Annotated in this window: 53 protein-coding genes (1 of these 53 running past the window's edge); 23 read left to right on the forward strand and 30 right to left on the reverse strand. The window is 68.1% G+C overall.

Features of this window, described 5'->3' with window-relative positions; all coding sequences use genetic code 11:
* Together AC30PD_RS23575 and AC30PD_RS23580 are read right to left on the reverse strand one after the other, a co-directional pair.
* Nucleotides 1–372, reverse strand: a 372-nt coding sequence (locus tag AC30PD_RS23575) for an enoyl-CoA hydratase/isomerase family protein (RefSeq protein ID WP_489538149.1), incomplete at its 3' end; no start/stop codon positions are given.
* A 22-nt stretch (nt 373–394) separates the two neighbouring features.
* Nucleotides 395–1579: an acyl-CoA dehydrogenase family protein gene (locus AC30PD_RS23580; RefSeq protein WP_489538150.1), complete on the reverse strand. Its 1185-nt coding sequence runs from the start codon at nt 1577–1579 to the stop codon at nt 395–397.
* A 172-nt stretch (nt 1580–1751) separates the two neighbouring features.
* On the opposite strand from AC30PD_RS23580, the gene AC30PD_RS23585 reads away from it, so the two are divergent.
* From AC30PD_RS23585 to AC30PD_RS23685, 21 genes are all read left to right on the forward strand, one after another.
* Entirely contained in the window at nt 1752–3293 is a 1542-nt protein-coding gene (locus AC30PD_RS23585) for a class I adenylate-forming enzyme family protein (RefSeq protein WP_489538151.1), read from the forward strand.
* A 114-nt stretch (nt 3294–3407) separates the two neighbouring features.
* Nucleotides 3408–4592 (forward strand): lipid-transfer protein, encoded by a 1185-nt coding sequence (locus AC30PD_RS23590; RefSeq protein WP_489538152.1) that lies wholly within the window; start codon nt 3408–3410, stop codon nt 4590–4592.
* 26 nt (nt 4593–4618) lie between these two features.
* Entirely contained in the window at nt 4619–5062 is a 444-nt protein-coding gene (locus tag AC30PD_RS23595) for a MaoC family dehydratase N-terminal domain-containing protein (protein ID WP_489538153.1), read from the forward strand.
* Nucleotides 5063–5073: 11 nt separating this feature from the next.
* Nucleotides 5074–5490: a MaoC family dehydratase gene (locus AC30PD_RS23600; protein WP_489538154.1), complete on the forward strand. Its 417-nt coding sequence runs from the start codon at nt 5074–5076 to the stop codon at nt 5488–5490.
* Between the two features lie 46 nt (nt 5491–5536).
* Nucleotides 5537–6364, forward strand: a complete 828-nt coding sequence (locus AC30PD_RS23605; protein ID WP_448169635.1) for an SDR family NAD(P)-dependent oxidoreductase — start codon at nt 5537–5539, stop codon at nt 6362–6364.
* Nucleotides 6365–6388: 24 nt separating this feature from the next.
* Nucleotides 6389–7570 (forward strand): acyl-CoA dehydrogenase family protein, encoded by a 1182-nt coding sequence (locus AC30PD_RS23610; protein WP_448169634.1) that lies wholly within the window; start codon nt 6389–6391, stop codon nt 7568–7570.
* Nucleotides 7571–7592: 22 nt separating this feature from the next.
* The gene (locus AC30PD_RS23615) at nt 7593–8732 is read left to right on the forward strand and encodes an acyl-CoA dehydrogenase family protein (protein ID WP_448169633.1); all 1140 of its coding nucleotides are present in this window, start codon (nt 7593–7595) and stop codon (nt 8730–8732) included.
* 61 nt (nt 8733–8793) lie between these two features.
* Nucleotides 8794–10401, forward strand: coding sequence for an acyl-CoA carboxylase subunit beta (locus tag AC30PD_RS23620; protein ID WP_489538155.1), 1608 nt, complete (start codon nt 8794–8796; stop codon nt 10399–10401).
* 22 nt (nt 10402–10423) lie between these two features.
* Nucleotides 10424–11617 (forward strand): CaiB/BaiF CoA transferase family protein, encoded by a 1194-nt coding sequence (locus AC30PD_RS23625; protein ID WP_489538156.1) that lies wholly within the window; start codon nt 10424–10426, stop codon nt 11615–11617.
* A 22-nt stretch (nt 11618–11639) separates the two neighbouring features.
* Complete coding sequence (locus AC30PD_RS23630) at nt 11640–12800, forward strand: acyl-CoA dehydrogenase family protein (RefSeq protein WP_489538258.1); 1161 nt, start codon at nt 11640–11642, stop codon at nt 12798–12800.
* 7 nt (nt 12801–12807) lie between these two features.
* The gene (locus AC30PD_RS23635) at nt 12808–13608 is read left to right on the forward strand and encodes an enoyl-CoA hydratase/isomerase family protein (RefSeq protein WP_489538157.1); all 801 of its coding nucleotides are present in this window, start codon (nt 12808–12810) and stop codon (nt 13606–13608) included.
* Nucleotides 13609–15603, forward strand: a complete 1995-nt coding sequence (locus AC30PD_RS23640; RefSeq protein ID WP_489538158.1) for an acetyl/propionyl/methylcrotonyl-CoA carboxylase subunit alpha — start codon at nt 13609–13611, stop codon at nt 15601–15603.
* A gap of 37 nt (nt 15604–15640) precedes the next feature.
* Nucleotides 15641–16435 (forward strand): enoyl-CoA hydratase-related protein, encoded by a 795-nt coding sequence (locus tag AC30PD_RS23645; protein WP_489538159.1) that lies wholly within the window; start codon nt 15641–15643, stop codon nt 16433–16435.
* A gap of 36 nt (nt 16436–16471) precedes the next feature.
* Nucleotides 16472–17278: an enoyl-CoA hydratase-related protein gene (locus AC30PD_RS23650; RefSeq protein ID WP_489538160.1), complete on the forward strand. Its 807-nt coding sequence runs from the start codon at nt 16472–16474 to the stop codon at nt 17276–17278.
* Between the two features lie 30 nt (nt 17279–17308).
* On the forward strand, nt 17309–18097 hold the full coding sequence (locus tag AC30PD_RS23655; RefSeq protein ID WP_489538161.1) for an enoyl-CoA hydratase/isomerase family protein: 789 nt from the start codon (nt 17309–17311) through the stop codon (nt 18095–18097).
* Between the two features lie 27 nt (nt 18098–18124).
* Nucleotides 18125–19045, forward strand: coding sequence for an MBL fold metallo-hydrolase (locus AC30PD_RS23660; RefSeq protein WP_489538162.1), 921 nt, complete (start codon nt 18125–18127; stop codon nt 19043–19045).
* Nucleotides 19046–19058: 13 nt separating this feature from the next.
* The gene (locus tag AC30PD_RS23665; protein WP_489538163.1) at nt 19059–20177 is read left to right on the forward strand and encodes an NADH:flavin oxidoreductase/NADH oxidase; all 1119 of its coding nucleotides are present in this window, start codon (nt 19059–19061) and stop codon (nt 20175–20177) included.
* Nucleotides 20178–20205: 28 nt separating this feature from the next.
* Complete coding sequence (locus AC30PD_RS23670) at nt 20206–22242, forward strand: oxidoreductase (protein WP_489538164.1); 2037 nt, start codon at nt 20206–20208, stop codon at nt 22240–22242.
* A gap of 14 nt (nt 22243–22256) precedes the next feature.
* Nucleotides 22257–23156 (forward strand): alpha/beta fold hydrolase, encoded by a 900-nt coding sequence (locus AC30PD_RS23675; RefSeq protein ID WP_489538165.1) that lies wholly within the window; start codon nt 22257–22259, stop codon nt 23154–23156.
* Nucleotides 23157–23164: 8 nt separating this feature from the next.
* Complete coding sequence (locus AC30PD_RS23680; protein ID WP_489538166.1) at nt 23165–24019, forward strand: alpha/beta fold hydrolase; 855 nt, start codon at nt 23165–23167, stop codon at nt 24017–24019.
* A 17-nt stretch (nt 24020–24036) separates the two neighbouring features.
* Nucleotides 24037–24768 (forward strand): metallophosphoesterase family protein, encoded by a 732-nt coding sequence (locus AC30PD_RS23685; RefSeq protein ID WP_489538167.1) that lies wholly within the window; start codon nt 24037–24039, stop codon nt 24766–24768.
* A 13-nt stretch (nt 24769–24781) separates the two neighbouring features.
* Here AC30PD_RS23685 and AC30PD_RS23690 read toward each other — a convergent pair whose 3' ends face one another.
* The 4 genes from AC30PD_RS23690 to AC30PD_RS23705 all read right to left on the reverse strand — a co-directional run bounded on the left by AC30PD_RS23690 (nt 24782) and on the right by AC30PD_RS23705 (nt 29956).
* Nucleotides 24782–26413 carry a flavin-containing monooxygenase gene (locus tag AC30PD_RS23690; RefSeq protein ID WP_489538168.1) on the reverse strand — a complete coding sequence of 544 codons (1632 nt, stop codon included), beginning with the start codon at nt 26411–26413 and terminating at the stop codon, nt 24782–24784.
* Between the two features lie 92 nt (nt 26414–26505).
* Nucleotides 26506–27273 carry an enoyl-CoA hydratase/isomerase family protein gene (locus tag AC30PD_RS23695; RefSeq protein ID WP_489538169.1) on the reverse strand — a complete coding sequence of 256 codons (768 nt, stop codon included), beginning with the start codon at nt 27271–27273 and terminating at the stop codon, nt 26506–26508.
* A 42-nt stretch (nt 27274–27315) separates the two neighbouring features.
* Nucleotides 27316–27966, reverse strand: coding sequence for a carbonate dehydratase (gene can / locus AC30PD_RS23700; protein WP_489538170.1), 651 nt, complete (start codon nt 27964–27966; stop codon nt 27316–27318).
* A 10-nt stretch (nt 27967–27976) separates the two neighbouring features.
* A complete protein-coding gene (locus tag AC30PD_RS23705; RefSeq protein ID WP_489538171.1) occupies nt 27977–29956 on the reverse strand; it encodes an AMP-binding protein in 1980 nt (659 codons plus the stop codon).
* Nucleotides 29957–30051: 95 nt separating this feature from the next.
* On the opposite strand from AC30PD_RS23705, the gene AC30PD_RS23710 reads away from it, so the two are divergent.
* Nucleotides 30052–30735 (forward strand): nitroreductase, encoded by a 684-nt coding sequence (locus AC30PD_RS23710; RefSeq protein WP_448169614.1) that lies wholly within the window; start codon nt 30052–30054, stop codon nt 30733–30735.
* A 46-nt stretch (nt 30736–30781) separates the two neighbouring features.
* Nucleotides 30782–31276 carry a flavodoxin family protein gene (locus AC30PD_RS23715; protein WP_489538259.1) on the forward strand — a complete coding sequence of 165 codons (495 nt, stop codon included), beginning with the start codon at nt 30782–30784 and terminating at the stop codon, nt 31274–31276.
* 60 nt (nt 31277–31336) lie between these two features.
* Here the strand turns inward: AC30PD_RS23715 and AC30PD_RS23720 are convergent, their stop codons facing one another.
* From AC30PD_RS23720 to AC30PD_RS23835, 24 genes are all read right to left on the reverse strand, one after another.
* Nucleotides 31337–32935, reverse strand: coding sequence for an acyl-CoA carboxylase subunit beta (locus tag AC30PD_RS23720; RefSeq protein WP_489538172.1), 1599 nt, complete (start codon nt 32933–32935; stop codon nt 31337–31339).
* A 3-nt stretch (nt 32936–32938) separates the two neighbouring features.
* Nucleotides 32939–33436, reverse strand: a complete 498-nt coding sequence (locus tag AC30PD_RS23725) for a biotin/lipoyl-containing protein (RefSeq protein ID WP_489538173.1) — start codon at nt 33434–33436, stop codon at nt 32939–32941.
* Nucleotides 33437–33441: 5 nt separating this feature from the next.
* On the reverse strand, nt 33442–34959 hold the full coding sequence (locus AC30PD_RS23730) for an acetyl-CoA carboxylase biotin carboxylase subunit (protein WP_489538174.1): 1518 nt from the start codon (nt 34957–34959) through the stop codon (nt 33442–33444).
* A gap of 1 nt (nt 34960) precedes the next feature.
* Nucleotides 34961–36160, reverse strand: a complete 1200-nt coding sequence (locus tag AC30PD_RS23735; RefSeq protein ID WP_489538175.1) for an ABC transporter substrate-binding protein — start codon at nt 36158–36160, stop codon at nt 34961–34963.
* Between the two features lie 38 nt (nt 36161–36198).
* Nucleotides 36199–37401: an ABC transporter substrate-binding protein gene (locus AC30PD_RS23740; RefSeq protein ID WP_489538176.1), complete on the reverse strand. Its 1203-nt coding sequence runs from the start codon at nt 37399–37401 to the stop codon at nt 36199–36201.
* A gap of 44 nt (nt 37402–37445) precedes the next feature.
* Nucleotides 37446–38483: a branched-chain amino acid ABC transporter permease gene (locus tag AC30PD_RS23745; RefSeq protein WP_448169608.1), complete on the reverse strand. Its 1038-nt coding sequence runs from the start codon at nt 38481–38483 to the stop codon at nt 37446–37448.
* The gene (locus AC30PD_RS23750; RefSeq protein WP_448169607.1) at nt 38483–39355 is read right to left on the reverse strand and encodes a branched-chain amino acid ABC transporter permease; all 873 of its coding nucleotides are present in this window, start codon (nt 39353–39355) and stop codon (nt 38483–38485) included. The genes AC30PD_RS23745 and AC30PD_RS23750 overlap by 1 nt, the downstream gene beginning before the upstream one ends.
* The gene (locus AC30PD_RS23755; protein WP_489538177.1) at nt 39355–41352 is read right to left on the reverse strand and encodes an AMP-dependent synthetase/ligase; all 1998 of its coding nucleotides are present in this window, start codon (nt 41350–41352) and stop codon (nt 39355–39357) included. Before AC30PD_RS23755 ends, AC30PD_RS23750 begins: the two co-directional genes overlap by 1 nt.
* Nucleotides 41349–42128 carry an ABC transporter ATP-binding protein gene (locus AC30PD_RS23760; protein WP_489538178.1) on the reverse strand — a complete coding sequence of 260 codons (780 nt, stop codon included), beginning with the start codon at nt 42126–42128 and terminating at the stop codon, nt 41349–41351. Before AC30PD_RS23760 ends, AC30PD_RS23755 begins: the two co-directional genes overlap by 4 nt.
* 9 nt (nt 42129–42137) lie before the next feature.
* Entirely contained in the window at nt 42138–42929 is a 792-nt protein-coding gene (locus AC30PD_RS23765; RefSeq protein WP_448174277.1) for an ABC transporter ATP-binding protein, read from the reverse strand.
* Nucleotides 42930–43139: 210 nt separating this feature from the next.
* Nucleotides 43140–43931 carry a 2-ketocyclohexanecarboxyl-CoA hydrolase gene (gene badI / locus AC30PD_RS23770; RefSeq protein WP_448169604.1) on the reverse strand — a complete coding sequence of 264 codons (792 nt, stop codon included), beginning with the start codon at nt 43929–43931 and terminating at the stop codon, nt 43140–43142.
* 13 nt (nt 43932–43944) lie between these two features.
* Nucleotides 43945–44739, reverse strand: coding sequence for an SDR family NAD(P)-dependent oxidoreductase (locus AC30PD_RS23775; RefSeq protein ID WP_489538179.1), 795 nt, complete (start codon nt 44737–44739; stop codon nt 43945–43947).
* A 112-nt stretch (nt 44740–44851) separates the two neighbouring features.
* On the reverse strand, nt 44852–45799 hold the full coding sequence (locus AC30PD_RS23780; protein ID WP_489538180.1) for a Bug family tripartite tricarboxylate transporter substrate binding protein: 948 nt from the start codon (nt 45797–45799) through the stop codon (nt 44852–44854).
* A 163-nt stretch (nt 45800–45962) separates the two neighbouring features.
* The gene (locus tag AC30PD_RS23785; protein ID WP_489538181.1) at nt 45963–46721 is read right to left on the reverse strand and encodes an SDR family NAD(P)-dependent oxidoreductase; all 759 of its coding nucleotides are present in this window, start codon (nt 46719–46721) and stop codon (nt 45963–45965) included.
* The gene (locus tag AC30PD_RS23790; RefSeq protein WP_489538182.1) at nt 46718–47893 is read right to left on the reverse strand and encodes an aromatic ring-hydroxylating oxygenase subunit alpha; all 1176 of its coding nucleotides are present in this window, start codon (nt 47891–47893) and stop codon (nt 46718–46720) included. The genes AC30PD_RS23785 and AC30PD_RS23790 overlap by 4 nt, the downstream gene beginning before the upstream one ends.
* A 186-nt stretch (nt 47894–48079) precedes the next feature.
* Nucleotides 48080–49078, reverse strand: a complete 999-nt coding sequence (locus AC30PD_RS23795; protein WP_489538183.1) for a flavin reductase — start codon at nt 49076–49078, stop codon at nt 48080–48082.
* The gene (locus AC30PD_RS23800) at nt 49075–49230 is read right to left on the reverse strand and encodes a hypothetical protein (protein WP_489538184.1); all 156 of its coding nucleotides are present in this window, start codon (nt 49228–49230) and stop codon (nt 49075–49077) included. The genes AC30PD_RS23795 and AC30PD_RS23800 overlap by 4 nt, the downstream gene beginning before the upstream one ends.
* 220 nt (nt 49231–49450) lie before the next feature.
* Nucleotides 49451–50635, reverse strand: coding sequence for an acetyl-CoA C-acyltransferase family protein (locus AC30PD_RS23805; RefSeq protein ID WP_448169597.1), 1185 nt, complete (start codon nt 50633–50635; stop codon nt 49451–49453).
* 49 nt (nt 50636–50684) lie between these two features.
* Nucleotides 50685–50981, reverse strand: coding sequence for a hypothetical protein (locus AC30PD_RS23810; RefSeq protein WP_489538185.1), 297 nt, complete (start codon nt 50979–50981; stop codon nt 50685–50687).
* Nucleotides 50982–51031: 50 nt separating this feature from the next.
* Entirely contained in the window at nt 51032–52246 is a 1215-nt protein-coding gene (locus AC30PD_RS23815) for a CaiB/BaiF CoA transferase family protein (RefSeq protein ID WP_489538186.1), read from the reverse strand.
* Between the two features lie 16 nt (nt 52247–52262).
* Entirely contained in the window at nt 52263–52943 is a 681-nt protein-coding gene (locus tag AC30PD_RS23820) for a dienelactone hydrolase family protein (RefSeq protein ID WP_489538260.1), read from the reverse strand.
* A gap of 70 nt (nt 52944–53013) precedes the next feature.
* Nucleotides 53014–54225, reverse strand: coding sequence for an MFS transporter (locus tag AC30PD_RS23825; RefSeq protein WP_489538187.1), 1212 nt, complete (start codon nt 54223–54225; stop codon nt 53014–53016).
* The gene (locus AC30PD_RS23830) at nt 54225–55376 is read right to left on the reverse strand and encodes an acyl-CoA dehydrogenase family protein (RefSeq protein ID WP_448169592.1); all 1152 of its coding nucleotides are present in this window, start codon (nt 55374–55376) and stop codon (nt 54225–54227) included. The genes AC30PD_RS23825 and AC30PD_RS23830 overlap by 1 nt, the downstream gene beginning before the upstream one ends.
* A gap of 21 nt (nt 55377–55397) precedes the next feature.
* On the reverse strand, nt 55398–56807 hold the 3' portion of the coding sequence (locus AC30PD_RS23835) for an MmgE/PrpD family protein (RefSeq protein WP_448169591.1). It continues 3 nt past the right edge of the window; 1410 of the gene's 1413 nt are visible here — the last part of the coding sequence; its start codon lies off the right edge, out of view — the gene reads right to left on this strand; it ends in the stop codon at nt 55398–55400.

The following is a 56807-nucleotide window of genomic DNA, read 5'->3' on the forward strand; positions in this document are numbered from 1 at the left end:
GTTGAGTGCCGCGATGGTCGGCTTCGGCAGCGCGCGCAGGCGCTCGATCATGCCGCCGATCAGATCGAGGAAGGCACTCATCGCGTCGTCCGCTGCGGGCCCGGAGCCGGCGTTCTCGAACACGCCCTTGAGATCGGCACCGGCGCAGAAAGCGCGACCGGCGCCGGTGAGTACCAGTACGCGAACTTCCGGGTCATGCTCGACCCGTGCGATGGCGGCGAGCAATTCGCGGCACATCGTGTCCGACAGGGCATTCATCGCGTCGGGCCGGTCCAGCGTGATCCACGCCGTGGCACCTCGCCGCTCGAACCGGGAGGCAGTCGTCGCTTGCATCTTTCTCCATTCTTGTGGGTTCAGGTCCGCAGCCTGCATGGTGCTGCGGTCCCTGCGGTCGTCAGCCCTTGAGCAATTCCTCGGCGATGATCATCTTGCGCACCTCGGAGGTACCGGCGCCGATCTCGAGGATCTTGATGCAGCGGAACAGGCGGTTGATCTCGGACTCCCAGATGTAGCCGCCGCCGCCGTGAACCTGCAGGGCCTTGTTCAGCACGCGGTTGCAGGCCTCGCCGGCGAACAGGATCGACGCGGCGGTGAGCTTGTGGGCCTCGCCGCGGCCGCCGCCGCCGATCTCGAGTTCGTTGACCTCGGCCAGGGTGCGCCAGACGAACGTTTTCATCGCCTCGGTTTCGGTGTACATCTCGGCCAGCAGCGCCTGCACCATCTGGAAGCTGCCGATCGGCTTGCCGAACTGCACGCGGGTCTTGGCGAACTCGACGCTCAGTTGCAACGCACGCTCGCAGATGCCGACACAGATCTGCCCCGCGATCGCGCGCTCGAGATCGAGCCCGCTCATCACGATCTTCACGCCTTCGTTCTCGGCGCCCACGAGGTTGGCGGCCGGCACACGGCAGTCCTCGAACACGAGCTCGCCGGTTTGGCTGCCGCGAAAGCCCATCTTGACGAGCTTTTGCGCGACCTTGAAACCCGGGAAGTTCTTCTCGACGATGAACGCCGAGATGCCCTTGGCGCCGCGCTCGGGCGCGGTCTTGGCATAGACCAGCAGCACATCGGCGACCGGGCCGTTGGTGATGTAGAGCTTGCCGCCGTTGAGCACGAAGTGGTCGCCGTCGCGGCGCGCGGTGGTGCGCATGCTGCCCAGCGCGTCGGAGCCGGCGCCGGGCTCGGTCAGGCCGAGCGCGCCGATCTGGGTGCCGTTGCACAGGCCCGGCAGGTACTGGCGGCGCTGCGCTTCGCTGGCATTGCGGAAGATGTTGTTGACGCACAGGTTGTCGTGCGCGGCCCAGGACAGGGCCATGGCCGGGTTCCAGCGCGCAAAGGCCTGGCAGACCAGCCCTGAGCTGAACAAGTCCATGCCGGCGCCGCCGTACTCGGGTGGCACGGTCGCACCCATGAAGCCGGCCGCGCCGATCTTGGCGAAGGCCTCGGGCGGCCACCACTCCTCGTCGTCCATGCGGCGCGACAGCGGCGCCAGTTCCTTGCGCGCGAAACGGTCGGCGGCTTCGAGCACCGCCTGATCGTCGGGCGACAGTGTGAAGCGGCTGGAGCGTGTTTCGGGCATGGTGGTCGGGAGCGATGGGATCGGCGAACAGGATCAACTGGAACGGCGGCCCGACCAAGCGATCAACAGCCATGCAGGGTATGCGCGTGTTGTAAGACTGTCAAGCGTTAGGTAGACTTCGATCCCTCGGTGCTGAGTGGATGGCGCCGCAACCGGAGCACGGCGGTCTGGCATGGCAACGGAAATCGGCGCGCACCCCTTGACGGTGGCGGACCTGCTGCGCAAGCAGGCCACCACGCGTGCCGACGCGACCGCGATCGAAGACGCGCTCGGCGCGTTGAGCTATCGCGCGCTCGATCAACGTGTCAACCAGCTCGCGCAGGCCTTGCTGCGGCGCGGCGCGGCGGCCGGCGACCGGATCGCCATCCTGGCCGAGAACCGCCGGGAATACCTGCTGCTGCAGCTCGCCGCGGCCAAGCTCGGCGTGATCGTGGCCTGCCTGAACTGGCGCCTCTCCGACATCGAGCTGATCCACTGCCTGCGCCTGGTCTCGCCGCGCACGGTATTCGTCTCGACGCGCTACGCGCCGACGCTGGCGCGCCTCGACCACGGCGTCGCCGACGTGATCGACATCGACCGCGAGTTCGACACGCTGCTGGCGGGCATGCCGGCCCAGGACCCGCAGCACGACGTCGACCCCGAGCAGGGGCTGGTGATCCTCTACACCAGTGGCACCACCGGCATGCCCAAGGGCGCGGTGATCAGCCAGCGCGCAATGGTGGCGCGGGCGATGTGCTTCGCCGGCGAATACGGCATCGGCGCCGAGCACTGCTACGTGGCTTGGTCACCGCTGTTCCACATGGCGGCCACCGACTTCAGCCTGGCCACGCTGATGATCGGCGGCAAGGTGGTGGTGCAGGACGGGCTCGACATCGATCGGCTGTGCGCGACGGTCGAGCGCGAACTCATCGGCTGGCTGGTGGCGATGCCCGGCATGATCGACCTGCTGATCGACGGCCTGCGACGCAACGCGACCCGGCCGCGCGGCGTGAGCGTGGTCGGTGCGATGGCCGATCTGGTGCCGCTGCAGCAGATCGCCGACTTGACGGGCTTGCTGAACGCACCCTACATCAACAGTTTCGGCGCCACCGAAACCGGCCTGGCGCCGGCCTCGGGCTCCAGGCTCACGCCCGGGGTCGTGCCGACCAGCCTAGCCAAGCGCGAATCGGGTTTCTGCCGCGTGCGCCTGGTCGATGCCGACGACAGGGACGTGCCGGTGGGCACGCCGGGCGAGGCAGCGGTGCGCGGGCCGACGCTGTTCTCGGGCTACTGGAACGCGCCCGAGGTCAACGCACACGACTTCCGCGGCGGCTGGTTCCACATGGGCGACCTGTTCGTGCGCCGCGACGACGGCACGCTCGACTTCGTCGACCGCGCCAAGTACCTGATCAAGTCGGGCGGCGAGAACATCTACCCTGCCGAGATCGAACGCGTGCTGCTGGCGCAGCCGGGTGTTGCCGACGCCGCGGTGGTGCGCCAGCGCGACGAGCGCTGGGGCGAGGTGCCGATCGTGTTCGTCGCGTTCAAGCCGGGTGCCGCGGCCGATACCGACGCACTCGGCGCGCGCTGCCGCGAGCAACTCGCCGGCTACAAGCAGCCGAAGGAATTCCGCGTCGTCGAGCTGGCCTCGTTCCCGCGCAGCAGCACCGGGAAGATCCAGCGTCACGAGATCGAGCGCATGTGGCTGACGCCGGTCCGGAAGCACCCCGTTTGACAAGGCCCAAGAGACCAGCATGAGCCATGAACTTTCGATGATCCTGCTGCCGCAGGACACGCGCCTCTTGCCGATCGTGTGTATGAGTTTCCCCCAACCAATGGAAGGTTTGCCATGAATCAGAAAGTCATCGTCGCCGGCGTCGGCATGATCCCGTTCGCCAAGCCGGGCGCGAGCGAGCCCTATCACGTGATGGGCGAGAAGGCCACGCGGCTCGCGCTCGCGGATGCGGGCGTCGACTACAAGGCGATCCAGCAGGCCTTCGTCGGCTACGTCTACGGCGACTCGACCTGCGGCCAGCGTGCGCTGTACCCGGTGGGCATGACCGGCATCCCGGTGCTCAACGTCAACAACAACTGCTCGACCGGCTCGTCGGCGCTGTTCCTGGCACGCCAGGCGGTGCAATCGGGTGCGGCCGAGTGCGTGCTGGCGCTCGGATTCGAGCAGATGCAGCCGGGCGCGATCAAGGCCGCCTTCGCCGATCGGCCGACGCCGTTCGACGACTTCGACCAGATCACCGACGAACTCGTCGGCCACCCCGAGATCCCGCTCGCGCTGCGCTATTTCGGCGGCGCCGGCAAGGCCCACATGGACAAGTACGGCACCAAGCTGGAAACCTTCGCGAGCATTCGCGCCAAGGCCAGCCGACATGCCGTCAACAACCCACTGGCGTTGTTCCGCAAGGAGGTCAGCACCGAGGACGTGATGGCCTCGCCGATGCTCTGGGAAGGCGTGATGACGCGCCTGATGGCCTGCCCGCCGACCTGCGGCGCGGCCGCGGCAGTCGTGTGCTCGGAAGCCTATGCCAAGAAGCATGGGCTGAACACCCAGGTCAGCATCGCCGCGCAGGCGATGGCGACCGACTTTGCCAGCACCTTCGACTCGAAGGACATGATGCGCGTGGTCGGCTACGACATGGCGCGCGATGCCTGTCGCCAGGTCTACGAGCAGGCCGGCATCGGGCCCGGCGATGTCGACGTGGTCGAACTGCACGACTGCTTCGCGCAGAACGAACTGATCACCTACGAGGGCCTCGGCTTGTGCCCGGAAGGCGGTGCCGAGAAGTTCGTGCTCGACGGCGACAACACCTACGGCGGCAAGGTCGTCACCAACCCGTCCGGCGGGCTGCTGTCCAAGGGCCACCCGCTCGGCGCCACCGGGCTGGCGCAATGCTACGAGCTGACGCACCAGCTGCGCGGCACCGCCGACAAGCGCCAGGTGAAGGGCGCGCGCGTCGCGCTGCAACACAACCTGGGACTCGGCGGCGCCTGCGTCGTCACACTCTACAAGGCCGCCTGAGGCGCGACACCGAGGACCATGCCGTCATGATCGACAAGAAACACATCGGCTACGCGCCGCCGCCCGTGCTGTGGGACGTGGAGAAGGGCCGCATCGCCTTCTTTGCGAAGGTGATCGGCCTGACCGACCCGATCCACACCGACGACGCGGCGGCCAAGTCGGCCGGCTACCGCGGCATCGTCGCGCCGCCGACCTTCATCTTCGGCGCGCCGGGCGACTCGGGCGAGACCATGAAGCTGATCGAAACGCTCGAGATCGACCTCGGCAAGGTGCTGCACGGCGAGCAGCGATTCGACTACCACGCGCCGGTGTGCGCCGGCGACACGCTGCGCTTCGAGTCGAAGGTCAGCGACATCTACGACAAGAAGGGCGGCGCGCTCGAATTCGTCGTCAACGGCACGAAGGTGACCAACCAGCTCGGCGAGCATGTCGCCGACCTGCATTCGGTCATCGTCGTCCGCCACGGCTGAAGGGACCGACCATGACATTCAACGTTCAAAAGGTCGCCGTTGGCGATGCCATGCCGGTGCTGCAGCTGGCACCCATCAGCCGCACCACGCTGGCGCTGTTCGCCGGCGCCTCGGGTGATCACAACCCAATCCACATCGACATCGACTTCGCGCAGAAATCCGGCATGAAGGACGTCTTCGCGCACGGCATGTTGTCGATGGCCTACCTGGCGCGCGCGCTCGCCGAATGGGTGCCGCAGCGGCGCATCCTGCGCTACGGCGTGCGCTTCGCGGCCATCACCCAGCTTGGAGATCGCATCCAGTGCAGCGGCAAGGTCGTCGAGAAGCTCGTGCATGACGGTCGACCCTGCGCCCGCGTCGAACTCACCGCGGCCAAACGCAGCGGCGAAGTGACGCTGGCCGGCGAGGCGCTCGTCGCGCTGGACTGAAACGCCAGCCGGCACGTTTCCAACATCTCAATCAAGGACAAAACTCATGAAGAAGCTCGAAGGCAAGGTGGCCATCGTCTCCGGTTCCGGCCGCGGCATCGGCCGCGCCATCGCGATGAAGCTCGCCAGCGAGGGCGCCAAGGTCGTCGTCAATGACCTCGACCCGGCACCGGCGGAGCAGACCGTGGCCGACATCAAGGCCGCCGGCGGGCAGGCGCTGGCCTGCGCCGGCAGCATCACCGCCGACGGTTTCCCCGAGGCGTTCGTGAAGAGCGCGATCGACGGCTTCGGCGGCCTGGACATCATCATCAACAACGCCGGCTACACCTGGGACAACGTGGTCCAGAAGATGACCGATGAGCAGTGGCACGCGATCCTCGACGTGCACCTGACGGCGCCGTTCAAGATCCTGCGCGCGGCGGCCGACTACATCCGCCACCAGTCGAAGGTCGAGGCCGACGCCGGCAAGGAAATCTTCCGCAAGGTCGTCAACATCTCGTCGATCGCCGGCACCGGCGGCAACGCCGGCCAGGCCAACTACTCGGCCGGCAAGGCCGGCATCATCGGGTTGACGAAGGCGCTGTCCAAGGAGTGGGGGCGCTACAAGGTCAACGTCAACGCGGTTGCGTTCGGCATGATCAAGACGCGTCTGACCGAGGCCACGGCCGGCGGCAACGCTTCCATCGACGTCGAGGGCCGCAAGATCAAGGTCGGCGTCAACCCGGACCTGCTGGCGATGATGGAGCGCAGCATCCCGCTCGGCCGCAGCGGCACACCCGAAGAGGCAGCCGGCTCGGTCTACCTGCTGTGCACGCCAGAGTCGAACTACATCAGCGGCCAGACGCTGATCTGCGGCGGCGGCATCTCGATCTGATCGTTGTCTGCAGGGCCGGCCACCATGGATCTTTCGTTCAGCGACAGCGACCGCGCGTTCCAGCGTGAGGTGCGCGACTGGTTCGCCGCCAACACGCCCGAGCACCTGCGCCGCAAGGTGGTGACCGGCGAGATGCTGAACAAGGAAGACATCGTGCAGTGGCAGCGCCGGCTCGACGAGCAGGGCTACCTGGTCGTCGGCTGGCCGCAGGCGCATGGCGGCCCCGGCTGGACGCCGACGCAGCGCTACCTGTTCGACCTGGAGCGCGCTGCGGCCAACGCACCCGTCGGCCTGTCGATGGGCGTGATCATGCTGGGGCCGGTGTTGATGGCCTTCGGCACCGAGGCCCAAAAGGCGAAGTACCTGCCGCGCATCCGGCGCTGCGAGGACTGGTGGTGCCAGGGCTATTCAGAGCCCGGCGCCGGCTCCGACCTGGCGAGCCTGAAGACGAGCGCGGTGGCCGATGGCGACGACTACGTCATCAACGGCTCGAAGATCTGGACCACCTACGCCCACTGGGCCAACCTGATGTTCTGCCTGGTGCGCACCGCGAACACCGGCAAGAAGCAGGAAGGCATCTCCTTCCTGCTGATCGAGATGGACCGCCCCGGCATCGAGGTGCGGCCGATCGTCTCGATCGACGGCGAGCACCACCTGAACCAGGTCTTCTTCACCGACCTGCGCGTGCCCATGGCCAACCTCGTGGGCAAGGAGGGGCAGGGCTGGGAGATCGCCAAGTACCTGTTGACGCACGAGCGCACCAGCATCGCCGGCGTGGCCGACAGCAAGGCGGCGCTCGCCAATCTCTACCGCGCGGCAGCCGAGCGGCGCTCGGGCGGCCGGCCCCTGATCGACGATGCCGCGATGCGCGCCAAGCTTGCGCGGGCCGAGATCGACCTGATGGCGCTCGAATACACGAACCTGCGCGTGCTTTCCGACACTGCGGCCGGCAAGGCGCCCGGGCCGGAGTCGTCGTTGCTGAAGATCATGGGTACCGCGGTGCAGCAGACGCTGTCGGAGCTGAGCGTGGAAATCGGCGCCGAGCAGGCCTGGCCCTGGCATGCGAACGGCGCGCTCGCGGACTCCGACCACGCGCATGCGATGGAGCGCTACGCCTTCCTGCGCGCTGCCACCATCTACGGCGGCAGTGACGAAGTGCAGAAGACCGTGCTCGCCCGGTCGATGCTGGGCAAGGACCGGGCCTGACGCCGGCGCACCGAGACAAGCGATGGACCTGACGCCCACCCCCGAACAGAAGATGCTGCGCGATGCCGCGCAGAAATACCTGCGTGCCGAATACCGCTTCGACCTGCGCAACCAGCTGATCGCCTCCGACCCTGGCATGAGCCGCGCGCACTGGCGCCGCTTTGCCGAGTTCGGCTGGCTCGGGCTGGGCCTGCCCGAAGCGCATGGCGGCTTCGGTGCGATGCCCGAGCTCATCCAGGTCGCCGAGGCGCTCGGCGCGTCGCTGGTGGTCGAGCCCTACCTGGCCAGCACCGTGCTCGCCGGCCAGGCCATCGCCAGTGCCGGCAACGCGGCGCAATGCGCGGCCCTGCTGCCCCCGCTGATCGCCGGTGAGGCCATCTACACGCTGGCCCACACCGAGGCCGATTCGCGCCACGAACTGGCCTGGGTGAGCGCCAGCGCGCGCCGGCAGGGCCAGGGCTGGGTGCTGTCCGGCCACAAGACCGGCGTCCCCGCAGCGCCGTGGGCCGATGCCTTCGTGGTCGCTGCGCGCACGGCTGGCGCGGCGGGCGAGCGTGACGGGATCGGCCTGTTCGTCGTCCCGGCCCGAGCCGAGGGGCTGAGCCTGACGGCCTATGCGCGCTACGACGGCGCCCGTGCCGGCGAGCTGCACCTGAACAACGTGGCGCTCGACGGCGCTGCCCTGTTGGGCGACCCCGCGGCCGGCCTGGCTACGCTGGAGCGCGCCGTCGACCTGGCCACGGTCGCGGCCTGCGCCGACGCGCTGGGCGCGATGACGGCGGTGCTGTTCAAGACCGGCGAGTACCTCGCCACCCGCCAGCAGTTCGGCGCGCCGCTGGCGAGCTTCCAGGTGCTGCAGCACCGACTGGTCGACATGTTCGCCGCGGTCGAAGCCAGCCGCTCGATGCTGCTGCTGGCAGCGCTGCAGGCCGACAACCCGGTGCCCGCCGAACGCGCGCGCGCGGTGTCCGCGGCCAAGGTGGCGATCGGCGAGCGCGCCCGCCATGTCGGGCAGCAGGGCGTGCAGTTGCACGGCGGCGTCGGCATGACCGAGGAACTGGACATCGGCCACTACTTTCGCCGTCTGACGCTGTTCCAGAACTGGTTCGGCGGAGTCGACCATCACCTGCAACGCTTCGCTGCCCTGAGCGTGCCTGCGTAGTGGGCACGCGTCTGTCCCGCGCGTCATACCGACGCCACGCCCCTTTGATGAAAGCCTGCGCATGACGCCGATGTCGACCATGGTTTCGCCCGGCAGCGACACCTTCGCCCGCAACCGCGACGCCTACCTCGCGCGCATTGCCGACCTGCACGCGCGCCGCGCCCGGGCCCTCGTGGGTGGGCCCGAGAAAGCGCGCCGCCTGCACAAGGAGCGCGGCCAGCTGCTGCCGCGCGAGCGCCTGGCGGCGGTGCTCGACCCCGGCTCACCCTTCCTCGAATTCGGCCAGCTCGCCGGCGACGGCCTGTACGAGGGCGTGCCGCCGGGCGGCAGCATCATCACCGGCGTCGGCTTGGTCAGCGGCCGGCCGTGCATGCTGATGATTCACGACGCCACCGTGAAGGGCGGCACCTATTACGGCATCACGTCGAAGAAGCACGTGCGGGCGCAGATGTTCGCCTGGCAGCACAGGCTGCCGTGCATCACGATGGTCCAGTCGGGCGGCGCCAACCTGCCCGAGCAGGCCTTCATCTTCCCCGACGACGGTCAGTTCGGCTCGATCTTCTACAACCAGATCCGCATGTCGGGCGAGGGCATCACGCAGATCGCGACGGTGCACGGCCCGTCCACCGCGGGCGGCGCCTACCTGCCGGCGCTGTGCGACGAGGCGGTGATCGTGCGCAACCAGGGCGCGATGTTCCTCGGCGGGCCGCAGCTGGTGTTCGCCGCGACCAAAGAGGTGGTCGACGTCGAGACGCTCGGCGGTGGCGACATGCACAGCCGCATCAGCGGCGTCACCGACCACCTTGCCGAGAGCGACGGCCACGCGATCGCGATCGTGCGCGACATCGTCGCCAACCTCGGCACCGGCCCGAAGCAGCGCTGGGACGTGGCGCCCGCCCGCCCGCCGCGTTACGACCCGCGCGAGATCTACGGCATCGTCAGCGCCGACACACGCCACCCGACCGACAACCGCGAGGTGCTGGCGCGCCTGATCGACGACAGCGAGCTGCAGGAGTTCAAGCCACTGTTCGGCCAGTCGATGATCTGCGGCTTCGCGCGCATCAAGGGCTTTCAGGTCGGCATCCTGGCCAACAACGGCGTGATCTTTTCCGAGTGCGCGCTGAAGGGCGCGCACTTCATTGAGCTGGCCTGCCAGCGCGACATCCCGCTGCTCTTCATCGCTGACGTGTCGGGCTTCATGGTCGGCCAGGCGGTCGAGCGCGAAGGCATCGCCAAGCACGGCGCCAAGTTCATGACCGCGATGGCCTCGGCCAACGTGCCGCGCTACACGCTGATCACCGGCGGCTCGTATGCCGCCGCCTACCTGGCGATGTGCGGCCGCCCCTTCAAGCCGCACGTGATGATGATGTGGCCGACCGGCCGCGCCGCGCTGATGGGGCCCGAGCAGGCGGCGACGACGATGACGATGGTGCGCGACAACATCCACGAGCGCGAGGGCACGAGCTGGACCGAGGACGAGAAGGAGCGTTTCAAGGAGCCGATCCGCAAGCAGTTCGAGACCTTCGCCAGCCCGTACAACTACGCCGCCAACATGTGGTGCGACATGGTGATCGACCCGCTCGAAACGCGCGACACGATGGCGCTGCTGTTCGAGATGGCGGGCCGCCAGCCGCAGCGCGACACGCATTTCGGCGTGTTCCGGATGTAGGGCCGCAGGCAACACACCACCCATGCTCGAGAACATCCTCCAGGGCTGCCGCGTCATTGATCTGACGCAGAACGTGGCCGGCCCGTTCTGCACCCAGACTCTCGGCGACCTCGGCGCCGAGGTCATCAAGATCGAACGCCCGGGCAGCGGCGACGATGCGCGCCAGTGGAAGCCACCCGAAGTGGCCGGCGTCTCGACCGGCTTCGCGGCGCTGAACCGCAACAAGAAGAGCGTCTGCATCGACCTCGACAGCGCGGCCGGCCAGCAGCTGGTCGCGCGCCTGGCGGCCGGTGCCGACGTGCTGGTGCATTCGCTCAAGCCCGGCAGCGCCGAAGCGCGCGGCCTCGGCGACGAACACCTTCGGCCGGCCAATTCGCGCCTCGTGTACTGCGCGATCAGCGCCTTCGGCGAGGTCGGCCCGATGCGCGCGCTGCCCGGCTACGACCCGCTGATGCAGGCCTTCACCGGCATCATGAGCGTCAGCGGCCACGAAGGTGACGAGCCGGCGCGCGTCGGCGTGTCGCTGATCGACATGGGCACCGGCATGTGGGCCACGATGGCGATCCTGGCCGCGCTGCTGCGCCGCTCCACCACGGGCGAGGGCATGCGCGTGCACGCGAGCCTGCTCGAGACCGGTCTGTCGTGGATGACGGTGCCGGTCGCGAACTATCTGGCGACCCAGCGCCTGCCCCGCAAGATGGGTTCGGCGATGGCGATGATGGCGCCCTACGAACTCTTCGACAGCGCCGACGGCAAGGTCTTCATCGCCGCGGCCAACGACCGGCTGTTCGGCCGCATCTGCAGCGCGCTGGGTTGCCCCGACCTGGCGCAGGACCCGCGCTTCATCGACATGTCGGCGCGCATCGGCTACCGCGAGGCGCTGCACGCCGAACTCGAATCGCGCACCCGGCAGCGCAGCACCGTCGACTGCGTGACGGCGCTGCGCGCGGCCGGCGCGCCCTGCAGCGAGATGCACGACGTGGCCCAGATGCTGGCGCACGAGCAGGTGCAGGCGGTGGGCATGCTGGGCGCGCTGCCGCTGCCGGGCGCACCGCAACACCAGGCGATGGGCCTGCCCTTCAGTTCGCAGGGCCGGCGCGGGCGCAGCGGGCAGCCGCCGCCCGTGCTGGGCGCGAGCACCGACGAGGTGTTGACGGCGCTGGGCCTGCATGCAGATGAACTGGCGGCGCTGCGACAGCAACGCGTCGTCGATTGACACAGACAAGGCCGACATCCGCATGAACTTCGACTACACCGAGACCCAGGGCCAGATCCGCGCCGCCGTCAAGGACCTGTGCAAGGGCTTCGGCCCCGAATACTGGCGCCAGTGCGCGCAGGACGACGCCTACCCGGAAGCCTTCGTCGACGCGATGGCCAAGGCCGGCTGGCTGGCCGCGCTGATCCCCGAGGAATACGGCGGCGCCGGGCTGCCGCTGCTCGACGCCTGCCTGATCCTGCAGGAGATCAACCAGAACGGCGGCAGCGCGGTGCACTGCCATGCGCAGATGTACACGATGGCGTCGATCCTGCGCCATGGCAGCGAAGCGCAGAAGCGCGCGACGCTGCCGCGCATCGCCGACGGCAGCCTGCGGCTGCAGGCCTTCGGCGTGACCGAGCCCGACGCCGGCTCCAACACGCTGGCGATCAAGACCTTCGCGCGCAAGGTGCCGGGCGGCTACGTCGTCAACGGCCAGAAGATCTGGACCTCGCGCTACAGCCACTCGCACATGTACCTGCTGATCGCGCGCACCACGCCGATCGACGCGGTGAAGAAGAAGACCGACGGCCTGAGCCTGTTCCTGATCGACATCAAGAAGGCCGGCGCGGCGCTGAAGGCCACGCCGATCCGTACGATGATCAACCACCACACCTTCCAGGTCTTCATCGACAACCTCGAACTCACCGACGACGACCGCATCGGCGAGGAAGGCAAGGGCTTCCACTACCTGCTGGATTCGCTGCATTCAGAGCGTCTGCTGGTGGCCAGCGAGGCGATCGGCGACGGCCACTGGTTCGTCGGCAAGGCCGCGCGCTACGGCAGCGAGCGTGTCGTCTTCGACCGCCCGATCGGCGCCAACCAGGGCGTGCAGTTCCCGATCGCGCGCGCCCACATGAACATCGAGGCCGCCGAACTGATGCGCAACAAGGCCGCGACGCTGTTCGACGCCGGCCTGCCGTGCGGGCGCGAGGCGACGATGGTCAAGTACCTGGCCAGCGAAGCGGCCTGGGAGGCGGCCGAGGCGGCGATGACCACCTTCGGCGGCTACGGCGTGGCCTGCGACTACGACATCGAGCGCAAGTGGAAGGAGAGCCGGCTGTTCCGCACCGCGCCGATCTCCAACAACCTGGTGCTGGCGCAGGTGGCCGAGCACCTGCTGGGCATGCCGCGTTCATATTGAGAGCCCGATGGACTACGAAACCCTGCTGATCCAGCCCGCGCCGGGCACCGCGCCCGAGGACGGCATCCGCTGCCTGGTGCTGAACCGGCCCGACGTGATGAACGCGATGAACACCCAGATGTTCGTCGACCTGCGCAATGCGCTGCACGAACTGGCGTTCGACGACAGCCTGCGCGTGCTGATCTTCAGCGGCGCCGGCGACCGCGCTTTCTGCACCGGCGGCGACCTGAAGCAGCGCAATGGCATGACCGACGCCGCCTGGCGCAAGCAGCACCAGCTTGCCGAGGAAGTGCTGCTCGCGGTGAAGGACTTTCCGCGCCCCGCGATCGCCGCGGTCGAGGGTCACGCCCACGGCGGCGGCTGCGAGCTGGCACTGATGTGCGACTGGATCGTGGCGGCGCGAACGGCGGTGTTCTCCCTGCCCGAAGTGCGGCGCGGCATCATGCCCGGCGGCGGTGGCATCCAGAACCTGGTGCGCGCCGTCGGCGCGCGACGCGCCAAGCAGCTGCTGCTGACGGCGCGGCGCTTCTCGGCCGAGCAAGCGGCGCAATGGGACATGGTGACCACGCTGGCCGAGACCGGCCAGGCGCTGGCCGTGGCGGTGGCCGAGGCGCGCGAGATCGTGCTGGCCGCGCCGATGGCGGTGCACTATGCCAAGCTCGCCGCATCGCGCGGCGGCGAGGTCGACTTCCATACCGGCTACGCCCTCGACATCGCCGCCTACAACGTGCTGGTGTCGTCGGACGACCGGCTCGAAGGTGTCAAGGCCTTCAACGAAAAGCGCGTGCCGCGCTGGAGCGGACGCTGAATGTTCACCAAGATCCTGATCGCCAATCGTGGCGAGATTGCCTGCCGCATTGCCCGTACCTGCCAGCGCCTCGGCATCGCCGTGGCCGGTGTTCATTCGAGTGCCGATCGCGATGCGCTGCACACGGCGGTGATCGGTGAATCGATCGGCCTGGGTGGCGCCACGGCGGCCGAAAGTTATCTGCGCATCGACGCGGTGATCGCTGCCGCCAGGCGCAGCGGGGCGCAGGCCATTCACCCGGGCTACGGCTTCCTGGCCGAGAACCCCGCGTTCGCGCGTGCGGTCGAGGCCGCCGGGCTGGTCTTCATCGGCCCGACGCCCGAGGTCATCGAACGTCTCGGCAACAAGGCGACGGCGAAGGCCGAGGCCCGTGCGGCCGATGTGGCCGTGCTCGGCGGCGGCGAGCAAGCCAGCGCCGACGCCGAGGTGGTGGCCGCCTGGGCGCGCGCACTGCCGCTGCCGGTGCTGCTGAAGCCGGCCGCGGGCGGCGGCGGCAAGGGCATGCATGTGGTGCGGCAGCACGACGCGTTGCCGGATGCCATCGGCACCGCGATGCGCGAAGCCAAGAGCGCGTTCGGCGACCCGGCGCTGATCGTCGAGCCGTACATCGAACGCGGCCGGCATGTCGAGGTGCAGATCGCCGGCGACGGGCGCGGCGAGGTCATCCACCTGTTCGAGCGCGAATGCACGCTGCAGCGCCGGCACCAGAAGCTGATCGAGGAAGCGCCCGCCGCGCCGCTGCCCGCCGGGCTGCGCGAGCTGATGCTGGCCGACGCGGTGCGGCTCGCGCAGCGGCTGAACTACCGCGGCGTCGGCACGGTCGAGTTCCTCGTTGCCGGCGACCGGCACTGGTTCCTCGAAGTGAACCCGCGGCTGCAGGTCGAACACCCGGTGACGGAAGAGGTCACCGGTGTCGACATCGTCGAGCTGATGCTGCGCGTGGCAGCCGGCGAGGGCCTGCCGCTGCGCCAGGCCGACGTGACGCTGCGTGGCCACGCGGTCGAGGCGCGCGTCTGTGCCGAGGATGCCGCGCACGACTTCATGCCGTCGACCGGCGAGATCATCGACGTGCAGTTCCCCGGCGCCGGCGTGCGTGTCGAGAGCGGCGTGCGCGCGGGCTCGGTGGTGACGCCGTACTACGACTCGATGCTGGCCAAGCTGATCGTGCACGCGCCTGATCGCGATGCCGCCTTCGACCGCCTCGCGCTCGCACTCGGCGCCACGCGCGTGCTCGGCGTGACGACCAACTGCCGCTTCCTGCAGCAGCTGATCGCGTTGCCGCAAACGCGCGACGCCAGCTTCCACACCCGCAGCGTCGACGAAGTGATGACGGCGCAAGGCCGCGCCGAACCCGCGCCGACGACGCTGCTGGCCGCGGCCGCCGCCTGGTGGTTGCTCGATGCGCGGCAGACCGCCGCCTCGTACGGCGCCTGGACCGCGACCGACGTCACCGGCTGGCAGATGCACGCCGGCGACGACCCGGTGACGGCGGTGCCGACGCTGCTGCTGCGCGAAGGAAAACAGCTGCGCCAGATCCGCTTCGGCGCGCCGCTGGCCGATGGTGAACTGCTGGTGCAGGTGGATGACGAGCGCATCCGCCTGTCGCTGCGCGCGCAGGGCGGGCTGTGGCAGCTCGGCGTCGGCGATGCGGTCGAAACCCTGGCCATCGCGCGCCGCGACGGCAACCTGTTCGTGCAGGCCCAGGGCAGCGCGTTCATCTTCGAGGCCATCGCCTACCTGGCCCAGGCCGCTGCGGCGCTGGTGACCTCGGGCGAGCTGCGCACGCCGATGATGGGCACGATTCTTCAGACCCACGCCGCGGTCGGCGACGCGGTGCGCGCCGGCGACGTGGTGGTGTCGATGGAGTCGATGAAGATGGAACTGAAGATCTGCGCCGAACACGACGGCACGCTGCGCAGCCTGACGGTCGCGGCCGGGCAGACGGTGGAGCGCGGCCTGGTGGTGGCGGTGGTCGACGCCGCGGAAGCGGCATAGCGCTCCCCGCCCATTCAATGACAACAAGGAGACGACGTTGAAGTACGAATCGATCAGGCTGGAAATGGATGGCGACTACGTTGCGCGGCTGACGCTGGCGCGCCCCGACATCCAGAACGCGATGAGCATGGGGCTGGTGCAGGAGCTGCGCCATGCGTTGCGCGTCATCGCCGCCAACGACAAGCTGCGCGCGGTGGTGCTGACCGGCGAGGGCAAGTCCTTCTGCGCCGGCGGCGACCTGAACTGGATGCAAAGCGTGCTCAAGCAGAGCCGCTCGGAGCGCATCGCGGAATCGAAGGTCCTGGCGGAGTTGTTCTACGAATTCGACAACCTGCCCAAGGTCGTCGTCGGCCGCATCAACGGCGCGGCCACCGGCGGCGGCTTCGGCATGACCTGCATCTGCGACGTCGGGGTGGCCTCGACCGCCGCGCGCTTCTCGCTGACCGAGGCGCGCCTGGGCCTCCTGCCGGCGAACATCAGCCCGTATGTCGCGCGCCGCATCGGCCTGGCGCGCTCGCGCCGCTACGCGCTCACGGCGCAGTTCATCGACGCGGCTCAGGCCGAGCGCATCGGCCTGGTCGATCGCGTCGCCGCGCCCGAGGAACTGGACCGCGCGGTCGAGGAAGAACTCGCGCTGATCATGGCGATTCCGGCCGGCTCAATCGCCTCGACGAAGAAGCTGTTCAACGACGTGATCGGCCGCCCGCCGCGCGACTGCATGGACTACACCGCGGCTGCGCTGGCCGACGCCTGGGAGACCGAGAACGCCGGCGAAGGCATCGCCGCATTCCTCGCCAAGCGCCCGGCGGCCTGGAAGGTCGCGCGCGGGTGAGGCGCCCAGTCTTCAGCAACGAAAGGCCATGAATCCATGAAAGACTTCGAGACCATCCGGCTCGTGTTCGATGCGGCCGGTGTCGCGCGCCTCACGCTGGCGCGGGCCGATGTTCACAACGCGCTGAACCCGACGATGTTCCAGGAGATCGGCGAGGCGCTCGACCTCATCGAGGCCAACCCCGCAGCGCGCGTCGTGGTGCTGAGCGGCGATGGCGAGAACTTCTGCGCCGGCGGCGACTTCCGCTGGCAGCAGAGCCAGGGCGACCAGGACCGCGCCAGCCGCATCCGCAGCGGCGTGCCGCTGGCCAGGATCCTGGCCCGACTCGACAGCTTCGGCCGCCCGATCATCGGCCGCATCAACGGCTCGGCTTACGGCGGCGGCGTCGGCCTGATCGCCATCTGCGATGTCGCGGTGGCCGTGGACAGCGCGCGCATCTCGCTCAGCGAGGTGCGCCTGGGCCTGGTGCCGGCGACCATCTCGCCCTATGTCGCGGCCAAGCTCGGCCCGAGCTACGCGCGGCGCGTGTTCCTGAACGGCAAGATCATGTCGGCCGCCGAGGCGCAACGCTACGGCCTGGTGCACGAAGTGGTCAGCGTGGCCGAACTCGATACCGCCGTCAACGCCGAGATCGACCTGGCGCTGGCTTGCGCGCCGGGCGCGGTGCAGATGACCAAGAAGCTGGTGCAGTTCGTCCTGGCCCACGACCCCGCGGACAACCTGATCTACACGGTGGACCGCCTGGCCGATTTCTGGGAGACCGAAGAAGCGAGCGAGGGCCTGAAGAGCTTCTTCGAGAAGCGCGCGCCGGCATGGCGCCGCAAGCACGAACCCGCAGCCTGAATCAACCCTCTCGCGACAGAAAGACAACCCATGAACGACGCAGACACCGTGATCTACGAGGTGCGCGACGGCATCGCCACCGTCAAGATCAACCGCCCCGAAATCCGCAACGCGCTGTCGCCTGCGGCAGCGAACCGACTGCACGACTGCTGGGGCGAGGTCGACGCCGACAAGAACGTGCGCGTGGCCATCCTGACCTCGGCCGACTGCGGCACCTTCTGCGCCGGGCTGGACCTGCGCGAAGCAGCGCGCGTGAAGAAGGAGGAGGGCGTCGACATCCTGACCAAGATGAAAGACCCGTTCCACGGCCGCCAGCGCCGCGTCGCCAAGCCCATCATCGCGGCGATGACCGGGCACCTGATCGCCGGCGGCATGATGCTGAGCCTGAACTCCGACCTGCGCGTGGGTCTGAAGGGCACGCAGGTGGGCATCACCGAAACGCGCATCGCCGGGCGCGGCAGCCCGTGGGCGATCCCGCTGCTGTGGATGCTGCCGCAGCCGCTGCTGATGGAGATGGTGCTGACCGGCGAGCTGTACCCGATCGACACCTTCCACCAGCTCGGCTTCATCAACTACCTCGAAGACACGCCCGACGCGGTGCGCGCGCGCGCCCAGTCGCTGGCGGAACGCATCCGCGACAACGCACCGCTGTCAGTGATGGCCGGCAAGGAATCGATCATGACCGCCATGAGCGCTGGCTGCGATGCCGGCATGGCACTGGCGCAGAACATCTATCGCGCCGCGTATGCCAGCGAGGACGCGCAAGAGGGCCCGCGTGCCTTTGCCGAGAAGCGCAAGCCGGTGTGGAAGGGGCGCTGAGGCACGGGTGACGAACGAGGGCGGCGCATGACCGACATTCGGTTTCCGAACGGCATGCAAGTCATCGAGCGCGGCTGGCTGTCGAGCAACAGCACGCTCTTCCTCGGCGCGCGATCCAGCACCCTCGTCGACAGCGGCTACTGCACGCATGCGCCACAGACCACGGCGCTGGTCGCTGCGGCGTTGCGCGGGCGCACGCTGGACCGGCTCGTCAACACCCATCTGCACAGTGACCGCTGCGGTGGCAACGCCGCGCTCCAGCAGCTGTATCCGGCAGTGCGGACGCTGATTCCGCCCGGCCTGTCGAGCGCGGTCACGCACTGGGATCCGGTCGCCCTTGGCTACGCCCCGACCGGGCAACTCTGCCCGCGCTTCGGATTCGACGGCCACGTGCTGCCCGGCACCGAGATCGACCTGGCCGACACGATGTGGCAGGTCCACGCCGCGCCCGGCCACGATCCCGAGTCGGTCATTCTGTTCGAGCCTCGGTCGCGCACGCTGATCTCGGCCGATGCCTTGTGGGAAAACGGTTTCGGCGTGGTCTTCGAAGAGCTCGAAGGCCGGGCGGCCTTCGACGAGGTGGGTTCGACCCTCGACCTGATCGAGCAACTCGATCCTCATTGGGTCGTTCCCGGCCATGGTCGGGTGTTCGCCTTCGTGCCCGAGGTTCTGGGCCGGGCGCGCGCGCGCCTCGATGCGTTCATCGAGAACCCGGAGCGGCACGCCCGCCACGCCGCCAAGGTGATGCTGAAATTCAAGCTGCTGGACAGCAGACGGATGCCGGTCGCCGAGTTGGTCGCATGGGCCGCCGGCACGCGCCACTTCCAGACGATTCACCAACGCTTCGCCGCGTCGGCGCCGGTGGGCGACTGGATCGGGCAGCTCACGCAGGAGCTGGTGCGATCGCAGGTGCTGCGACAAGTCGGCAACACGATCCACGATGCCTGAGGAACACGATCCCATGAACGTTCACGCTTTGCTGAGCCCGCTGCGGCTGCGCGAGATCGAACTGCCGAACCGCATCGTCGTCTCGCCCATGTGCCAGTACAGCGCGGTCGACGGTTGTGCCACCGACTGGCACCTCGTGCATCTGGGCCAATACGCCGTCTCGGGCGCCGGGCTGGTGGTCGTGGAGGCCACGCATGTCGAGCGTCGCGGCCGCATCACGCACGGTTGCCTGGGGCTGTACTCCGACGAGAACGAAGCCGCGCTGGTGCGCGTGGTCGACTTCTTCCGCCGCCACGGCAACGCCCGCCTCGGCATCCAGCTCGCGCACTCGGGCCGCAAGGGCTCGGCGCACCGGCCCTGGGAAGAGCGTGGCGACGCGCTCAAGGCGGGCGATGATCCTTGGCCCACCGTCGCCGCGTCGGCGCTCGCGTTCGATGCTGGCTGGCCGCGACCCGAGGCCCTCGACGCGCAGGGTATGAAGACGGTGTGCGATGCCTTCGTGCAAGCCACCCGGCGCGCGGCGCGCCTCGGCTTCGAGCTGGTCGAGCTGCACGCCGCCCACGGCTACCTGCTGCACAGCTTTCTGTCGCCGCTGAGCAACCAGCGCAGCGACGCGCATGGCGGCAGCCTGGACCATCGCATGCGCTTCCCGCTGGAGGTGTTCGACGCGGTGCGCGCCGAGTGGCCGCGCGAGCGGCCGCTGGGTGTGCGCATCTCGGCGACCGACTGGGTCGACGGTGGCTGGACACTCGACGACTCGTGCGCATTCGCGCGCGAACTGAAGGCGCGCGGCTGCGACTTCATCACCGTGTCGAGCGGCGGCATGTCGTTGCAGCAGAAGATCCCGCTCGGCGAAGGTTATCAACTGCCGCTGGCGGCTGCGGTGCGCGTGGCCGCCGGCCTGCCGGTGATGGGCGTGGGCATGCTGTTCGATCCGGTCCATGCAAACCAAGCGATCGCCACAGGCCAGTGCGACATGGCCGCCATCGCGCGCGGCATGCTGCACGACCCGCACTGGCCCTGGCGTGCCGCTGCCGAGCTCGGCGGCGAGGTGGCTCACCCGCCGCAGTACATCCGCGGCTATCTTTCGTCCTGGCTGCGCGGTCAACGCGCCGGCCATGGCGGCGCATAGTCCGCTCACACCACCAACAGGCTCCGCGATGAACGGCACCACGCGCTACCCCCATGTTTTCGCCCCGCTCGAGCTGGGCCACACGCGGCTGAAGAACCGCATCCTGATGGGCTCGATGCACACCGGGCTGGAAGAAACGCCGGGCGGATTCCCGCGCATGGCCGAGTATTTCGCGGAGCGCGCGCGCGGCGGCGTCGGCATGATCATCACCGGCGGCTTCCCGCCCAACGACGAGGGCGGGCTGGACAGCAAGCTGGCCAGCCCCGAGCAGGCCGAGCAGCACCGCCTGATCACGCGCGCGGTGCACGCGGCCGACCCCGACGTGAAGATCTGTTTGCAGATCCTGCACACCGGCGCGCTGGCCGACACGCCGGCCTGCGTCGCGCCGTCGGCGGTCAAGTCGCGCATCGGCCGCTACACGCCCAGCGAGCTCGACGAAGCGGGCATCGAGAAGCAGCTCAGCGATTTCGCCCACTGCGCGGCGCTGGCGCAATCGGCCGGCTACGACGGCGTCGAGATCATCGGCTCGGCCGGCTACCTGATCAGCGCCTTCATGGTGCGCAAGACCAACCTGCGCACGGATCAATGGGGCGGGCCGTGGGAGAACCGCATGCGCTTCGCGCTCGAGGTGGTGCGCCGGGTGCGCGCCGCGGTCGGCGAGCGCTTCATCGTGATCTTCCGCGTCCCGGCGATGGACATGCTCGACGGCGGCCTGGCCTGGGACGAGATCACCTCGCTCGCGCAGGGCCTGCAAGCGGCGGGCGTCAGCATCATCAGCACCCATTTCTGCTGGCACGAGGCGCCGGTGCCGACCATCGCCACGATGGTGCCGCGCGCGGCGTTCTCGCAGGTCACCGGCCGGCTGCGCCAGGCCGTCAGCGTGCCGGTCATCACCAGCAACCGGATCAACATGCCGGCGGTGGCCGAGCAGGTGCTCGCGCGCGGCGACGCCGACCTGGTGTCGATGGCGCGGCCGATGCTGGCCGACTCGCAGTTCGTGCTGAAGACCGCCGAGGGCCGCGAGGACGAGATCAACACCTGCATCGCCTGCAACCAGGCCTGCCTGGACCACTACTTCGGCGGGCGCCAGCAGGTGACCTGCCTGGTCAACCCGCGGGCGTGCAACGAGACCCAGCTGAACTATCGGCCCGCAGCGGCGCCCAAGCGCATCGCAGTCATCGGCGCCGGGCCGGCCGGCCTGGCCGCCGCCACGGTGGCGGCCGAGCGCGGCCACCATGTCACGCTGTTCGAGGCCGGTGCCGAGATCGGCGGCCAGTTCAACCTGGCGCGCCGCATCCCCGGCAAAGAAGAGTTCGCCGAGACGCTGCGCTACTACCGCCGCATGATCGACAAGCTCGGCATCGCACTGCGCCTGAACACCGCGGCCGACGCCGCGTTGCTGCGCGCCGAAGGGTTCGACGACGTGATCGTCGCCACCGGCATCACGCCGCGCCGGCCCGACATTCCGGGCATTGATCATCCGATGGTGCTGCCGTACGTCGACGTGATCCTGGGCCGCAAGCCGGTGGGCCGGCACGTCGCGATCATCGGCGCGGGCGGCATCGGCTTCGACGTTGCGACGCTGGTCTCGCACGCTGGCATTTCCGCGTCGCTCGACGTGGCCGTGTTCGCGCGCGAATGGGGCATCGACTTCGACAACCACCCCCGCGGCGGCGTCACCGGCGTGTTGCCGCAGGTTGAAAAGTCGGAGCGCACGGTCGCTCTGCTGCAGCGCAAGCCCGACGCGCTCGGCAAGACGCTGGGCCGCACCACCGGCTGGACGCACCGCATGAGCCTGGGCCGGCGCGGCGTGCAAATGGTGGGCGGGGTCGAGTACCTGAAGATCGACGACGCCGGCCTGCACACGCGGGTGGGCGGCGAGCCTCGGCTGTTCGAGGCCGACAGCGTCATCGTCTGCGCCGGTCAGACGCCGCTGCGCAGCGTGTACGACGCGCTGCAGGCCAGCGGGGTGCGCACGCATCTGGTGGGCGGCGCTTTCGAGGCGGTCGAGCTCGACGCGAAGCGCGCCATCGACCAGGCCAGTCGCCTGGCGGCCGTGATCTGACCGCGCCCACGACGATGACCGACGCGCCGCGCCTGCATCGCACCGTCGCGAACGGCATTGGCCAGGCCTGGTTCGAGTGGCGCCCCGAGCGGCGCCGTCAAGGGCCCAGCGTGTGGCTGGTGCATGCCACCGGCTTTCATGGCCGCGTGTGGGACCAAGTCGTCCACCGGCTGCCGGGCCGCCATGTGATCGCGGCCGAGCAGCGCGGCCATGGCCGCAGCGAGGCGGCGGACTTCGACGGCTGGGCGGACTTCGGCCACGACCTGGCCGCGCTCGCCGTCGCGCTCGACGCGCAAGACGCGGTGGGCGTCGGCCACAGCCTGGGCGCCCATGCGCTGGTGCAGGCGGCCGCCTACCAGCCGGGCCGGTTCGCGCGGCTGGTGCTGATCGATCCGACGATCTTCGCGCCGGCCGAGTACCACCGGCCCTTGCCGCCGTCCGGCGCGCTGCATCCGGCGGCCGCGCGCAAGAACCGCTTCGACTCTGCCCAGGCGATGTTCGACCGGTTCGTCGAGCGGCCGCCGTACCACGTGTTCGATCGTCAGGCCCTGCGCGACTACTGCGATCATGGCCTGCGCCCGGCCGACGGCGGCAGCGGCTTCCAGCTCGCCTGCGATCCGGCCTTCGAAGGCAAGGTCTATCCGCTGGCGCAGCAGAACCTGGGCATCTACGCCAGCATCCGTGCGCTGCAGATCCCGGTGCTCGTGGTGCGCGCCGGCTCGGGCGATCCGAGCATCCTGCCTTGGGATCCGCTGGGGTCGCCGACGTGGCCCGGGCTGGCCCAGGAGTTTCGCCACGGCCGCGACCTCAACCTGACCGACAAGACCCACATGTTGCCGATGGAAGATCCGGCGCTCGTCGCGCGGCTGATCGATGAAGCGATGAATGGCCCTGTGCCAGGGCAGTCGACGTGAAGGGCGCCATGACCCCACCCGTCCCGGCGCAAAGCCGTTTCGTCGTCCACGACGATCTGAACTTGCATCACCTGGATTGGGGCAACCACGGCGGGCATCCGGTGATCCTGGTGCACGGCATCCGTCTGCACGCCCATGTCTGGAACAATTTCGCGCGCCGCTTCAGCGACCAGCTCCACATCCTGGCGCTGGACCAGCGGGGTCACGGCGACAGCGGCTGGGGTGGCGCGGACAGCTATCAGCTCGAGGATTTCTACCGCGACCTGCGTGCGGTGGTCACGCAGCGGGGCTTGACCCGCTTCACGCTGATCGGCCACTCGCTGGGTGGGCTGGTGTCGATGGTGTATGCGCACCGCCACCCCGAGGATCTGGAGCGCCTTGTGCTCGTGGACATCACGGCCGGCCTGCCCGAGGTGGCGCCGGGCACCGACCTGTCCCGCATCTCTGAAACGCCGCCGCCGCAGGATTTCGATTCCGTCGAATCCGCGACGGCCTATCTGCGCCGGATCATGGCCATGGCACCGCCCGACGTGGTCGCGGAAAGCGTGGCCCAAGGCGTGCGCAGGACCGACACCGGCGCCTACACCTGGAAGTACGACCCGGCCTTGTCGCAGCACCGGCGGCCTGTTCCCGCGTCGATGGATCTGTGGGGCATGGTGGGCGCCATCCCGACCCCGACCTTGCTGCAATTCGGCAGCCACAGTCGCGTCGTGACGCCGGCGTTGGCCGAGCGCATGGCCGCGACGATGCCGCGCTGCAGCGTCGAACGCATCGAGCGCGCCGGGCACGCCCTGTTCACCGACCAGCCCGACGCGTTCGCCGACAGCGTTCGGCGCTTCCTGTTCGGACCATCGCTTTCCTGACCCGCTCGATTGCCGCCATGCGCACCAAAGTCCGTCTTGCCCATGTCTCTGACATCCATCTGGATACCGACTACCACGGCGGAGAAGACCGCATCGACCGGCGTGACCGCTGCCGCGACCGGTTTCGAACGCTGCTCGACAATGTCATCGAACAGCGCCCCGATGCCTTGCTGATCGTCGGCGACCTGTTCGACTCCAACCGCGCCTCCGATGACACCATCGTCTGGGCCATGGAGGCGCTGGACCGTCTGCCGCTCCCCGTGCTGATGATTCCGGGCAACCATGACTGCCTGGAAGACGACGGAATTTACCGACGCCACGATTTCAACCGGATCGCCAACGTGCAGATGGTCATGAGCCCGCAGGGCGAGACGCTCGAACTGCCGGAATTGAAGATCAGCGCCTGGGGCAAGGGCATGGCCGTTCATTCGCCGGACTTCCGCCCTCTGGCCGACATGCCCGACATTCATGACGGTTGGTGGAACCTCGCGATGGGGCACGGCATCTTCGTCGAGGACGGCTATCACAGCGGGCGTTCATCGCCGATCCGGGCCGATCAGATCGAAGCGAGTGGGCGTGATTACGTGGCGCTCGGCCACCACCACGGCCTGCGCAATGTGTCGAGGGGCGCCACCGTGGCCTACTACTGCGGGGCGCCGGAGCGGCTTTCAGAGCACTCCGGCACGTTCGTGACCGTCGACCTCGAACACGGCGCCGAACCCGTGGTGTCGATCCGGCGGGTCGGTTGACAGCCGCCGCCGATCACGAAAGGCGAAACCCTTCATAGCCTTGCGCGGCGACTTCGGCAAGCCGCTGGCGATAGCGCGGTGCGCCGCCGTTGTAGATGAGGTAGCGGATCTTGTCGTGCCCTTCGAGGTTGGAGTTGTAGCCGGTGAACCATGACTTCGCCTTGCGCAGCAGCAGGCCCTGGTACAGCTCCTTCACATGCTCGGTCCACAGTGTCTCGGCTTCCACGGTCGGCTCGACGCGCGTGATCGCCTGCTGCACGACATGCTCGAACAGCGAGCTCGCCCAGTCGACCACCGTCTCGATGCCACGCGGAAAGTTCGTTGACAGCGATGCGCTCTGCGGCCCCGCCAGCATGAAGAGGTTGGGGAACCCGGCGGCCTGCAGGCCCAGGTAGTTGACCGGCCCGTCGCGCCATTTGTCGCGCAGGCGCTCACCGTTCACGCCGACGAAGTCGATGTTGTCGAAGGCGCCGGTCACCGCATCGAAGCCGGTGGCGTAGACGATCAGGTCGAACTCGTACTCGCGTTCGCTGGTGCGGATGCCGGTGGGCGTGATGCATTCGATCGGGGTGTCACCGATGCTCACCAGGTGCACGTTGGGGCGGTTGTAGGCCTCGTAGTAGCGCGTCTCCATCGGCACGCGCTGCACGCCGAAACCGTGGTCCTTGGGGATCAGCTTCTCGGCCAGCACCGGGTCTTTCACGCGCTGGCGGATCTTCTCGGCCACGAAGGCCGAGAACTCGGCATTGGCGGCCTCGTCCATCAGCACGTCGCGGAAGTTGCCGAGCCAGATCGCGAAGCCCGGCGTGGCATACAGACGCTCCCAGAATGCCAGGCGTTCTTCACGCGGCACTTCGGCCACCCGGCGCCGGTCCGGCCCATGGATGAAGCCGCCCGGGGTCAGGTCGCACTTCCTGAAGATCTCGTCGTACCGGGCTCGGATGTCAGCCATCTCGGCCGGCGGGATCGGCGCGTTGTGCAGCGGCGCGCACCAGTTCGGCCGGCGCTGGAACACCGTGAGCTCGCCCACCTTGTCGGCGATCGCGCCGATCAGCTGCACGCCGGTGGCGCCCGTGCCGATGACCGCCACCCGCTTGCCCGCCAGGTCCACCGGCTCCTTGGGCCAGTGATAGGTGTGGAACGACGGCCCGCGGAAGCTGTCCATGCCCTTCAGGCGCGGCATCGTGGGTGCGGAAAGCAGTCCGATCGCGGTGAGCAGGAAGCGGCACGTCAGGGTGCGCCCGCCGGCCAGCTCGAGCGTCCACAGCTCGTTGTGCTCGTCGAAGGTCGCGCGCTCGAGCGAGCAGCCGAACTGGACGTGCCGGCGCAGATCGAACTTCTCGACCACGTGGTTCACGTAGCGAAGGTTTTCCGGCTGCGGCGAGAAGTGTTCTGTCCAGTCCCACTCGGCCAGCAGCTCCTTCGAGAACGCGTAGCCGTAGGTGTAGCTCTCCGAATCGAAACGACAGCCGGGGTAGCGGTTCCAGTACCAGGTGCCGCCGACGTCGTCGCCGCGTTCGAGCACCGTGACGTCGGCACCGAGCTGCAACAGCTTGTGCAACTGGTACAGGCCGCACATGCCGGCGCCGATGATCACGAACTCACGCTCTGGCGTGCGGCGGGCAGCTGGCAGGTCTTTGGGCAAAACTTTTCTCCGTGTTCTGGCTCGTGCCGAAGTGGAATTTTAGCGCCGTTGACCAAACGTTTGTTTGACAGTTCGACTCGGTCTGCATTACGTCAGTCGCGATCCCATGTCGGAGCACGCTTTTCGGTGAATGCGGTGAGCCCTTCGCGGCAGTCATCGGTGCCGAAAACCGTCGATATGAGGTCGACCGCATGGGCCGCGCCTTGCCGGTAGCCGTTGTCCGTGGCGCGCCCGAAGGCGGCCTTGCCGAGCCTCATCAGCGTCGGCGACTTGGCCGCGAAGACGCGGGCCAGCTTGTGTGCTTCACTCAGCACGAGATCGGGCGGCGCGATGCGCCCGACGAGGCCGAGCGCCATCGCTTCGCGGGCATCGAAGACGCGGCCGGTGAACAGCAGGTCGAAGGCGCGGTAGCGCCCGACGATCCGCGGCAGATGGGTGTAGTGGATCGCGGGCAGCAATCCGACTTCGAGCTCGGGGTAGCCGAAGCTGGCATCGTCGGCGGCGACCAGCATGTCGCAGGTAATGGCCACCGACATGCCGCCGCCGCGCACCGCGCCGCTGATCGCGGCGATCGTCGGCTTGGGCAGGCCGGACTGCAGCTCGAACAATTGCGAATACAGCCGGCCCACGGTCGCGTGCACCGCGGCGGGCGAACTGTCCTTGAAGCGTGGCAGGTCGAGCCCGGCACAGAAGCGGCCGGGGATCGCGCTGCCCAGCACGATGGCGCGCACGTGCGGGTTGGCGCCGGCCTCGCGCAGGGCGGCCATCAGCGCATCCAGCAAGGCGTCGGTGAGGGCGTTCACCGGCGGGTTGTCGAGCAGGATCTCGGCAATGCCGTCGGTCACTTCGAGTCGGATCATCTTGTCGCGCCTTTCGCGCCAGCGCGCCCTTCGGCCACCTTGTCAGGGCACCCCGAGCGTGGACAGCGCATCGACGTAACCGGAATCTCGAGCGTCGATGCCGCCGACGCTCGGGCCGACCCGCCGCAACAGGCCGTCGTTCAGGCCATACACCAGTCCGTGCACCTCGACGGCCTGACCGCGCTCCCAGGCGCGGCGCAGCACGGTGGTGCGGCAGACGTTGCTGACCTGCTCGATCACGTTGAGCTCGCACAGCAGCGCCGCCCGTTCGTTCGCATCGTCGACGCCGTCGAGCCGCGGCGCGTGCTTGCGCGCCACATCCTCCAGGTGGCGCAGCCAGTTGTCAGCCAGGCCGGTGCGGCGGCCGTCGAGCACGGCCTGCACACCACCACACCCGTAATGCCCTACCACGAGCACGTGTTCGACCTTCAGCACCTCGACGGCGTAGTGCAGCACGGTCAGGCAATTGAGGTCGGAGTGCACCACCAGATTGCCGACATTGCGGTGCACGAAGACCTCGCCCGGGCGCAACCCGACGATCTCGTTGGCCGGCACGCGGCTGTCGGAGCAGCCGATCCACAGGTACCGGGGTGCTTGCTGCCGGGCAAGCCGCGCAAAGTATTCGGGATCCCGCGCCGCGCAGCTTGCCGACCAGGCGCGGTTGTTCTCGAACAGGGGATCCAGGCTGCACATGTTGCTTCTCTCAGGCCTTGTTGTCCGAGGCCAGCTTCGCGCGCAGTTCGACGACCGTCTCCGGATTGACCAGCGACGACAGGTCTCCCGGGCTGTCGCCGCGATACACCGAGCGCACCACGCGCCGCATGATCTTCATGTTGCGCGTCTTCGGCAGATCGGTGACGAGCAGCACCTGCCGCGGCCGGTACGACGTGCCCATGCCGCGCACGACCGCGGCGGACAGTTCCTGCTCCAGCGCCGCGTCGGCCGGCACGCCCGGCATCGGCACGCAGACGCAGACGATGGCCGAACCCTTGATCTCGTCAGGCACGCCGATCACCGCCGCTTCAGATACCTTGCCGGTGCCGGTCAGCAGCGTCTCGATCTCGGACGGTCCGGTGCGCTTGCCCGAGATCTTGATCGTGTCGTCGCTGCGGCCGAGGATGTAGTAGAGCCCGTCGGCGTCGCGCATCGCGAAGTCGCCGTGGACCCAGATGCCGGGCAGGGTGCGCCAGTAGCTGTCGAGATAACGTTCGTCGTCGCGCCACAGGCTCTTCGTGATGCCGATGTTGGGGTTGCGCAGCACGAGCTCGCCGACCTGCCCATCGGCCACCGGCTGGCCGGCCTCGTCGACGATGTCGGCGCCAACGCCGAGCCCGCCCATGCCGAACGAGCCCGGCCGCAGCGGGTGATGCACGGTGCCCGTGAAGTTGCAGCCGCCCACTTCGGTGCCGCCGACGATGTTCAGGAACGGCAGCTTCTTCTTGCACACATGCTCGAAGAACCAGCGCCAGGGCGCCTCGGTCCAGGCCTCGCCGCCCGACACGGCGACCCGCAACGCGGACAGGTCGAAGCGCTCGACCTCGGCGTCGCCGTAGCGCATCAGGCCGCGGATCAAGGTCGGCGCGACGCCGACGTAGGTGACGCGGTGGTCCTGCAGCAGGCGCCAGAAGCGGCCGGTGTCCGGAAAGTCGGGCGTGCCTTCCGCGACCAGCAGGCTGCCGCCGAAGAAGCTCGGGATGCAGGCGCACATCGCGCCCACCATCCAGCCCATGTCGCTCATGAAGAAGAAGCGGTCACTGGGCTTGAAGTCGGCGCAGATGTGCATGTCGCGCGTGACCATCGAGCCGAGGAAGCTCACATGGGTCCAGACGCAGCCCTTGGGCTTGCCCGTGGTGCCCGAGGTGTAGAGCAGCACGGCGGGGTCGTCGGCGGCCATCTCCATCGTCGCCAATGCGGCGGGCTGGATCGCGACGGCCGTGGCCCAGTCATGGTCGCGGTCGGGCTTCATCGGGCAATCCAGCGCGTCGCCGAGGTGGCGCAGCACCAGCACGGAGCGCACACTGGGCACCTCGCTCAGCGCCTCGTCGAGCACCGACTTCATCGCGCCCGGTGTGCCGCGGCGCCAGGTGCCGTCGACCGTCAGCACGACCTTGGCTTCGCCGTCGTTCAGGCGCGAGATCAGCGGTTGCGGGCCGAAGCCCGAGAACAAGGGCATGACGACGGCGCCGATCTTCATCACCGCGAAGAAGGCGATGAAGGTCTCCGGCAGGTTCGGCATGTAAAGCCCCACGCGGTCGCCCGGCTGCACGTCGAGTGCCCGCAGCGCGCCGGCCAGCCGGCAGACCTCGGCGTCGAACTCGCGGTAGCTCAGGCTGCGCTGGGCGCGCTGGTCTTCGCCCTCCCAGACCAGAAACGGGCGCTCCCAGGCCGGCGTGTCGCGGTGCCGGTCGATGCAGTTGAGCACGATGTTGGTCGTGCCGCCGACGCACCAGCGCGCCCACTCGATGCCGCGCGAAGTGTCGAGCATCTGCTCGTACGGTTTGTAGAAGCGGAAGTCGCAGAACTCGAACACCTGCTGCATCAGCCACGCCGGGTCGGCGTCGGCGCGGCGTGACAGGGCCTGCAGATCGGGCTCGCCGGTGCGGCGGATGAAGGCACCGAGATTCGATTGCGCGAGGATCTCGGGTGTCGGAAGCCAGTCGAACGGTCGTTTGGTAGAATCCATGTCGCTAGAGTAGCTGAAGCCATCAGCGCAGTCCAGAGGTGACGCCCCCCGGGCCGGGCCCGTGATCTGCGCACCAATGACCCCCGGAGAAGCCCATGCATGTCGACGAAGCGATCCGCAGCCGTAAATCCGTCCGGCGGTTCCTGCCCACCCCGGTGCCCGCCGCGGTGGTGAGCCACATCCTGAACGTGGCGGCGCGGGCGCCGAGCGGCAACAACGTGCAGCCCTGGCGCGTGTACGTGGTTGCCGGCGAGCGGCGCGACAAGCTCTGCGACGCCATCGTCGAAGCCGCCAGCGGCGACCCGGACCGCCATCAGCCGGAGTACGCCTACTACCCGACGAGCTGGTTCGAGCCCTACCTGGAACGTCGGCGCCGGTGCGGCTTCGGGCTGTACGCGACGCTCGACATTGCGCGCGACGACAAGGTTGCGCGCGAACGCCAGATGCTGCGCAACTACACCTTCTTCGACGCGCCGGTGGGGCTGATCGTCACGCTCGACCGGCGCCTGAACACCGGCAGCTTCATGGACGTCGGCATGTTTATCCAGAACATCCTGGTGGCGGCGCGCGCCCAGGGGCTGCACACCTGCGCCCAGGCCGCGTTCGCCTGGTTTCACAAGATCGCCCGCGAGCAGCTGCCGATGGGCGACAACGAGATCCTGCTGTGCGGCATCGCGCTCGGGCACGAAGACGTGGACGCACCGGAGAACGCCTTCATCACCGAGCGTGCCGGCTTGGACGAGTTTGTCAGCTTCCATGGTTTCGAGGTGACCGCGTGATCACCGTGCCCTTCATGCTGCCCGAATCGATGACTGTGTGACCACGCTGCGAAAGTCGCTGCTCATCGTGTACCACACGATGACCGGCGGCACGTTGCAGATGGCGCAGGCGGCTGCGTCCGGGGCGCGAAGCGAGGGCACGGTTGACGTCCGTTTGCTGCACGCGCGCGATGCCGGGCCCGACGATGTCCTGGCGGCCGACGGCCTGATCTTCGCCACGCCCGAGAGTCTGGCCGCCATGTCCGGTATGTTGAAGGACTTCTTCGACCGCAGCTACTATGCCGTGCTCGACCGCATCAACGGCCGACCCTACGCCCTCCTGATTTGCGCCGGCAGCGACGGCAGCAACGCCGTCCGCCAGATCGAGCGCATCGCCACCGGATGGCGGCTGCGGCGCATCGTCGAGGCGGTGATTGTTTGCACCCATGCCCAGGCACCGGCGGACATCCTGCGCGCGAAGCAGATCGACGCTCCGGCACTCGCGCGATGCGAGGAACTGGGGGCCGCCTTCGCGGCGGGGCTGGCCTTGGGAGTTTACTGAGCGTCGCGTCGATGCGCAGAGCGCCGCGGTTCACTTTGACACTTGGCGCCAGCGGCCCGTTCAGAAACGAAAGATGCCGTAGCTCGGCGCGGCGATCGGTGCGTGCGAGGCGGCCGACAGCGCCATGCCCAGCGCATTGCGCGTGTCCACTGGCGCCAGCAGGCCGTCGTCCCACAGCCGCGAGGTTGCGAAATAGGCGTTCGATTCGCGCTCGGCCTTTTCAAAGACGCGGTCGCGCAGGATCTTCATCGCGGCCTCGTCGGGGGGATGGCCGTGGCGCCGCAGCTGCGCGATCTTCACGTCGGCGAGCGTGTTGGCGGCCTGCTCGGGGCCCATCACACCCATGTGGATGTTGGGCCAGGCCCAGATGAAGCGCGGGTCCCAAGCCCGGCCGCACATGCCGTAGTAGCCCGCGCCGAACGCGGCGCTGGTGATCACGGTGAACTTGGGCACCTCGCTGCCGGCCTGCGCCATCAGCATCTTGGCGCCGTCCTTGGTGATGCCTTCCATCTCGTAGTTGCGGCCGATCATGTAGCCGGTGGTGTTCTGCAGGAACAGCAGCGGCGTGCGGTTCTGGTTGCACAGCGCGATGAAGTGCGCCGCCTTCTTGGAACTGTCGGAGAACAGCACGCCGTTGTTGGCCAGGATGCCGATGCGGTAGCCCCACAGGTAGGCGTAGCCGCAGATGAGCGTGGTGCCGTAGGCCGGCTGGTACTCGTGGAAGCGGCTGCCGTCGACCATGCGTGCAATCAGCTCGCGGTGGTCGAACTGCACCTTGTGGTCGGGGCTGACGATGCCGTGCATCTCGCCCGGGTCGTAGTAGGGCACCTCGGGCTCGCGCTCGGGCAGGAAGCTGCGCGTCGCGGGCGTGAGCTGGGCCACGAGCTCGCGGCAGATCTCGATCGCGTGGGCTTCGCTGTCGGCGGGGTAGTCGACCGTGCCGGAGATCTGCGTGTGCAGATCGGCGCCGCCGATCTCGTCGGCGGTGTGCTCCTCGCCGGTGGCGGCCTTCACCAGCGGCGGGCCGCCGAGGAACACGCCGCCGGCGCCGCGCACGATGATGCTGTAGTCGCACAGCGCCGGGATGTAGGCGCCGCCGGCGGTGCAGTGGCCGAACACCATCGCAATCTGCGGCACGTTGGCCTTGGACAGCAGGCACTGGTTGCGGAACACGCGCCCGCCTTCGATGTAGACGCCCGACAGCTCTTCGAGGAAGGCACCGGCGCTGTCGCACAGGTGCAGCACCGGCAGGCGGTTCTCGAGCGCGATGTCGAGCAGCCTGGTGATCTTGCGCGGTGTCAGCGTGTACCAGGCGCCGCCCTTGATGCCGGAGTTGTCGCAGTGGATCAGCACCTCGCGGCCGCTGACCACGCCCAGGCCGGTGATGACGTTCGCGCCCGGGACCTCGTCGTCGTACTGGCCGCAGGCGGCGAGCGACGAGAACTCGAGGAATGGCGTGCCGGGATCGAGCAGCAGGTCGAGCCGCTCGCGCGGCAGCAGCTTGTTCTGCGACCGCAGGCGCTTCAGGTCGCGCGGCGGGCACAGGTGGCGCGCCTGCTCCTGGCGGGCGCGGAAGTCGTCGACGATGGCGCTGATCGCGGCATGGTTGCGCTTGTACGCCTCTGACGAAGTGTCGATGCGGGATTCGATGCGCTTCATGGTTCAGACGTCTTCGAGGGTAATCAGCGCGGCCTTCAGCGCGAAGGTCGCACCGGCCAGGAAGTGCACGGTCTTGACGCGCGCGTCGCGCGGCGCGAGCAGGGTGGTTTCGAGTTTCATGCTCTCGATCACCATCAACGCCTGGCCGGCACGAACGACCTCGCCCGCGGCGGCGTGCACCGCGATCACGACACCTGGCATCGGTGCGCTTAGCAGGTCGGAGCCGCCGCCGGCCGCGCCGGCGGTGGCGTGCGTCAATTGCTGGCGTTCGACCTCGGCTGCACCCATGCCCTCGGCATGCACGAACACCGAATCCGCCCCCACGGCGAGTTGAACGACGCGCGACCGACCGCCGACGCTGATGCGCCAGCGCCCGTCGGCCAGGGCCTCGCGGCTGACGACCAGCGTGCGGTCGCCGCGGCGCAGCTGCACGCCGCCGTCCGGGCCGCGGGTTGCGATGACGTCGTGCGCGACGCCGGCGATCAGATAACGCGCGTGCATTGGGTTCAGTTCCTCCAGCCGCCCATCGCAGCGTGCATCGGCGGCACGGCATGAACCCGATGCATCAGCTCGCGATCGGACAGCACCGCGGCAGCCAGCAGCAGGTCGATCTCGGGCTCGGACAGCGCCGATCGAAGATCGCCGGCACAACGCGCCAGCATGCCGGTGTCGGCTTGGCCCGCGATGAACTCGGGGTGCTGCAGCACGCGCGCCAGGTAGGTCGCGTTGGTGGTGACGCCGAGCAGCACGGTGTCCTGCAGCGCCCGCACCGAGCGCGCGATGGCCTGCGCCCGCGTTGCGCCGTGACAGACGATCTTGGCGACCATCGGGTCGAACGCGGCCGTGACGGCGCCGCCTTCGCGCACACCAGCGTCGACGCGCACGCCCGGGCCGGAAGGGGGCTTCCAGGCCAGGATGGCGCCAGTGGCGGGGCGGAAATCATGCGCCGGGTCTTCGGCATAGAGCCGGCATTCGATCGCATGGCCTTGATGCGCGATGTCGGCCTGCACGAGGCCGAGCGGCTCGCCGCGCGCCAGCCGCACCTGCTCGCGCACCAGGTCGAGGCCGCAGATCATTTCGGTGACCGGGTGCTCGACCTGCAGTCGCGTATTCATCTCCAGAAAATAGAACTCGCCGCCGGCGCCGTAGATGAACTCGACCGTGCCGGCGCCGAGGTAGGCGCAGGCCCGCGCGATGCCGGCCGCGGATTCGCAGACATCGCGACGCTGCTCGGGCGTGAGGCCGGGCGACGGCGTTTCCTCGATGATCTTCTGGAAGCGCCGCTGCACCGAGCATTCGCGTTCCCAAATGTGGACCACCTGACCGTGGGCGTCGCCGAGCACCTGGACCTCGATGTGGCGCGGGCGCTCGACGTAGCGTTCGACGAACAGGCGGCCATCGCCGAAGTAGCGCTCGCCCTCGCGCCGCGCGGTGGCGATCTCGGCTTCGAGCAGCGCGAGGTCGCGCACGATGCGCATGCCCTTGCCGCCGCCGCCGGCCGAGGGCTTGATCAGCAGCGGCGCGCCCAGCGCGCGGGCGCGCGCGACGAAGCTCGCCGGGTCGTCGTCCTCGATCGCGCTCGGCGCCACCGGGAAGCCGCGCTCGGCAACAAAGCGGCGCGCGCGCACCTTGTCGCCCATCAGCTCGATGGTGTCGGCGCGCGGGCCGATGAAGGCGACGCCGGCGGCATCGAGCGCGCGCGCGAACGCAGCGTTCTCCGAGAGGAAACCGTAGCCCGGGTGCAGCGCCTGCGCACCGGTCTGGCGGCAGGCCGCGACCATTTGTTCGATGTCGAGGTAGGCGGCGACCGGGGTGGGCCCATGCAGTTCGACCGCGGCATCGGCCTCCAACACCGCGGGGCTGTCGGCGTCGACCGCGTGGTGCGCGACCGCCACGCGCAGGCCGAGGGTCTTGAGCGTGCGCAGGATGCGCAGCGCGATCTCGCCACGATTGGCGATGAGGACGGTGTCGAAGTGCCGCAGCGGCGAGTGCGAGCTCGCAGGGGCGTCGGGGCCTGGAACCACGTCAGTCGACGATCGGAATCGGATCGGAGACGCGGTTGAACTTGGAGGCCTTCGCGTCCGATTGCAAGATCAGCACGCTGCTCGGCGAGTGGCGCACCGAGGGTGAAAAACTGATCGGCGAAGCCAGGCCGTCGGTGCCGAAGTTCTTCATCGCCTCGAGCTTGTCGACCACGCAGGTCCGGGTCAGGTCCTTGCCGCAGCGGCGGATCGCGTCTTCCATCACCAGTGCGCCGACGTAAGCGGTGATGGAGTAGCGGTTCATTGTCTTGAGTTCGTCGGGGCTCAGGTATTTTTGCGCCAGCCCCATGAACTTGGCCATGCCGGGAACGCTCAGCTCGGTCAGGGGCGGCACGTAGTCGGCAACGAAGTAGCCGTCGCCAGCAGCACCGGCGAGCGCCTGCACCGGCGTCAAATGGGCCGAATGCACGGCGAGAATGGTCAACGGCATCTGGTTCTTCGCCGCCTCCTTCATGAGCATCGAATGTTCGGCGACGACGCCGCCCGACAGCAGGAACGTCGTGCCGACTTGCTTGAGGCTCAGCACCTCGGCCGAGAAGTCCTTGGTGCCGCGCTTGAAGACAATCTCAGACACGCTGTTCAGACTCAGCGCCTTGACCGCCTTCTGGTAGCCGCAGCGCACGTCGCTGCCGAATTCGTCGTCCTGGTAGACCAGTGCAAACTTCTCCTTCTGCAGGTTCCTGGTCTTCACCATCTGCGTCATCGCGGCGCTGACTTCTTGGCAGTAGGTCGGGCCGATCACGAACACGGTCTTGTTGGGTGGTGTGAAGTGAGCCGCCGCCACGGCCATCGCGTTGATGGTCGGAATCTTCTGCTCGTTGATGTACGGCAGCATGGCCTGCAGCGCGGCCGACCCCGAGGTGCCGATCAGGCCGAAGATGTTTTCCGTTTCGTTGAGGCGCTTGACGCCCTGAAGCGCGCGCTGCGGCACGTAGCCGTCGTCATCGGGCCGGATCTCGATCTTGCGGCCGTTGATGCCGCCGCGCGCGTTCACGTCCTGCTCCCAGACCTTGAGCGCGGCCATGTGGGCCTTGCCGAGCAGGCTGGGCGGTCCGCTCACCGGTGTGACCGAACCGAGCACGATCCTGGTGTCGGTCACGCCCGGTTCGGCGCGTGTCGCTGCACAGTGGCTTGCGATGCCGACGAAGGCGACCAGCGAAAGGAATGACTGCAGGAATCTCATGGGCGGGCTTTCGGAGGCTGAGTGGTAGGACGGCCGACTCACTTGTCGCTGAGAAAGTCCGATGCGCGCTCGAACTTGCCGGTGGCCGCGTTGGCCTTGAGCAGGATGGGTCGGGTACCGGACTGGCGGATGTTCGGGCCGAAGGTCAGTGGCGCCATCACGCCGTCGCTGGCGAAGTTCTTTGTCTGCTCCAGTTTCTGCACGAGACAGGCGCGGGTGAGGTTGCGTCCGCACGCCGTCAGCGCGGACTCGACCAACTGGGCACCGACGAACGCAGTCAGCGAATAGCGGTTCATGGTCTTCACGTCGTCGGCGCTGAGGTACTTGTAGGTCAGCGCATTCAGCTTGCCGATGCCTTGCGTCTCGGTGTCAGTGATCGGCGGCACGTAGTCGGCGACATAAAGCCCATCGGCCGCCGTGCCGGCCAGAGCCAGGACCGGACCCAGATGCGACGGGTGCGGCGCCAGACGAACGACGTTCATCTGGTTCTTCTGGATCTCCTTGAGCATCGCCGCGGTCTCGGTGATGATGCCCCCGGTCAGCACGAAGGTCGCACCGGCCCGCTGCACCGCGAGGATCTCGGCCGAGAAGTCCTTCGCGCCGCGCTTGTACGGGATATCGATCGTGCTGGACAGGCCGAACGACTTCAGCGCGGCGTCGTAGCCGCACTTGACGTCGGCACCGTAGTCGTCTTCCTGGTACACGATCGCGAACTTGCCACCTTGCAGCTTCTGCTGGGTGATCAGGTGTTTCATGACACCGGTGATCTCCTGGCAATAGGTGGCGCCGATGTTGAAGACCGTCTTGTGGGGCGGTGTGAAATGGGGGCTGGCGACGGCGCCGAAGTTCAGCGCCGGGATCTGCTGCTCGTCGATCGTCGGCATCATCGCGACCAGGTGCGACGACCCCGATGTGCCGACGAGGGCGAAGATCTTGTCAACGTCGATCAGCTTCTTCAGCGACTGCACCGAGCGCTGCGGCACGTAGCCGTCGTCCTCGACCCGCAGGTCGATCTTGCGCCCGTGGATGCCACCGCGGGCATTCACGTCCTTCTCCCAGACGCGCAGCGCGGTCACCACCGCCTTGCCGATCAGGCTGGGTGGCCCGCTGAGCGGGAACACGACGCCCAGCACGATGCGGTCGTCGGTGAGGCCGGGGTCGGCCGCCAGCGCCCGTGTACCGAGGCAGGCGAGCAGACCAACGCTGAGCATCGTGCGGAAGCAACGAAGTGTCTGACGCATGGGGAGCTCCTGGGGTGGTGGTGGATGGAGGCGCGGCGGGTCGCTCAGAATCGAAACGGCCAGTTGGTCCAGTAGTGCTTGATGTCGCGCCAGCGGCGGATCAGGCCGTCGGGCTCGAAGCGCAGGAACAGCACGATGGCCAGGCCGTAGACGATGCCCTTGATTTCGAATGCCGCCGTCGACAGCATGCCTGAGCCCAGGGCGCCGAACAGGAGGCCAAGACCTTCGTTGAGGCCGAAGATGAAGACCGTGCCGAGCAGAGCGCCTGCGACCGAACCGAGGCCACCGACGATCAGCATCGACAGCGCCTCGATCGAGATCAGCAGGCTGAAACCGTCGACGTTGAGGTAGCGCGTGTAGAACGCCATGAGGCCGCCAGCCACGCCGGTGTAGAACGCGCTGACCATGAAGGCCAGCAGCTTGTAGCGCACCAGGTCGACGCCCATCGCCTTGGCGGCGATGTCGTGCTCGCGGATCGCCATGAAGGCGCGCCCGACCCGGCTGCGCAGCAGGTTCAGCGTGACGAAGGTGGCGCCCACCAGCGTCGCCAGCACGACGTAGTAATAGCCGCGTTCGGCGGTCAGCGCCACGCCGAACAGCGTCGGCTGCGGCACCGACAGCCCTTCGGAGCCGCCGGTCAGGGCGCCGCCGTTGAGGATGATGTGGTTGATGATGACCGCGAACGCCATTGTCGTGATCGCCAGGTACAGGCCCTTGAGTCGCAGAGACGGCACGCCGACCACGAGCCCGGCAAGCGCCGCGCAGGTGCCGCCGGCGGCGATGCAGGCCGGCATTGGCCAGCCGTAGCGGGTCGCGAAGATGCCGGCGGCATAGGCGCCGACGGCCAGAAATCCGGAGTGTCCGAGCGAGATGAGACCGGTGGTGCCGGTCAGCAGGTTCAGCCCGAGCACGCCGACCGCGGTGACCATCAGCAGCAGCACCGTCGACACGTGGTACTTGCCGAGCAACAGCGGCACCAGCGCCAGCGCCGCGACCAGGAGACACGACCAGACGATGACCGGCACCGAGTCGGTCAGCGCCAACAGCTTGCGGTAGTCTTCCTTGAAGTTTCGGCTGCGCATCAGACTCGCTCGATCTCGGCTTTGCCGAACAGGCCGTAGGGCCGAACCATCAGGACGATCAGGATCAGCACGAAGCCGGCGATCTCTTTCATGCCGCGGCCGATGTAGCCCTCGGACATGTTCTCGGCCACGCCGATCAGGATGCCGCCGAGCGCGGCGCCGAACACCGAATCGAGCCCGCCCAGGATCACCGCCGGAAAGCTGCGCAGCCCCGTCAGCCACATGCCGGGGTTGAGGTCGTAGATCACCCCGACCAGCACGCCGGCGATGGCGGCCAGCCCGGCCGACAGCGCCCAAGAGAGCGCGAAGATGCGCTTGACGTTGATGCCCATCAGCAGCGCCACGGTCTGCAGGTTGGCGGTGGCGCGCATCGCGATGCCCACCCGCGAGTAGCGGAAGAACGCCCACAGGCCGAGCACGACCACGGCCATGATGCCCAGCGCGTAGAGCTGCGCCGGGTAGACCCCTGCCGGGCCGATGCGAATCGCCTCGGTCGGCAGGCCGACGTTCAGCGGCATCGGATCGGCACCCCAGATCATCACCACGACCGAGCGGATGATCACGGCCAGGCCGATCGTCACCATCACGGTCGAGAACACCGGTTGCCCGAGCATGGGCCGGATCAGCAGCACTTCGATGAGCAGGCCGACCAGGACCGAGATCACGACCGTGACCAGCAGCAGCGGCCAGAAGCCGAACTTGAACGTGCCGGCGAGCGTGAAGGCGATGTACGCCACCAGCATCATCAGCTCGCCCTGCGCGAAGTTCACGACGCCGGTGGCGCGGTAGATCATCGCGAAGCCCATGCCGATGAAACCGTACACCAGGCCGACCGCGATGCCCGAAACAAGAAGCTGGATGAAGTAGTCCATCACGCTGTCCCGCCGCCGTAGATCATCTCGATCTCGCGCGCGAACTTCTTGCCGATGATGTTGCGCCGGACCTTCTGCGTGGCCGTCAGTTCGCCGTCGTCATGGTCGAGTTCCTTTTCGAGAATCACGAACTTGCGGACGTTCTCGACCCGTGCGAACAGCTTGTTGACGCGCTGCACCTCCACGTCGACGAGTTCGCGCACCTCGGGCAACTGCGACAGGCTCTTGTAGGTGGTGAAGGCCAGGCGCCGCTCCTGGGCCCATTTGCCGACGGTCTCGTAGTCGACTTGCACCAGCGCCGACAGGTAGTGCCGGCCGTCACCGAGCACGATGGCCTCGCGGACGTAGAGGCTGTCCTTCAGCGCGTTCTCGATCTCCGAGGGCGAGATGTTCTTGCCGCCGCTGGTGATGATGATGGCCTTCTTGCGGTCGACGATCATCAGCTCGCCGTTCGGCGCCAGCGCGACCACGTCGCCGGTGTGCAGCCAGCCGTCGAGCACGGTCAGCGCGGTGGCGTTGTTGTCGTGGATGTAGCCCTTGAACACCGCCGGGTGCTTGACGATCAGTTCGCCGTCTTCGGCGATCTTCCAGTTCAGACCCTCGATCGGCGTGCCGGTGGCGCCCAGTCGCTCGGCCTTGGCGTGCTGGTGGAAGATCACGCCGCCCGACTCGGTCATGCCATACACTTGGTACACCGGCAGGCCCAGGACGCGAAAGAACTTCAGCACTTCCGGCGAGACGCTGGCGCCGCCGCAGAAGCCGCAGCGCATGCGGTCCAGGCCGGTGAACTTCTGCAGGTTGCGGAACATCAGCAGCCACAGCACGAAGAACTGCAGTCGGTCGGCCAAGGTGCGCTCGCCGCCGCGCCGCTCGACCCGCTCGAACAGACGCTGCCCGGCCGCCATGCAACGCGCGAAGGCCCAGCGCTGCAGGCGCGTGGAGTCCTGCATGCGCATCAGGATGCCTTGCTGCAGCTTTTCCCAGATGCGCGGCACGCCGAGGAACACCGTCGGCGCGATCTCGCGCAGGTTCACCGACACCGTGTCGATCGACTCGGCGTAGTTGACGACGCCGCCGGTCATCATGTGCATCACGGTCGAGAACGCGCGCTCGGCAACGTGGCACAGCGGCAGGTAGCACAGCACCTCCATCGTGTGCCGGTCGAGACGGAAATGGCGGCGCAGCTTGTCGGTGGTGACCAGCAGGTTGCGGTGCGACAGCATCGCGCCCTTGGGCGGGCCGGTGGTCCCAGAGGTGTAGACCAGCATGCAGGTGTCATCGGGTTGCGTCGCGTCGATGCCGTCGTCGAAGGCGCGGGCCTGTTCCGGCGAGGCGGCGGCGTACTGGTCGCCGAGCTCGAGCACTTCTTCGAACGACATCAGCATGCCGCGCGGGTACGAGCGCAGGCCTTTCATGTCGACGGCGATGATCTTCACCACGTCAGGCACCCCGACGGCATGCTTGGCTTGCGCGTCCAGCACCTTGTCGACCTGCTCCTGGTCGCCACACACGACGAAGCGGCTGTTCGAGTGGTGCACGATGTACTGCAGCTCGGGCCAGGGATTGGTCGGGTAGATGCCGACGACGACGCCGCCGATGGCCTGGGTGCCGAGATCGGCGAACATCCACTCCGGCGAATCCTCGCTGGCGATCGCCAAGCGCTCGCCGCGCGCGAAGCCCAGTTGCAGCAGGCCCAGCGCGAAGCGGCGCGCCGTGGCGTGGTAGTGGCGCCAGGTCATCCGGTTCCAGATGCCGTAGTCCTTCTCGCGGAACGCCAGCGCATCGGGCGTCGCGTGCGCCCAGTGCCGCAGCAGCTTGGGGAAGGTGTGCTCGCCGGAGTGCAGCAGCGCGTCGTAGTCGTCCTCGGCGTCGACAGCGCCGCCGCGTGCTGCGGCTTCCGAGGCCAGTCCGCCCGGTATCGCGGATGCCCAGCGACCGAAGCCGCTGGCCGGCGGCCCAGCAGGCCCGTGTTTCGTGGCGTCGGACACGGTGCTCATGCCGCCGCCTTCGCACCGCCGAGATAGGCGTCGATCACGGTCGGATTGGTCGAGATGTCCGCAGGGCTGCCTTCGGCGATCTTGCGCCCGAAGTTCAGCACGCAGATGCGGTCGGAGATGTCCATCACGATGCCCATGTCGTGCTCGACCATCAGCACGGTGATGCCGAGTTCGTCGCGGATGTCGAGAATGAAGCGCGCAATGTCCTCGGTCTCTTCGGTGTTCATGCCCGAGACCATCTCGTCGAGCAGCAGCAGCTTGGGTTCGGTGGCCAGCGCGCGGCCGAGCTCGACGCGTTTTTGCATGCCGTAGGAGAGGGCGCCGACGGGCTTGTCGCGGATGTCCTCGATCTCGAGAAAGTCGATGATTTCCTCGACCTTGCGCCGGTGTGCGAGCTCTTCGCTGCGCGCGCGACCGAAGAACCAGGCGGCGTCGAAGACGTTGGTTCGCATGTGGCAGTGGCGGCCGACGAGCAGGTTCTGCACCACTGTCGCGTGCTTGAAGACCGCCAGGTTCTGGAAGGTTCGCCCGATGCCCGCCGCCGACAAACGGTGCGGCGCGATGCCGGTGATGTCTCGGCCATCGAAGTGCACCGAGCCGCCGCTCGGGCGCACGACGCTGCTGATCATGTTGAAGGTGCTGGTCTTGCCGGCGCCATTTGGGCCGATCAGCGAATAGATCTCGCCGCGCTCGACATGAAAGCTCACGCCAGCCACCGCCTCGACGCCGCCGAAGCGCTTGGACAGGTTCTCGACCCGCAGCAAGGTGTTTTCCATGCCGCCGCCTCAGGACAACCAGCGCTTGCGGCGCTTGTAATGTTTGACGTCGCGCATGTTCTTGCGCGAGCCGCCTTCGCCGAAACCGAGGTAGAACTCGCGGACGTCTTCGTTGCGCAGCATCTTCTCGGCCGGGCCGTCGAGCACGATGCGGCCGTTCTCCATGATGTAGCCGTCGTCGGCGATCGACAGCGCCATCTGTGCGTTCTGCTCGACCAGCAGGACGCTGACGCCGTCTTGTTTGCACAGCCGCGTGATGATGGCGAAGATCTCGTCGCAGATCTGCGGCGCCAGGCCAAGCGTGGGTTCGTCCAGCATCAGCAGCTTCGGCGCCGACATCAATGCGCGGCCGATCGCGACCATCTGCTGCTCGCCGCCCGACAGGTAGCCCGACACCGTGTTGCGCTTGGCCGTCAGGCGCGGGAACATTGCGTAGACCCGCTCCAGGCCGGTCTTCGACTCGGCCACCGTGCGCGTGTAGCCGCCCATCAGCAGGTTTTCTTCGACCGTCAGTTGGTCGAACAGGCGCCGGCCCTCCGGCACCATCACGATGCCGGCGCGCACGATGCGATCCGGTGTCATGCCAAGCAGGGACTGCCCTTCGAACGTGAGCTGCCCGCCCTTGACTTCACCGTCTTCAGGGTAGAGCACGCCGCAGATGGCCTTCAGCGTGGTCGACTTGCCCGCGCCGTTGGCGCCGAGCAGGGCCACGATCCTTCCCTTGCCGAGCGTCAGTGAGGCTTCGCGCACGGCTTCGATCGTGTTGTCGTAGACGATCTGGATGTTGGTCAGGGTCAGCATCGTGCAGTCGGTTCCCACGAATGATGCTCAGGTGAATCGGGCGTCGGGCCGACGCGTTGGCCGGAGCAACGGCTCCTCAAGCGGCGGCCCGCAGGACGGTGGCGCGCCTCACGGTTCGCTAATCTAACGATAGTTAGGTAAATGACAAAGCGGGGTAAACCCGCTTTGTGACCGGCCGCGACGCTGCCTCCCGGCAAGCTCGCAGCGGCTTCAGCCCTGAGACTTGCCGAACTTGCGGAAATCGGGCTTGCGCTTCTCCAGGAACGCGCGCACGCCTTCCCTGGATTCGTCGGTGTTGTAGTACAGGCTGAGCGCCTGCATGCCGAGACTGCCGATGCCCCGGATGTTCTCTGTCGCGGCGTTGAACGAGCGCTTTGCGATGGCGATCGCGGTCGGGCTCTTCTCGACGATCTCGCGGCCCCACTTGGCGACCTCGGCGTCGAGCTGGTCGTGCGGCACGACCACGTTGCACAGCCCCATCGCCAGCGCTTCCTGGGCGGTGTAGCGCCGGCACATGTACCAGATCTCGCGCGCTTTCTTCTCGCCGACGACCTGCGCCAGATAGGCCGTGCCCCAGCCGGGGTCGACCGAGCCGACCTTGGGGCCGACCTGGCCGAACACCGCCTTGTCGGAGGCGATCGTCATGTCGCACAACACCGCGATCACGTTGCCGCCGCCGATGGCGTAGCCCTGCACGCGCGCGATCACCGGCTTGGGCACGTCGCGGATCACGCTGTGCAGTTCCTCGATCGGCAGGCCCGCGGTGCCGCGGCCGTCGTACTGGCCGGAGTGGGCCGACTGGTCGCCGCCGGTGCAGAAGGCACGATCGCCGGTACCGCCGATCACGATGGCCGCGATGTTCTTGTCCCAGCCGGCCTTCAGCATGGCGTGCAGCATCTCCTCGACCGTCTGGCCGCGGAATGCGTTCATGACCTCGGGGCGGTTGATCGAGATGTAGGCGATCTGGTCGCGCTCCTCGTACAGGATGTCCTGGTAGCTCATGGCCTTACCCCCGTCAGCCGATCATGCTGTAGCCGCCCGAGACCGACAGCACCTGCCCGGTCACGTGGCCGGCCTTGCTCGACGCCAGGAAGGCGACGGCATTGGCGATGTCCTGCGGCCGGCCGACCTTGCGCAGCGGCAGCGACTTGGCGATCTTGTCGAACTGCTCGGGCGTGAACATGCTGTCGGCATTGCTCCACATGCTGTTGCCGCCGACCTCGTCGGTCGTGGCGGGAATGGTCACGCCGGGGCAGACCACGTTGCAGCGGATGCCGTAGCGGCCGTTTTCCTTGGCGATGGTCTTCATGAAGCTGTTGACCGCCGCCTTCACGCCGCCGTAGACGGCTTCGCGCGGCTCGCCCTGGCGGCTGGCATCCGAGCTGATCGAGACGATCGCACCGCCGTTCTGCTTGATCATCAGGTCGAGTGCGGTCTTGGTGCAGTTCAGCACGCCGACGTAGTTGATGTCGATCACCTTGCGCCAGAAGTCGGGCGTGGTCTGGGTGAAGAACATCAGGTTGTCCCAGCCGACGTTGTTGACCAGCACGTCGACGCGGCCGTGCTTGTCGGTGGCCGCCTTGAACATGGCCTGGACCTGCTCGAGGTTGGTGACGTCGGTCTTGAGCACCTGAACCGATGCGGCGCCGAGCTTGGTGGCGAATTCGGCGGTCTTGTCGGCCTGCGCGGTGTCGACATCGCCGATCGTGATGTGCGCGCCTTCGCCGGCGAATGCCAGCACGATGGCGCGGCCGATGTTGGAGCCACCACCAGTGACGATGACGGATTTTTCCTTGAGTTCGAGATCCATGGGTCTTCCTCTTTCCGATGAGTGCGCTCCAAGCGCGTTGCCCGCGAGTATATCTGTCGAACGATTGTTAGGTAAAGGCGGTCGTCGCCGGTTTTTGCGGAGCCTGGATCGGCTACTCGATCTTGATCCCGGCGGCCCTGATCACCTTGCCGAAGCGGTCGAGGTCGGCGCGGATCAGCGCCCCGAACTGCTCGGGCGAGCGATAGGAAACGTCCAGCCCCTGGGCCGTCAGTTGCTGCTTCACGTCGGGCATCGCCAGGATCTTGCCGATCTGCGCGGAGAGTTTCTCGACGATGTCCGGGGGCGTGCCCGCCGGCGCAAGCACGCCGAACCAGAGTTGGAAGTCGTACTCGGGCAGACCCGCTTCGGCGAAGGTGGGCACATCGGGCAGTGCCGGCAGGCGGCTCTTGCCGGTGATCGCGATCGCCTTGAGCCGGCCGGACTGAATGTGCGGAATCGACGTGACCGGCGTGTCGAAGTTGAGCTGGATCTGGCCGCCGATCAGGTCGGTCAGCGCGAGCGCGGTTCCCTTGTACGGAACATGCTGCATCTTCACGCCGGCGACACTCTTGAAGACCTCGGCGGCGAGGTGCGTCGAGCTGCCGGTGCCGACGGCGGCGAAGTTCAGCTCGTTCGGCTTGGCCTTGGCCAGCGCGATGAACTCCTTCAGGTCCCTGGCCGGCACCGAAGGGTGCAGCACCAGAACCAGTTGTGTCGTGACCATGGACGCCACCGGCGTGAAGTCCTTGATCGGGTCGTAAGGCAGGTTCGCGATCAGGTGCGGCACCGTCGCGTGGGTCGAGGCGGCCAGCGAGATCGTGTAGCCATCGGGCGGCGACCTGACCAGCGCCTCGGAGCCGATCACCGTGTTGGCGCCCGGCCGGTTGTCCACGTTGACCTGCTGGCCCCAGGCCTCGGTCAGCTTGCCGGCAACGAGCCGGGCCACATGACTGGTGCTGCCGCCGGCAGCGTAGGGAACGATGAAACGGATCGGCCTGTTTGGATAACCCGCGGCCGTCTGGGCCTGGCTGTTCGGAATGCCGTACAGCGCCACCAACATGCAGAGAAACACGCGCTGGAGCAGCGTGGATGCTGATCGAGGGCTGACTGCCTGATATCGCGTGACCACGTCTGTTTCCAATCGAAGAGGGACGAGATTGTTCGGGGTCGCCCTGCGGCGACGGTGAGGGTGGTGCGCAAAGCCGACCGACGACCCGGCCGGCCTACAAGAACTCGGTGCCGCCGTCGACCATCAGCGTCTGGCCGGTGATGAAGTGGCTGTCGGCCGAACAGAGGAAGGCGATCGAGCCCACCAGGTCGCCCGGGTCCAGATTGCGCTGGAGTGCCTGGCTGCCGGCGATCGCCTTGGTCACCTGCTCGTGCTTGGCACCGAAGTAGGTCGTCGTGCCTTCGGTCAGCACCAGCGACGGCGCCACCGAGTTGACACGGATCCAGTCGCGTCCGAGTTCGCGCGCCAGGCAGCGCGTGATGCCGATCACCGCGGCCTTGGACACGCCGTAGTCGATGGCATAGGCCATCCCGTGCACGGCCGCCAGCGACGAGATGTTGACGATGCTGCCGCCGCCTGACTTGCGCATGTGCGGCACCGCTGCCTTGCACATCTGCCAGATGCCCTTGACATTGACGTTCATCACGGCGTCCCACTGCTTCTCGTCGATCTGGTCGAAGCGCGCGCCCTTGAGGTCGGCGTACAGCGCGGCGTTGTTGACCAGCGCGTCGAGGCGGCCGAACTCCTTGACGGCCGCTTCGGCGGCGGCGTTGCAGGCGGCCATGTCGGTCACGTCGAGCGCGACCGCGATCGCGCGGCCGCCGGCGCCGCGAATTGTCGCCACGGTGTCGTCGCACGGCCGGACATCGCCGCAGACGATGCCGGCGCCCTCGGCTGCAAGCCGTTCGGCGAAGGCCCGACCGAGGCCGCGCGCGGCACCGGTGACGATGACGACATTGTCTTTCATTCTCATGCTGCGTCTCCTGCTGGGTTGAATTCGCCGATCGCTTGTGCGACCGTGCGTTGGAAGTGGGCCAGCGCCGGTTCGTTGCGCCCGTAGGTCGAATGCGTCTGCGCGCCTGACGAGAAGCCCCGCTGCATGCCCTCGCTGGCGGGGAAGTCTTCTTCGCAGACGGTGCGTATCGTCAGGTCCATGTTGCGCTGCCAGTGGCGTCGCGCGCTGTCCGAGTCGATCGGGTTGGGCACGTGGAAGTCGAGGTACATCACGCACTCGTCGACCTTGCCCGGGACCGGGTAGACGCGCCAGGTTTCGACGTGATCGACCTGCATCACGAACACGGTGTTCGGGAACAGCACGTAGACGATGGTGTGGTGCGGGATCAGGTCCCACTCGCTCTCGGGCAGGCCGCGCTGGCTCTCGAGGCTGCGCCGCGGCAGCACTTCGCGCAGGTGCAGGCCAAAGGGCTTGAACAGACACAGGTTCGGGTAGAACAGCGGCGCCACCGAATTGCGGTGCAGCACGCTGAAGTGGTAGCTCTCGAGGAACGTGTCGATGACCAGCTTCCAGTTCATCTGGCGACGGATCTCGCGCGTTTCGTAGTGGTGGTACTTGTCCAGGCCGAAGGACGCGAACTCGGCATCGAGCGCGCCGAGATGGCGCTGCGCATCGAGCTCAATGCCGTCCGGCCCGACGCTCGGCTGGACCCACAGCATGCCGTGGCGCTCGGCCATCGGCAGCGGCACCAAGCCATGCGCCTCGCGCTCGACACCGGGGAAGTTGCGCTGGTCGGGGATGCCGCGCAGCTGGCCTTCGAGGCCGTACGTCCAGCCGTGGTACGGGCAGACGAAGTTCTTCTGCCGCCCGCAGCCTTCGGCGACCCGCGCGCCGCGATGGCGGCAGACGTTCTGGAACGCTCTTGCCCGGCCGTCGTTGCCGCGCACGACCAGGATCGGAATGCCGGTGTGGTCATCGGTGAAGTGGTCGCCGGGCTCGGGAATCTGGTTCGACAGGCCCATCAGCAACGGGTACTCGCGGAACAGCAGCGCGGACTCGCGCGCCAGCCGTTGCGGGCTGCAATAAGCGGCGACCGGATTGAAGAACACCGACTCGGCGAGATCGGTGGTGCCGGCGTCGATGTGGGCAAAGGCCTGGCGCATCAGTGCGACTTGTTGCTCGTGGTCCATGGATGGCGATTCGCTCGAATTGGGGGTTGGTGTGTCGAGACTCGGTTGGCTCAACTTGTCGACAGGCGTGCCCGCGCCGTCGCGCGCGGTGTCGATCGCGTCCGGCGTGCGCCGCATGACGCGCAGCAGATGTCGGATGCGATCGTTCCTGAACAGCTCGTCTCGTCCTTGATGGCCACGGTGCACTCAGCGGGTTGACCGCAGACGCCGACTCGACACTGAGCCGCCTTGGAGCCTGGCTGCGACCATGCCGCTGGCCAGGCCTGCCAGGCGCGCGCCGATCTCCTCCGGCGCGAGACGACCGCCCTCGCTGTACCAGCGGTGCACCCAGCTGAGCATGCCGGTGATCGCCAGCGCAGCCAGGCCCTCGTCCTCGATCGCGAAGCTGCCGTCGGCTACGCCGCGCGCGATCAGCTGTCGCAATGCGCCGTCGAAGCGGCTGCGCACGGCGTTGATTTCGGCCAGCTTGTCGGGCGCGACGTAGGGCTCGCGTTGCAGAAATTCGCGTGTCGTGCTGGTCTGCGCGATGTTGACCGCCGTGAAATCCTCGACGAAGCGGCGCAGCTGCGCGCCGCAATCGCCGCCGGCGCGGGTGGCGTTGTCGAGCGTGTCGATGCACCTCAAAACGGTATCGCGATAGGCCTCGATCTCGGCCCCGTTCGCCTGGATCAGGCTGGCCCAGTTGCCTTCGAGGTACAGCAGCGGCCTTTCGGTCGGGTTCAGCCGGATCGACTGCACGGCCCCGATCAACAGGTCGTGCGTGCCGGTCTCGACCACGTTCTCGACCCGGCAGTCGAAACACGCCAGACATTGCGCCAGCACCGGCGCGCCGGTGACGAGTTCGGTCCAGTCCGCGCCTTCGAAGCGCGCTTCGCCTTTGAGGGCCTCGGCACCGGCGAAGCGCCCGGCAATCGCCGCCTGGTCGTAGCGCAGCACATTGGCCGCGAACACACCGCTCTCGCGCAGCATCGGGTAGGCACTCGCGCCCCGGTTGACGGCCACGGCGATGCGCGGCGGCTCGGCCGTCAGTGACATCACGGCAGTGGCGGTCAGGCCGTTGCGCGAACCCGCGCTGCGCGTCGTGATCACCAGCACCGCGGCGGCGACCTGGCGCATCGCCTGCCGGTAGGCCTCGGCGCTGACGTCACACGCCAGCGCCGGGTCGTGATCGCGCGGGCGGTTCATGCTGCCACGCGCGCTCCGTCGGTCGCCGTCGCAGCGCGGTCGCTGCCGGGCTTCTCACGCTGCGGCAGCACCTCGTCGGCAAAGGGCTGCAGGTTGCGCGCGGCCATCTCGCAGGGCATGCCACCGACCAGGTTCTGGAAGAAGACGCTCATTCCGACGTGCATGGTGTGCCTCTGGAGGGTGGGCCGATCGGTCTTCGCCTCGCCCCGAAACCACCGCGTTGGAAGGTGATTGGCACCAAATGGCTTGTAACCTGTCAAATGGTAGGCAGGTGCGCGCGGCGTGTCAATTCGGCCTTTTGCCGAGTTGCTTCACTGACTGGCGCGTCGCGAAGGTCACGATGGCCACGGTGTTCCGACAGCGAAGTCTGCGTCAGACGCGCTCGAAGATCGCCGCGATGCCCTGGCCGCCGCCGATGCACATCGTCACCAGCGCGTAGCGCCCCTGGATGCGCTGCAACTCGTACAGGGCCTTGGTGGTGATGATGGCGCCGGTCGCACCGACCGGATGGCCCAGCGAGATGCCGGAGCCATTCGGGTTGACCTTGGCCGGGTCGAGTTCGAGCGCGCGCGTCACGGCACACGCCTGTGCCGCGAACGCTTCGTTCGACTCCACGACGTCGAGATCCCGGGTGGTGAGACCGGCGCGCTGCAACGCCAGGCGCGAGGCCGGCACCGGACCCAGCCCCATCAGCTTCGGGTCGACGCCGGCGTGGGCGTAAGCCACCAAGCGCGCGATCGGCTTGAGCCCGCGGGACTTGACTGCCTCGGCCGTGGCCAGCACCACCGCCGCCGCCGCATCGTTCAGCCCGGAGGCGTTGCCGGCGGTGACCGAGCCGTCCTTCTTGAACGCGGGCTTCATCTTCGCCAGTTGCTCCAGCGTCACGTCGGCGCGGACGTGCTCGTCGGTGTCGAATGCGACCGTGCCTTTGCGCGTGGCGATCTCGACCGGCACGATCTGGGCCTTGAAGCGGCCTTCGGCGATCGCACGTGCAGCGCGTTGCTGGCTTTCGAGGGCCAGCGCGTCCTGCATTTCGCGCGTGATGCCGGCACTCGCCGCAACGTTCTCGGCAGTGATGCCCATGTGGATCGCGTGGAACGGGTCGTGCAGGACGCCGAGCATGTAGTCGGTGGCGTGTGTGTCGCCCATGCGCGCGCCCCAGCGCGCCGCCGGCAGCAGGTAGGGGCCACGACTCATCGACTCGGCACCGCCGCCTATCGCGATCTCGGCGTCGCCCAGCAGCAGCGTCTGTGCCGCCGAGACGATGGCCTGCAGGCCGGACCCGCACAGCCGGTTGACGTTGAAGGCGGGCGTCTCCTGCGGTATGCCGGCCTCGATGGCGGCGACGCGCGCGAGGTACGCGTCGCGCGGTTCAGTCGGGATGACGTTGCCCATCACGACATGGCCGACGTCGGCCGCTCCCGCACCGCTGCGTTCGAGCGCCTCACGCACCGCGATGGTTGCGAGTTGCGACAGCGGCACGTCCTTGAGCGTGCCGCCGAAGCTGCCGATGGCGGTGCGCGCGGCACCCACGATGTAGATTTCTCGAGCAGTCATGTTGTTCTCCGGTGAATGAATGTTGGCATGCGCCCATGCGATGGGCGGACTATGTGCGATGGCCGGCGGCTTGTTCGGCCTGCAGGAACATCGCGATCAGGTCGGCGTCGGCGCTGCGCGAGACAGTCTCGCGACAGTAGTCCCAGTGCTGCGGCGTGATGGCCGCACTCGCCCGCACCGCCGTCGACAGCCGCATGATCGCGAGGCGTGTATGGCCGCACTCGACGCTGCGCGTCAGCAGGGACAGGGCGGAATCCCGGGCGCGTGCCACCGCATCGACGCAGGCGTTCGGACGGCCACCGGCTGCGACCTGGCGCTTCATCTGTCGAATCGGGGGTCTGGGCATGTTGCGCGCGTGGTTGCAAGTGGCAAGTGATCACAATTAGCCGCGGCGCTTCAGACCTGCGCCGACGCCAGCACCCCGGCCTGCGTCAGCCGTGCCACGTCGGCATCACCCAGCCCGAGGTGGCGCTTCAGCACCTCGGCGTTGTGCTCGCCCAGCAGCGGGGCCGGCTTGCCGGTGTGGTGCGCAAAGCCCTGCGCGCGGATCGGCTGGCCGGCGATGGTGACCTCGCCGAGGATCGGGTCGGCCACCGTGCGCACCGTGCCCCGCCCCGCCAGTTGCGGGTGCTTGACGGCCTGCTCGACCGACAGCACCGGCGCGGCCGGCAGGCGAAAGCCAGCGCAGTGCGTCACCACCGCGTCGACGCCTTCGAACCCGGCCATCCAGGTTTCGATGATCGCCACCAGCTCGGCAAGGTGCGCGACGCGGTCCTCGTTGGTCTTGAAGCGAGGGTCGGTCGCCAAGCCGGGCTGGCCCATGGCCTCGCACAGCTTGGGCCACATCGGGCCCGGGATGACAAGGTTCACGTAGCCATCGCGCGCCTTGTAGTAGCCCACCGGCGCGTAGGCGGTCGATTGCGAGCCGCTGCGGCTCGGCTTGATGCTGCCGCCGCTGAGCGTGTGCATCTCGACGTTGGCCTCGTGGCTGCGAAACAGGAAGTCGAGCAGCGACACCTCGACCCGCGTGCCCTCGCCGCCGCGTTCACGGTGGTACAGCGCGGCGCAGACGGCGGCCAGCGCGCTCATGCCGGTGCCGAGGTCGCCGACCGCGACGCCGATCAGCGCGGGCGCGCCGTCGGGGTCGCCGGCCATGCTGGCCACGCCCGAATAGGCCTGGCCCGTGAAGTCGAAGCCCGGCATCTTCGCGAGCGGCCCGTCCTGCCCCAACGCCGACACCGAGGCCATCACCAGGCGAGGGTTCAGCGCATGCACCGCGTCCCAGCCGAAGCCGAGTTTCTCGATCACGCCGGGCGAGAAGTTCTCGACCAGCACATCGGCGCGCTGCAGCAGCCGGTTCACCAGCGCCTTGCCTTCGGCGTGGCGCAGGTCCACGCACAGGCTTTCCTTCGCTGTGTTCTGCTGCACGAAGTAACCGCTGCGCCCGTCGCGCTGCAGCGGCAGGTAGCGGCCCGGGTCGCCAGTGGGTGCCGATTCGACCTTGATGACCTCGGCGCCGAGTTCGGCCATCGCCTGGCTGACCGAAGGTCCGGCCAGGAACTGGGTGAAGTCGACGACGACGACGCCGCTCAACAAATGCTTGCGCTGCATGAAGGACTCCAGTGGGTCAGCCGAGGTGCCGGCCGAAAAAACGCAGCGTGCGGTCCCAGGCCATCTGCGCCCAAGCGGCGTCGTACTGGCTGATCGGGATGCGGCCGCGCCCGACCGCCGTCTCGTTGGCGAAGGCGTGGTAGGCGAGGTAGCGGTGGCCGGTGTAGTCGAGCTTCGCGGCGCGGAACTTCTCCTCCAGCACATCGACCGTGGCGATCGCGAACGCGGCGTCCTGCGTTGCCCAGTGCCCCATCAGCGGCGCGCGGATCTTGCCGGCATCGAGGTGCTCTGGCGAAGGGAAACCGTACCACGCGACGCCGGCATCGACCTCGGGGACGTTGGCGAGCGCCATCAGGGTCAGCACGCCGCCCATGCAGAAGCCCGTGACTCCCACCTTCGGGCAGCGCGCCTTCAGGAACTGCACTGCGCCACGCACATCCTGGGTGGCGGCTTCGCCGAACTTCAGGCTGCTCATCAGGTGGTGCGCCTCTTCGGCCTCGACCGTCGACTTGCCGCGGTACAGGTCGGGCACCAGCGCGACATACCCGGCCGCAGCCAGGCGGTCGGCGACACCGCGGATCTGATCGTTCAGACCCCACCATTCCTGGATCACGACCACGCCCGGGCCGCTGCCGCCCTCGGGTTCGGCCAAGTAGGCGTTCACGGTTTGCCCATCGGGGCGGGGGTAGGAAATCATCGATGCCATGTGCTGTCTCCGTTCGTTCGAATGGGTGCGAAAAAATGGTGCGGCCCGGCAGGTGGCCGGGTCATCCTGTCGCAGGTCGCGGCGACCGCAGCAGGACCAGGCCGCACACCAGGGCCGGCGCGGCCACCGCCACGAAAGCCGCGCCATAGCTCATGCCCGACTGGAGCATGAACGCGAACACCGGCGGCCCGGCCAACACGCCGCCGAAGGTCACGAACAGCGCCGCTGCGGTGGCCGCACTGACGGCGCCGATTGGCGCGCGCCGCGCCACCTCCGCCAGGTACACACCGTTCCAGCCGATGGCGCTGGCGCCAAACACGGCATACAGCAGCAGCAACAGCGGCGTGGGCCAGTGGCCGGCAAAGGCGGAGGCGATCGCGCAGGCGCCCATCGTGCAGCCCATCGCGCCCATCACCGCGCGCGGTCGGCCGCTGCGGTCGGCGAGCGCACCCGACAGCAGGCGCCCGGCGATGCCGGCGCCCTGGGTGACGGCCAGGGTCAGCCCGGCCTGCACCAGGTCGTAGCCCTGCTGCGCGGTGAGGTAGGCGACGAGGTAGGTGCCCAGGCACAGCTGCAGCGCGGCGAAGAAGAACGAGCTCAACGCCAGGGGTCTGCCGGCGCGGTCGGCCAGCGCCATGCGCGCAGGTTCCGCCAGGCTGCCCAGGCCGACCCGCGTTCCCGGCGTGCGATCGACGTCGAAGCCGGCACGCAGCGGTTGCAGGGCCAGCGCGAGCAGCGCGCAGGCGGCGGCGACACACAGCGCGGCCGTGCGCCACCCGCTCCACAGCACGAGTGCTGGCAACAGCGCGCCGGCAAGCACACCGCCGAGTGGCACGCCGCTCTGCTTGACCGAGAAGATCGTCGACAGGTGGCGCGGCGGCGAGACGCGGTTCAGCAGGTGCGAACTGGCCGGATTCAGCGGCCCGTAGCCCATGCCCATCAGTACCGCACCGACGGCCATGCCAGCCACCTTCCCGGTGGCGAGCAGGGCCACTCCGGCGCCGGCGCTGAGCAGGCACAGCTGGGCCAGGCGCAGCGCACCCCAGCGCCGTACCAGCGCGCCGCTGGCCAGGCCGCAGGCCATGCTGCTGGCGTAGATGACGGCGACGAACAGCCCGACCCAGGCCACGGGCGCGCCGATCTCGGTAGCGGCTGCCGGCGCCAGCACCGGCAGCGTGACGGTGGCCATCGACAGCAAGGCCTGGGCCGCGAGCATCGCGGCGACCGGCATCAGCACCCCGCGCCATTCGGCCGTTCCCGGTTCTTCGGGCATCACGCCGGGTGCCGCTGAACGAGCTGGCGCGCGATGATGATGCGCTGCATCTCGTTGGTGCCCTCGCCGATCAGCAGCAGCGGCGCGTCGCGGTAGTAGCGCTCGACGTCGAACTCGGGCGAATAACCGTAGGCGCCATGGATGCGCATGCATTCGAGCGCGTTGTCCATCGCCGCCTCGGTCGCGAAGTACTTGGCCATGCCGGCTTCCATGTCGCAGCGCTCGCCGCGATCGTACGCACGTGCCGCCGCCTCGATCAGCAGCCGCGCGGCCTCGACGCGGGTTGCCATCTCGCCGAGCTTCAGCTGGATCGCCTGGTGTTCGCAGATCGGTTTGCCGAAGGTCTTGCGCTGCTGCGCGTAGGCCACCGCGTCGTGCATCGCGGCGCTCGCCAGGCCCAGGCCGCGCGCCGCAACGTTGATGCGCCCGAGTTCCAGCCCCGACAGCACCTGCTGCAGGCCGCTGCCCTCGACGCCGCCGATCAAGCGATCGGCCGGCACGCGGTAGTTGTCGAACACCAGTTCGCAGGTGTCGATGCCGCGGTAGCCGAGCTTCTTCAGCTTGCGCGAGACGATGAAGCCCGGGCCCTTCTCGGCGATGAACAGGCTCATGCCCTTGTGGCGCGGGTTCGCCGCCGGGTCGGTCTTGACCAGCAGGGCCAGGCAGCCGCCGTGCAGGCTGTTGGTGATCCAGGTCTTGTTGCCGTTGATGACGTAGTGGTCGCCGTCGCGCACGGCGCGCGTGCGGATCGCCTGCAGGTCGGTGCCGGCATCGGCCTCGGTCAGGCCGATGCCACCGCGCAGTTCGCCGCTGGCGAAGCGTGGCAGCAGATCGCGCTTCTGTGCTTCGGTGCCGTTGCGCAGCACCGTCGCCGCCATGATGAGGTGCGAGTTGATGATGCCCGAGATCGACATCCACACCGAGGCGATGCGCGCCACCACCGCGGCGTAGGTCGCGGTGGACAAGCCCAGGCCGCCGTATTCGGCCGGGATGATGCAGCCGAACAGGCCCATCTTCTTCATCTGCTCGACGATCTCGGCCGGGTACTCGTCGGCCTGCTCGAGGCGTTTGACGTGCGGCCGCACCTCGGTCTTCAGGAATCGGTCGATGGCGTCGAGGATCTGGGTATCGTGGTCGGGGTCGGTGGTCATGAGGGATCCAATGGGAGGGTGTCAGCCGAGCGCGGCCAGACCGCGCTGGAGGTCGAGCGCCGCGCAGTCGCGGTCGATCGCCAGCACCAGGTCGCGCACCTGTGCCGCACGTCCGGGTGACGTGACGAGCTGCATGTTGTCGATGAACTTGCGTTCGACATCGGCGTTGACGATCGGGCGGTCCGCGGCGCCGCGGTTGATGTGCTCGCGGTGGCGCAGTTCGCGCCCGTCGTTCAGCGTCACGACCACTTCGCCCGAGTAGTAGGTCGGGAAGGGCGAATCGGGGTCGACCTCGTACTCGACCTTGGCCGCCAGTGCCAGCACCTGCTCGTCACGCAGCGCCGCGTCGTCGAGCTCGGCCAGGCCGAAGCGGCCCTTGGCCAGCGCGGTGGCCACGGTGTAGGGGATGCTGAACTGCGCGTCGTAGCTGTTCTGCGGTCGCTTCTTGGTCGCCACCGGCTCGCACACGGTCTTCACAACTTCCGCGGGCACCAGCGCGCGCACCGATGCGATGTCGGCCACGCGCAGGCCGTGGCGCTTGCGCAGGATCGCCGCCGCGTCGGCGCAGGCATGCGTGAAGTGGCAGGCTGGCAGCGGCTTGACCGTGACCTTGGCGAGCTCCCAGACCTCGCCCAGGCCGCCGGTCGCCAGGCCCAGATCGCATTCCTTGGCGAGCGGGCCGAGGTAGCTGTTGAAGACGCCGAAGCGGCCTTCGTAGGTCGCGCGCGGGCCCTTGAAGCCGTGGCGCGCCAGCGTCGCCGCCGTCACCCCGGCCACGCCGGCCCAGCCCGGGTGCATGCGCTTGGTCCAGGCGCCGTCCTGCAGGAATTCCATGCTGCCCGAGCCGACCGACAGCGCGATGCCCTGCGCCATGGCCATTTGCGCGGCATTCAGGCCGAACAGGCGGCCGGCGACCAGCGTGCAGGCGAAGGCGCCGATCAGGCCGGTGGGGTGAAAACCGACCTGGTGGAAGCCGCCTTTCGCGACCGATGCCAAGCGCGTGCCGACCTCCATGCCGGCGACGTAGGCGGTGAGCAAGGCCTCGCCGTCGAGCCCGGCCTGCGCGGCGCTGCCCAGCGCGCACGGGAAGGTGCTCGCGGTGGCGTGGATCACGCCGGCGGCATGCGTGTCGTCGTAGTCCAGGCCATGGATCAGGATGCCGTTCATCAGCATCGCGTCGCGCATCGAGAGTTTCGTCGCCAAACCGATCACCGGCGTGTTGCCGGCGCCGGCCGAGAGTTCGGTCATCGCCGACAGCGAGCGATGCGCGAAATCGTAGTGGGTCGAGGCGTGCGCGATGCCGACCGCGTCGAGGATCAGGTGGCGGGCACGCTCGAGCACGGCTGGCGGAATCTGCTGCGGCGTCAGGTCGGCGACGAACGCTGCCAGCGTTTCGGCGATGGTCGGTGCGGTGGCGTTGGAGGAGGGTGT

Source organism: Rhizobacter sp. (genome assembly GCF_032229685.1).
Taxonomy (GTDB): domain Bacteria; phylum Pseudomonadota; class Gammaproteobacteria; order Burkholderiales; family Burkholderiaceae_C; genus LMDS01.

Excerpts from the sequence above, each read along its gene's own strand:
- AC30PD_RS23580 (WP_489538150.1), bottom strand. The coding sequence starts at position 1,579 with ATGCCCGAAACACGCTCCAGCCGCTTCACACTGTCGCCCGACGATCAG.
- AC30PD_RS23585 (WP_489538151.1), top strand. The coding sequence starts at position 1,752 with ATGGCAACGGAAATCGGCGCGCACCCCTTGACGGTGGCGGACCTGCTG.
- AC30PD_RS23590 (WP_489538152.1), top strand. The coding sequence starts at position 3,408 with ATGAATCAGAAAGTCATCGTCGCCGGCGTCGGCATGATCCCGTTCGCC.
- AC30PD_RS23595 (WP_489538153.1), top strand. The coding sequence starts at position 4,619 with ATGATCGACAAGAAACACATCGGCTACGCGCCGCCGCCCGTGCTGTGG.
- AC30PD_RS23600 (WP_489538154.1), top strand. The coding sequence starts at position 5,074 with ATGACATTCAACGTTCAAAAGGTCGCCGTTGGCGATGCCATGCCGGTG.
- AC30PD_RS23605 (WP_448169635.1), top strand. The coding sequence starts at position 5,537 with ATGAAGAAGCTCGAAGGCAAGGTGGCCATCGTCTCCGGTTCCGGCCGC.
- AC30PD_RS23610 (WP_448169634.1), top strand. The coding sequence starts at position 6,389 with ATGGATCTTTCGTTCAGCGACAGCGACCGCGCGTTCCAGCGTGAGGTG.
- AC30PD_RS23615 (WP_448169633.1), top strand. The coding sequence starts at position 7,593 with ATGGACCTGACGCCCACCCCCGAACAGAAGATGCTGCGCGATGCCGCG.
- AC30PD_RS23620 (WP_489538155.1), top strand. The coding sequence starts at position 8,794 with ATGACGCCGATGTCGACCATGGTTTCGCCCGGCAGCGACACCTTCGCC.
- AC30PD_RS23625 (WP_489538156.1), top strand. The coding sequence starts at position 10,424 with ATGCTCGAGAACATCCTCCAGGGCTGCCGCGTCATTGATCTGACGCAG.
- AC30PD_RS23630 (WP_489538258.1), top strand. The coding sequence starts at position 11,640 with ATGAACTTCGACTACACCGAGACCCAGGGCCAGATCCGCGCCGCCGTC.
- AC30PD_RS23635 (WP_489538157.1), top strand. The coding sequence starts at position 12,808 with ATGGACTACGAAACCCTGCTGATCCAGCCCGCGCCGGGCACCGCGCCC.
- AC30PD_RS23640 (WP_489538158.1), top strand. The coding sequence starts at position 13,609 with ATGTTCACCAAGATCCTGATCGCCAATCGTGGCGAGATTGCCTGCCGC.
- AC30PD_RS23650 (WP_489538160.1), top strand. The coding sequence starts at position 16,472 with ATGAAAGACTTCGAGACCATCCGGCTCGTGTTCGATGCGGCCGGTGTC.
- AC30PD_RS23655 (WP_489538161.1), top strand. The coding sequence starts at position 17,309 with ATGAACGACGCAGACACCGTGATCTACGAGGTGCGCGACGGCATCGCC.
- AC30PD_RS23660 (WP_489538162.1), top strand. The coding sequence starts at position 18,125 with ATGACCGACATTCGGTTTCCGAACGGCATGCAAGTCATCGAGCGCGGC.
- AC30PD_RS23665 (WP_489538163.1), top strand. The coding sequence starts at position 19,059 with ATGAACGTTCACGCTTTGCTGAGCCCGCTGCGGCTGCGCGAGATCGAA.
- AC30PD_RS23670 (WP_489538164.1), top strand. The coding sequence starts at position 20,206 with ATGAACGGCACCACGCGCTACCCCCATGTTTTCGCCCCGCTCGAGCTG.
- AC30PD_RS23675 (WP_489538165.1), top strand. The coding sequence starts at position 22,257 with ATGACCGACGCGCCGCGCCTGCATCGCACCGTCGCGAACGGCATTGGC.
- AC30PD_RS23680 (WP_489538166.1), top strand. The coding sequence starts at position 23,165 with ATGACCCCACCCGTCCCGGCGCAAAGCCGTTTCGTCGTCCACGACGAT.
- AC30PD_RS23685 (WP_489538167.1), top strand. The coding sequence starts at position 24,037 with ATGCGCACCAAAGTCCGTCTTGCCCATGTCTCTGACATCCATCTGGAT.
- AC30PD_RS23695 (WP_489538169.1), bottom strand. The coding sequence starts at position 27,273 with ATGATCCGACTCGAAGTGACCGACGGCATTGCCGAGATCCTGCTCGAC.
- can (WP_489538170.1), bottom strand. The coding sequence starts at position 27,966 with ATGTGCAGCCTGGATCCCCTGTTCGAGAACAACCGCGCCTGGTCGGCA.
- AC30PD_RS23705 (WP_489538171.1), bottom strand. The coding sequence starts at position 29,956 with ATGGATTCTACCAAACGACCGTTCGACTGGCTTCCGACACCCGAGATC.
- AC30PD_RS23710 (WP_448169614.1), top strand. The coding sequence starts at position 30,052 with ATGCATGTCGACGAAGCGATCCGCAGCCGTAAATCCGTCCGGCGGTTC.
- AC30PD_RS23720 (WP_489538172.1), bottom strand. The coding sequence starts at position 32,935 with ATGAAGCGCATCGAATCCCGCATCGACACTTCGTCAGAGGCGTACAAG.
- AC30PD_RS23725 (WP_489538173.1), bottom strand. The coding sequence starts at position 33,436 with ATGCACGCGCGTTATCTGATCGCCGGCGTCGCGCACGACGTCATCGCA.
- AC30PD_RS23735 (WP_489538175.1), bottom strand. The coding sequence starts at position 36,160 with ATGAGATTCCTGCAGTCATTCCTTTCGCTGGTCGCCTTCGTCGGCATC.
- AC30PD_RS23740 (WP_489538176.1), bottom strand. The coding sequence starts at position 37,401 with ATGCGTCAGACACTTCGTTGCTTCCGCACGATGCTCAGCGTTGGTCTG.
- AC30PD_RS23745 (WP_448169608.1), bottom strand. The coding sequence starts at position 38,483 with ATGCGCAGCCGAAACTTCAAGGAAGACTACCGCAAGCTGTTGGCGCTG.
- AC30PD_RS23750 (WP_448169607.1), bottom strand. The coding sequence starts at position 39,355 with ATGGACTACTTCATCCAGCTTCTTGTTTCGGGCATCGCGGTCGGCCTG.
- AC30PD_RS23755 (WP_489538177.1), bottom strand. The coding sequence starts at position 41,352 with ATGAGCACCGTGTCCGACGCCACGAAACACGGGCCTGCTGGGCCGCCG.
- AC30PD_RS23760 (WP_489538178.1), bottom strand. The coding sequence starts at position 42,128 with ATGGAAAACACCTTGCTGCGGGTCGAGAACCTGTCCAAGCGCTTCGGC.
- AC30PD_RS23765 (WP_448174277.1), bottom strand. The coding sequence starts at position 42,929 with ATGCTGACCCTGACCAACATCCAGATCGTCTACGACAACACGATCGAA.
- badI (WP_448169604.1), bottom strand. The coding sequence starts at position 43,931 with ATGAGCTACCAGGACATCCTGTACGAGGAGCGCGACCAGATCGCCTAC.
- AC30PD_RS23775 (WP_489538179.1), bottom strand. The coding sequence starts at position 44,739 with ATGGATCTCGAACTCAAGGAAAAATCCGTCATCGTCACTGGTGGTGGC.
- AC30PD_RS23780 (WP_489538180.1), bottom strand. The coding sequence starts at position 45,799 with ATGTTGGTGGCGCTGTACGGCATTCCGAACAGCCAGGCCCAGACGGCC.
- AC30PD_RS23785 (WP_489538181.1), bottom strand. The coding sequence starts at position 46,721 with ATGAGAATGAAAGACAATGTCGTCATCGTCACCGGTGCCGCGCGCGGC.
- AC30PD_RS23790 (WP_489538182.1), bottom strand. The coding sequence starts at position 47,893 with ATGGACCACGAGCAACAAGTCGCACTGATGCGCCAGGCCTTTGCCCAC.
- AC30PD_RS23795 (WP_489538183.1), bottom strand. The coding sequence starts at position 49,078 with ATGAACCGCCCGCGCGATCACGACCCGGCGCTGGCGTGTGACGTCAGC.
- AC30PD_RS23800 (WP_489538184.1), bottom strand. The coding sequence starts at position 49,230 with ATGAGCGTCTTCTTCCAGAACCTGGTCGGTGGCATGCCCTGCGAGATG.
- AC30PD_RS23805 (WP_448169597.1), bottom strand. The coding sequence starts at position 50,635 with ATGACTGCTCGAGAAATCTACATCGTGGGTGCCGCGCGCACCGCCATC.
- AC30PD_RS23810 (WP_489538185.1), bottom strand. The coding sequence starts at position 50,981 with ATGCCCAGACCCCCGATTCGACAGATGAAGCGCCAGGTCGCAGCCGGT.
- AC30PD_RS23815 (WP_489538186.1), bottom strand. The coding sequence starts at position 52,246 with ATGCAGCGCAAGCATTTGTTGAGCGGCGTCGTCGTCGTCGACTTCACC.
- AC30PD_RS23820 (WP_489538260.1), bottom strand. The coding sequence starts at position 52,943 with ATGATTTCCTACCCCCGCCCCGATGGGCAAACCGTGAACGCCTACTTG.
- AC30PD_RS23825 (WP_489538187.1), bottom strand. The coding sequence starts at position 54,225 with ATGCCCGAAGAACCGGGAACGGCCGAATGGCGCGGGGTGCTGATGCCG.
- AC30PD_RS23830 (WP_448169592.1), bottom strand. The coding sequence starts at position 55,376 with ATGACCACCGACCCCGACCACGATACCCAGATCCTCGACGCCATCGAC.